General features: G+C 40.3%; 49 protein-coding genes, 1 other RNA gene and 3 riboswitches (1 of these 53 running past the window's edge). Of the genes, 49 read left to right on the forward strand and 1 reads right to left on the reverse strand.

What is annotated here, in order from left to right; all coding sequences use genetic code 11:
• The first annotated feature begins 184 nt into the window (after window positions 1-184).
• The 35 genes from LI149_RS05030 (at window position 185) to queA (ending at window position 43,636) form a co-directional block, all read left to right on the forward strand.
• Window positions 185-571 (forward strand): hypothetical protein, encoded by a 387-nt coding sequence (locus LI149_RS05030; protein WP_227078602.1) that lies wholly within the window; start codon window positions 185-187, stop codon window positions 569-571.
• Between the two features lie 166 nt (window positions 572-737).
• Complete coding sequence (locus tag LI149_RS05035; RefSeq protein WP_173786480.1) at window positions 738-1,133, forward strand: GntR family transcriptional regulator; 396 nt, start codon at window positions 738-740, stop codon at window positions 1,131-1,133.
• On the forward strand, window positions 1,130-2,554 hold the full coding sequence (locus LI149_RS05040; RefSeq protein WP_173786479.1) for a PH domain-containing protein: 1,425 nt from the start codon (window positions 1,130-1,132) through the stop codon (window positions 2,552-2,554). The genes LI149_RS05035 and LI149_RS05040 overlap by 4 nt, the downstream gene beginning before the upstream one ends.
• Window positions 2,555-2,689: 135 nt before the next feature.
• Window positions 2,690-2,881: a DUF6472 family protein gene (locus tag LI149_RS05045; protein ID WP_005334199.1), complete on the forward strand. Its 192-nt coding sequence runs from the start codon at window positions 2,690-2,692 to the stop codon at window positions 2,879-2,881.
• A gap of 119 nt (window positions 2,882-3,000) precedes the next feature.
• Window positions 3,001-6,612 carry an ABC transporter ATP-binding protein/permease gene (locus LI149_RS05050; protein WP_173786478.1) on the forward strand — a complete coding sequence of 1,204 codons (3,612 nt, stop codon included), beginning with the start codon at window positions 3,001-3,003 and terminating at the stop codon, window positions 6,610-6,612.
• A gap of 86 nt (window positions 6,613-6,698) precedes the next feature.
• Window positions 6,699-6,880, forward strand: a non-coding RNA gene (ssrS, locus tag LI149_RS05055) — 6S RNA.
• 131 nt (window positions 6,881-7,011) lie between these two features.
• Window positions 7,012-8,346, forward strand: coding sequence for a SpoIID/LytB domain-containing protein (locus tag LI149_RS05060; RefSeq protein ID WP_227078603.1), 1,335 nt, complete (start codon window positions 7,012-7,014; stop codon window positions 8,344-8,346).
• A gap of 119 nt (window positions 8,347-8,465) precedes the next feature.
• On the forward strand, window positions 8,466-9,302 hold the full coding sequence (locus tag LI149_RS05065) for a YihY/virulence factor BrkB family protein (RefSeq protein WP_173786477.1): 837 nt from the start codon (window positions 8,466-8,468) through the stop codon (window positions 9,300-9,302).
• A gap of 137 nt (window positions 9,303-9,439) precedes the next feature.
• Window positions 9,440-10,663: a helix-turn-helix domain-containing protein gene (locus LI149_RS05070; protein ID WP_173786476.1), complete on the forward strand. Its 1,224-nt coding sequence runs from the start codon at window positions 9,440-9,442 to the stop codon at window positions 10,661-10,663.
• Between the two features lie 3 nt (window positions 10,664-10,666).
• Window positions 10,667-11,824, forward strand: a complete 1,158-nt coding sequence (locus tag LI149_RS05075; protein WP_005338698.1) for a double-cubane-cluster-containing anaerobic reductase — start codon at window positions 10,667-10,669, stop codon at window positions 11,822-11,824.
• A gap of 263 nt (window positions 11,825-12,087) precedes the next feature.
• Window positions 12,088-13,089 (forward strand): methionine ABC transporter ATP-binding protein, encoded by a 1,002-nt coding sequence (locus LI149_RS05080; protein WP_173786489.1) that lies wholly within the window; start codon window positions 12,088-12,090, stop codon window positions 13,087-13,089.
• Window positions 13,089-13,757, forward strand: coding sequence for a methionine ABC transporter permease (locus LI149_RS05085; protein ID WP_117657515.1), 669 nt, complete (start codon window positions 13,089-13,091; stop codon window positions 13,755-13,757). The genes LI149_RS05080 and LI149_RS05085 overlap by 1 nt, the downstream gene beginning before the upstream one ends.
• A 70-nt stretch (window positions 13,758-13,827) precedes the next feature.
• Window positions 13,828-14,661, forward strand: coding sequence for a MetQ/NlpA family ABC transporter substrate-binding protein (locus tag LI149_RS05090; protein WP_005338703.1), 834 nt, complete (start codon window positions 13,828-13,830; stop codon window positions 14,659-14,661).
• A gap of 12 nt (window positions 14,662-14,673) precedes the next feature.
• Window positions 14,674-15,585: an AEC family transporter gene (locus tag LI149_RS05095; protein ID WP_173786490.1), complete on the forward strand. Its 912-nt coding sequence runs from the start codon at window positions 14,674-14,676 to the stop codon at window positions 15,583-15,585.
• 19 nt (window positions 15,586-15,604) lie between these two features.
• Window positions 15,605-16,690, forward strand: coding sequence for a uroporphyrinogen decarboxylase family protein (locus LI149_RS05100; protein ID WP_227078605.1), 1,086 nt, complete (start codon window positions 15,605-15,607; stop codon window positions 16,688-16,690).
• Window positions 16,691-17,059: 369 nt separating this feature from the next.
• Window positions 17,060-17,247, forward strand: a riboswitch (cobalamin riboswitch).
• A gap of 69 nt (window positions 17,248-17,316) precedes the next feature.
• Complete coding sequence (locus tag LI149_RS05105) at window positions 17,317-18,435, forward strand: uroporphyrinogen decarboxylase family protein (RefSeq protein ID WP_227078606.1); 1,119 nt, start codon at window positions 17,317-17,319, stop codon at window positions 18,433-18,435.
• Between the two features lie 201 nt (window positions 18,436-18,636).
• Window positions 18,637-19,860, forward strand: coding sequence for a dicarboxylate/amino acid:cation symporter (locus LI149_RS05110; RefSeq protein ID WP_005334178.1), 1,224 nt, complete (start codon window positions 18,637-18,639; stop codon window positions 19,858-19,860).
• A 179-nt stretch (window positions 19,861-20,039) separates the two neighbouring features.
• Window positions 20,040-20,249, forward strand: a riboswitch (cobalamin riboswitch).
• Window positions 20,250-20,415: 166 nt separating this feature from the next.
• A complete protein-coding gene (locus tag LI149_RS15560; protein WP_227968819.1) occupies window positions 20,416-20,811 on the forward strand; it encodes a uroporphyrinogen decarboxylase family protein in 396 nt (131 codons plus the stop codon).
• Window positions 20,808-21,287, forward strand: a complete 480-nt coding sequence (locus tag LI149_RS15565) for a uroporphyrinogen decarboxylase family protein (protein ID WP_330382651.1) — start codon at window positions 20,808-20,810, stop codon at window positions 21,285-21,287. Before LI149_RS15560 ends, LI149_RS15565 begins: the two co-directional genes overlap by 4 nt.
• A gap of 64 nt (window positions 21,288-21,351) precedes the next feature.
• A complete protein-coding gene (locus LI149_RS05120) occupies window positions 21,352-23,088 on the forward strand; it encodes a leucine-rich repeat protein (RefSeq protein WP_227143043.1) in 1,737 nt (578 codons plus the stop codon).
• Window positions 23,089-23,093: 5 nt separating this feature from the next.
• The gene (locus LI149_RS05125) at window positions 23,094-24,605 is read left to right on the forward strand and encodes an ATP-binding protein (protein ID WP_227143044.1); all 1,512 of its coding nucleotides are present in this window, start codon (window positions 23,094-23,096) and stop codon (window positions 24,603-24,605) included.
• Between the two features lie 128 nt (window positions 24,606-24,733).
• Complete coding sequence (locus tag LI149_RS05130; protein ID WP_227143045.1) at window positions 24,734-25,951, forward strand: VWA-like domain-containing protein; 1,218 nt, start codon at window positions 24,734-24,736, stop codon at window positions 25,949-25,951.
• A 173-nt stretch (window positions 25,952-26,124) separates the two neighbouring features.
• Window positions 26,125-26,775 (forward strand): corrinoid protein, encoded by a 651-nt coding sequence (locus tag LI149_RS05135; protein WP_173786496.1) that lies wholly within the window; start codon window positions 26,125-26,127, stop codon window positions 26,773-26,775.
• Window positions 26,776-26,877: 102 nt separating this feature from the next.
• Complete coding sequence (locus LI149_RS05140) at window positions 26,878-27,900, forward strand: uroporphyrinogen decarboxylase family protein (protein WP_118000942.1); 1,023 nt, start codon at window positions 26,878-26,880, stop codon at window positions 27,898-27,900.
• Window positions 27,893-29,698 (forward strand): ASKHA domain-containing protein, encoded by a 1,806-nt coding sequence (locus tag LI149_RS05145; RefSeq protein ID WP_173786498.1) that lies wholly within the window; start codon window positions 27,893-27,895, stop codon window positions 29,696-29,698. The genes LI149_RS05140 and LI149_RS05145 overlap by 8 nt, the downstream gene beginning before the upstream one ends.
• Window positions 29,699-29,784: 86 nt before the next feature.
• Complete coding sequence (locus LI149_RS05150; RefSeq protein ID WP_227143046.1) at window positions 29,785-30,654, forward strand: uroporphyrinogen decarboxylase family protein; 870 nt, start codon at window positions 29,785-29,787, stop codon at window positions 30,652-30,654.
• Window positions 30,655-31,020: 366 nt separating this feature from the next.
• Window positions 31,021-31,320 carry an Rpn family recombination-promoting nuclease/putative transposase gene (locus LI149_RS05155; protein ID WP_227078610.1) on the forward strand — a complete coding sequence of 100 codons (300 nt, stop codon included), beginning with the start codon at window positions 31,021-31,023 and terminating at the stop codon, window positions 31,318-31,320.
• 21 nt (window positions 31,321-31,341) lie between these two features.
• Window positions 31,342-31,938 carry a hypothetical protein gene (locus LI149_RS05160; RefSeq protein WP_227078611.1) on the forward strand — a complete coding sequence of 199 codons (597 nt, stop codon included), beginning with the start codon at window positions 31,342-31,344 and terminating at the stop codon, window positions 31,936-31,938.
• 131 nt (window positions 31,939-32,069) lie between these two features.
• Window positions 32,070-32,280: riboswitch (cobalamin riboswitch) on the forward strand.
• A 152-nt stretch (window positions 32,281-32,432) separates the two neighbouring features.
• Window positions 32,433-37,364 carry a hypothetical protein gene (locus LI149_RS05165; protein ID WP_227143047.1) on the forward strand — a complete coding sequence of 1,644 codons (4,932 nt, stop codon included), beginning with the start codon at window positions 32,433-32,435 and terminating at the stop codon, window positions 37,362-37,364.
• Window positions 37,365-37,375: 11 nt separating this feature from the next.
• Window positions 37,376-38,581, forward strand: coding sequence for an ABC transporter substrate-binding protein (locus LI149_RS05170; protein ID WP_227143048.1), 1,206 nt, complete (start codon window positions 37,376-37,378; stop codon window positions 38,579-38,581).
• Between the two features lie 33 nt (window positions 38,582-38,614).
• Window positions 38,615-39,679, forward strand: coding sequence for an iron ABC transporter permease (locus LI149_RS05175; RefSeq protein ID WP_227143049.1), 1,065 nt, complete (start codon window positions 38,615-38,617; stop codon window positions 39,677-39,679).
• A 1-nt stretch (window position 39,680) separates the two neighbouring features.
• Window positions 39,681-40,757 carry an ABC transporter ATP-binding protein gene (locus LI149_RS05180; protein ID WP_227143050.1) on the forward strand — a complete coding sequence of 359 codons (1,077 nt, stop codon included), beginning with the start codon at window positions 39,681-39,683 and terminating at the stop codon, window positions 40,755-40,757.
• 119 nt (window positions 40,758-40,876) lie between these two features.
• Window positions 40,877-41,854, forward strand: a complete 978-nt coding sequence (gene sppA / locus LI149_RS05185) for a signal peptide peptidase SppA (protein ID WP_227143051.1) — start codon at window positions 40,877-40,879, stop codon at window positions 41,852-41,854.
• Window positions 41,835-42,608 carry an RDD family protein gene (locus LI149_RS05190; protein ID WP_227143052.1) on the forward strand — a complete coding sequence of 258 codons (774 nt, stop codon included), beginning with the start codon at window positions 41,835-41,837 and terminating at the stop codon, window positions 42,606-42,608. Before sppA ends, LI149_RS05190 begins: the two co-directional genes overlap by 20 nt.
• 2 nt (window positions 42,609-42,610) lie before the next feature.
• Window positions 42,611-43,636, forward strand: a complete 1,026-nt coding sequence (gene queA, locus LI149_RS05195) for a tRNA preQ1(34) S-adenosylmethionine ribosyltransferase-isomerase QueA (protein ID WP_117613083.1) — start codon at window positions 42,611-42,613, stop codon at window positions 43,634-43,636.
• Window positions 43,637-43,750: 114 nt separating this feature from the next.
• On the opposite strand, the gene LI149_RS05200 is transcribed toward queA, so the two are convergent.
• On the reverse strand, window positions 43,751-44,242 hold the full coding sequence (locus LI149_RS05200; RefSeq protein ID WP_005338736.1) for a prolyl-tRNA synthetase associated domain-containing protein: 492 nt from the start codon (window positions 44,240-44,242) through the stop codon (window positions 43,751-43,753).
• A 211-nt stretch (window positions 44,243-44,453) separates the two neighbouring features.
• On the opposite strand from LI149_RS05200, the gene cbiD reads away from it, so the two are divergent.
• The 14 genes from cbiD to LI149_RS05270 form a co-directional block, all read left to right on the forward strand.
• Window positions 44,454-45,593, forward strand: a complete 1,140-nt coding sequence (gene cbiD / locus LI149_RS05205) for a cobalt-precorrin-5B (C(1))-methyltransferase CbiD (RefSeq protein WP_168933720.1) — start codon at window positions 44,454-44,456, stop codon at window positions 45,591-45,593.
• Complete coding sequence (gene cobM, locus LI149_RS05210) at window positions 45,590-46,351, forward strand: precorrin-4 C(11)-methyltransferase (RefSeq protein WP_168933721.1); 762 nt, start codon at window positions 45,590-45,592, stop codon at window positions 46,349-46,351. The genes cbiD and cobM overlap by 4 nt, the downstream gene beginning before the upstream one ends.
• Window positions 46,352-47,410 (forward strand): cobalt-precorrin 5A hydrolase, encoded by a 1,059-nt coding sequence (locus tag LI149_RS05215; protein WP_168933722.1) that lies wholly within the window; start codon window positions 46,352-46,354, stop codon window positions 47,408-47,410.
• The gene (cobJ, locus tag LI149_RS05220; protein WP_044911913.1) at window positions 47,403-48,140 is read left to right on the forward strand and encodes a precorrin-3B C(17)-methyltransferase; all 738 of its coding nucleotides are present in this window, start codon (window positions 47,403-47,405) and stop codon (window positions 48,138-48,140) included. Before LI149_RS05215 ends, cobJ begins: the two co-directional genes overlap by 8 nt.
• A complete protein-coding gene (gene cobK, locus LI149_RS05225; protein WP_227078617.1) occupies window positions 48,127-50,127 on the forward strand; it encodes a precorrin-6A reductase in 2,001 nt (666 codons plus the stop codon). Before cobJ ends, cobK begins: the two co-directional genes overlap by 14 nt.
• Window positions 50,128-50,169: 42 nt before the next feature.
• The gene (locus LI149_RS05230; RefSeq protein WP_168933725.1) at window positions 50,170-51,588 is read left to right on the forward strand and encodes a cobyrinate a,c-diamide synthase; all 1,419 of its coding nucleotides are present in this window, start codon (window positions 50,170-50,172) and stop codon (window positions 51,586-51,588) included.
• 62 nt (window positions 51,589-51,650) lie between these two features.
• A complete protein-coding gene (gene cobT / locus LI149_RS05235) occupies window positions 51,651-52,718 on the forward strand; it encodes a nicotinate-nucleotide--dimethylbenzimidazole phosphoribosyltransferase (RefSeq protein ID WP_168933726.1) in 1,068 nt (355 codons plus the stop codon).
• Between the two features lie 27 nt (window positions 52,719-52,745).
• A complete protein-coding gene (locus LI149_RS05240) occupies window positions 52,746-53,372 on the forward strand; it encodes a bifunctional adenosylcobinamide kinase/adenosylcobinamide-phosphate guanylyltransferase (RefSeq protein WP_331464035.1) in 627 nt (208 codons plus the stop codon).
• Window positions 53,373-53,448: 76 nt separating this feature from the next.
• Complete coding sequence (locus tag LI149_RS05245; protein WP_173785961.1) at window positions 53,449-54,267, forward strand: adenosylcobinamide-GDP ribazoletransferase; 819 nt, start codon at window positions 53,449-53,451, stop codon at window positions 54,265-54,267.
• A gap of 57 nt (window positions 54,268-54,324) precedes the next feature.
• Window positions 54,325-54,705, forward strand: coding sequence for a bifunctional adenosylcobinamide kinase/adenosylcobinamide-phosphate guanylyltransferase (locus LI149_RS05250; protein ID WP_005338752.1), 381 nt, complete (start codon window positions 54,325-54,327; stop codon window positions 54,703-54,705).
• A gap of 91 nt (window positions 54,706-54,796) precedes the next feature.
• Window positions 54,797-55,492, forward strand: a complete 696-nt coding sequence (locus LI149_RS05255; RefSeq protein ID WP_227143053.1) for a histidine phosphatase family protein — start codon at window positions 54,797-54,799, stop codon at window positions 55,490-55,492.
• The gene (gene cbiB / locus LI149_RS05260) at window positions 55,398-56,333 is read left to right on the forward strand and encodes an adenosylcobinamide-phosphate synthase CbiB (RefSeq protein ID WP_243862430.1); all 936 of its coding nucleotides are present in this window, start codon (window positions 55,398-55,400) and stop codon (window positions 56,331-56,333) included. The genes LI149_RS05255 and cbiB overlap by 95 nt, the downstream gene beginning before the upstream one ends.
• An 87-nt stretch (window positions 56,334-56,420) precedes the next feature.
• Window positions 56,421-57,467: a histidinol-phosphate transaminase gene (locus LI149_RS05265; protein WP_173785963.1), complete on the forward strand. Its 1,047-nt coding sequence runs from the start codon at window positions 56,421-56,423 to the stop codon at window positions 57,465-57,467.
• A protein-coding gene (locus tag LI149_RS05270; RefSeq protein WP_173785964.1) for a cobyric acid synthase crosses the window boundary here: on the forward strand, window positions 57,449-57,671 show its beginning. It continues 1,304 nt past the right edge of the window; only the first 223 of its 1,527 coding nucleotides appear in the window; the start codon lies at window positions 57,449-57,451; the stop codon falls past the right edge of the window. The genes LI149_RS05265 and LI149_RS05270 overlap by 19 nt, the downstream gene beginning before the upstream one ends.

Consider the following 57,671-nt stretch of genomic DNA (forward strand, 5'->3'; position numbering starts at 1 on the left):
CTTTGCGGACATTTAAGAAGATATAAAAAGATAGTCAAAAACACATATATAATTTATTGCAAATATTAATGAAAAGGTGAAAGAAAATGACGAGTTATATATACTTGGGGATTATTCTTTTAAGATTACAGCTTTATAGGCAGCAGCACTCAGAAAGAAAATCTATTGTAAAAAAGTTCATTTTGTGCCAGGAAATCATGACAAGGACTGGAATAACAAACTCGTACAAGGAACTTTTATTGTTGAGCAGCCAATCACAGTATTGAAAATCGATGGAAGAAAGTATGTCCTTTCACATTTTCCAATGGCAGACTGGCAGTCTATGTCACATGAGTCAATTCATTTACATGGTCATATTCATAGTGAGGGGAGTCTTTATAATGAGATGAATCGTATGCAGGGATTATATCGTTATGATGTCGGAGTCGATGCAAATGGATATTCACCAGTCAGTATGGAAGAAATTTTGGCATGGTTTGACGGAGTGGAATGTCGGGGCAGAGTCAAGTGGAAGGACTGGGTAGATGAGACCGGAGATAAGAGAGTGCGGAGAAAGCTTGCGGGACTGTAAAGAGTTATGAAAGACTGATATTTCTTTCTGAACCACTATATTTTTGTATTGCAAGAAATAATACAAAAAGATTGTATTATTTGTATTATGTGATATAATACAAATAAAAGTGAAGATATAAAATCCTTGTTGCAAGATAAGATAATAGATTCAGAAGGAGACAATCATGATTATTAAGATTAATACAAAATCAGAGACACCGATTTACCTGCAGCTGCGCAATGAGATTGTGAAGGGAATCGGAAAAGGTGAGTTTGAGATTGGTGAATCATTGCCAACAGTGCGCCAGATGGCTATGGAACTTGGGGTAAATACAATGACCGTCAGTAAAGCATATCAGTTATTAAAGACAGAAGGTTTTATCGAGACTGACCGGAGAAAGGGAACTGTTGTCTGTAATTTATGGGATTCTAGAAGAAGTTCAGATGGAGAATTTCAGGAGAAGCTTGCAGATGAACTGGAACTTCTAAGTGCAGAGGCAACGATTCGCGGCATGGATCAAAATGATTTTATAGATTTATGCCGTAAGGCATTTCAGGGAATGGAGGTTGCATTTTCATGATTTTAGCAATCATATTCTTAATAACAGATCTTTTTATGGTGGGAATTGCCTATGCAGTGTATGGAAGAACAGCAGTAGCAGGTTACAGTGATGGAATGGTTCTTGGAGTACATATACGACGTGAGAAGCAGGAAGATCCAGTGCTTGTAGAATTTATGAAAAATTATAAAAAAGATGTACAGAAGGTTTATTTGGGACTTGGTATATCCGGAGTTGTTATTTGTGGATTGTGTTTCTGGTATACATCGATATTTATGTGTGTGTGGTGTGTATGGTTTCTGTGTTATATTGTGGGCGCAGTCGGTGTCATGTTCAGGAATCACAGGAAATTGTATGATATGAAAATCCAATATAGATGGGGAATGTTGGGAGAAGATACAGAAGAAAGCACAGCAATGACAGGGGTCGATACTAAGACTATGATGCATAGTGAGAGAATGAGTCTGCCATTATGGTATCATATTGTCTTGATTCTAATACTGGCAGTTCCATTTGCTTTTAAAGGCTTTCGAATTTATCTTGGAACGTTTTCCGAGAATTCACAGGGCTGGATTTTATTTTTGACCTCTGTAATTGTCGGCGTTGTATTTCTGTGGATTGCATGGATATTCAAAAGAGGAGCGAACCGGATTTACAGTGAGAATTCGGAGCTGAATTTCAGAATTAATTATCTGGAAAAGAGGAGCTGGAGTATCTGCTTTCTTGTGGCAAATATTTGTAATGCGATTGCATGGCTCTATCTTGCATATAGAATGACAAAAGAAGAATGGATTTATAATCTGGATATTATTATATATGTCACAGTGATGTGTGTACCTGCAATAATTGCTATAGCAACTGCTATGTGGATTAAGAAACAAAAAAATATACTACAATGTGAAGATGAAACGCCAATGTATATGGATGATGATTACTATTGGAGAAATGGCTGGTATGATAATCCGGGTGACCCAAGATTATTTGTGCAGGACAGATTCAACAGTATGAATTATACAACAAACGTTGGAAAGCCGGCAGGAAGGTATATGTTCGGTGGCATTTGTATTGTAGTTGTAGTACTTTTGTTCTGGATGTGTATTGTCTTTTTAAGAATGGATTTTACACCGATTCGTCTTGTAGCAGATGGAACGGAAGTCAGAATTACTTCCGGATATACGAATACAACTATGAAGAAAAAAGAGATTCGGAGTGTAAAATTATTAGAGAACGGACTGCCGGAGGATTATTACAACCGGACAAATGGATCTTCAGACGAGAAACAGCTGCTGGGAAAATTTGAAGGAAAGAAGACTGGAAAATGCCGGATGTATGTGTGGCTGGACCAGGAAAGTGTGATTGAAATTAAGGCGACAGATTATACAGTGTTTATAAATAGTAAAGATGAAGATGAGATGAATGCATGGTATCAGGCATTAAAGTAATGAACAAAGCGTTCGGAGTCAGTAGGAGAAATTCGTACTTGTTCCGGACGCTTTTTATGTTATGATATGTAGGAATATTTATACAAAGATAATAAAATTATAGAATATAATTTATATGGGAAAGGAAGAAAGAAAATGGCAAAGACCACTCAGAGAGGTAGTTGTGAGACTTGTACTTATTATACATATGATGAAGAATATGAAAGCTATATGTGTGATGTGAATATGGATGAGGATGAATATATGCGTCTGATCTCTGACCAGCATTACCAGTGCCCGTATTATCGAAATGGGGATGATTACCGCATTGTAAGACATCAGATGTAATATATTCATATCTAAAACTTTTATTAAAAACATTTCTCAGTGTGAAAAAGTATACAAATTTACGCTATAATTAGATGAACTAAAAATTACAGTCAAAATATAACTATAGGAGAATTTGAATGCTTCAAATACAACACATCAAAAAAGAGTACCGGACTGGAAGTCTGGTACAGAAGGCTCTGGACGATGTGAGTCTGAATCTGAGAGATAATGAATTCGTAGCAATCTTAGGTCCCAGTGGTTCCGGCAAAACCACGCTTCTGAATATTATCGGAGGACTGGACCGCTATGACAGCGGAGATCTTATCATCAATGGCATTTCCACAAAAAAATATAAGGACAGAGATTGGGATTCGTACCGTAATCATACGATTGGTTTTGTATTCCAAAGTTACAATCTGATCCCGCATCAGACAGTGCTTGCGAATGTTGAGCTGGCATTGACAATTTCGGGAGTCGGGAAGGAAGAACGAAGAAAGCGTGCAGTGGATGCACTGGAGAAGGTGGGCCTTGGGCAGCAGCTTCATAAGAAGCCGAACCAGATGTCGGGAGGCCAGATGCAGAGAGTCGCAATTGCAAGAGCGCTGGTCAATGATCCGGAGATCCTGCTTGCAGATGAGCCGACCGGGGCACTGGACAGTGACACCAGTGTGCAGGTCATGGATCTTCTTAGAGAGGTGGCGAAAGACCGTCTGGTCGTTATGGTCACACATAACCCGGAACTGGCAGAGCAGTATGCGACCAGGATCGTCAATCTGAAAGATGGAAAGATTCGTTCGGATACCGATGAATATATTGTGGAAGAGAAAAATCTGGCACCGCCGGAGCATAAGAATATGGGGAAATCTTCCATGTCTCTTCTGACGGCACTGTCACTGAGTTTTAATAACTTAAGGACAAAGAAAGCAAGAACTCTTCTGACTTCTTTTGCGGGATCTATTGGAATTATCGGAATTGCACTGATTCTGGCTCTTTCAAACGGAGTCAATGCTTATATCCGGTCTATTGAGGAAGAGACATTGTCTGAATATCCACTGCAGATACAAAGTACCGGATTTGATCTCACTTCCATGATGGTGGGGATGAATGGGGATTCCGGAAGCAGTGATGATAAGAAAAGTGGAAAAGATAAAGATAAGGTAAAGGTCATGCAGGTAGTCACCAATATGTTTTCAAAGATGGATTCCAATGACCTTGGTTCTTTAAAAAAATATCTGGACAGTGGTGAATCTAAGATTCATGACTATACAAAAGCAATAGAATATTCTTACAATGTGATGCCGCAGTTGTTCCGACAGGACGGTGACAATGTTCGTCAGGTCAATCCGGATCAGTCATTTTCCTCATTGGGACTTGGTGCATCTGCAGGTTCGAATAGTCTGATGTCCTCCATGATGAGTACTAATGTGTTCTTTGAGATGCCGGAAAATACGGATCTCTATGAAGAACAGTATGATGTAAAAGCCGGAAGATGGCCGAAAAAATATAATGAATGCGTTCTTGTACTGACGCCGGATGGCTCCATGAGCGACTTCTTATTATATACATTGGGACTCAGAGATCAGGTTGAACTCGATGATATGATTAAGCAGTTCATCAACGAAGAGACGATAAAAACACCTGAAAACATAGGAACTTATACTTATGATGATATTTTAGGAAAGACATTTAAACTGGTAAATGCTTCAGATTATTATGAATATGACAGCCAATATCAGGTGTGGAAAGACAAAACTGACAATGCGGATTACATGAAAAAACTGGTCGAAGACGGTGAAAATGTAACAATTGTGGGAATCGTGCAGTCAGCCGAAGATGCGAAGGCTTCATCACTGACACCGGGAATTAACTATACCTCAGATCTTGTAAATCATGTGGCAGAACAGGCAAAAGACAGCGAGATTGTAAAACAGCAGCTTGCGAATCCGAATGTAAATGTATTTACCGGGGAAGAATTTGGCAATACAGATGGGAACAATGGATTTGACATGAATTCTCTGTTCAGTATAGATGAGGATGCCCTGAAAAATGCATTTGGTTTTGATAGCAGCGCCATGAACAATCTTGGAAGTTCAATGGATCTGTCGGGACTTGATCTTTCCAAGGCATTTCAGATGGACGGAAATTCTATGGATTTGTCTGGTATGGTGAATCTGAATCAGGTAGAAATCAACATGGGCAATATGCCACAGATGAATCTGGGGGATATTCTTACGAATCTGGATGTACAGGTCAATGCGGATGGCATGCAGAAAATGTTAATTAGCCTTTCGGAAGGGTATCAGGAATATGTAAAGAGTCATCCGGAAGCAGATTATTCCAATCTTGGAAATCAGATTGCAGAATATCTGACTTCCGATCAGGCAAAGGGCATTATTCAGAAATATTTAAAAGACATTCTGAAAAATAACGGGGAAGTTACGATTACACCAGAGCAGATTAAGGAACTGTTGACCAGCGTGATGAGTGATTTTCAAAGCTGGCTTGTAGAGCAGAACGCTAATCCGGGCGCAGAGGAATTTGGAACGTACTTCCAGCAGTATCTACAGACCGGACGTGCCAATGCAATTGTAAATAAATGGGCCAATGAAATATTTGGAGATATAGATTTCAACATTTCCAGTGACACATTGCAAGCTATGGCAAAGGAACTGGCAGAGGGTTATACTGCATATGCAAAAGAAAAGAATTATGCAGATCCGACAAAGATGGCAGAGAATTTTGTGAATTATATAAAGACGGATGATGGAAAGAGGCGCCTGAATCAGGGACTTTCTGAGGCAATCAATATGGATAGTCTCCAAAAGCAGATCAGCACGGCCATGAGTAGCTACATGGGTCAGGCCATGAGTGCATATACCGGTGCCATTTCTCAGGCAATCAGTACACAGATGACATCCGCTATGAGTCAGGTGACCACGCAGCTTGCCGGTGGACTTGAAACGGTTATGACATCTGCCATGAGCCAGATTGGAGAAAATCTGCAAAAAGCACTGGGAGGCTCTATGAACTTTAATGCCGATGCATTTGCAAATGCATTCCAGTTCAATATGACGGAAGATGATCTGACGGAACTTATGATGTCCATGTCTGGGACACAGAACGCTTCCTATGATAATAATCTGCAGCAGCTCGGATATGCAGATTTCAGTCATCCGAGTTCCATTTCCATTTATCCAAAAGACTTTGATAACAAAGAAAAAGTGGTAGAGGTTCTGGATCATTATAATCAGCAAATGGAAGACGAGGGAAAAGAAGAACAGGTGATTTCTTATACAGATATAGTAGGAACAATGATGTCATCCGTGACCACTATTATCAATACGATCAGTTATGTATTAATTGCATTTGTGGCAATTTCCCTGATTGTATCATCGATTATGATTGGAGTTATTACCTATATTAGTGTGCTGGAGCGAAAGAAAGAGATTGGTATTTTAAGAGCCATTGGAGCATCCAAAGGAAATATATCACAAGTATTTAATGCAGAGACATTTATCATCGGACTTTGCGCCGGACTTATCGGTATCGGATTGACACTTCTGATATTGATTCCTGGAAATATGCTAATTCATGCGCTTGCAGGCAATAATCAGGTCAGCGCAATCCTTCCGGCTGCACCAGCGATTGTTCTGATTCTTTTAAGTGTCGTACTTACATTACTTGGCGGATTGATTCCTTCAAGGAAAGCTGCCAAGAGTGATCCGGTGACCGCACTTCGAACAGAATAGAAAAGAAAAAGATTTTATAAAATGGAAACTAGATAAATCTGCCTGTTGTAAAAAACGAGTAAATGAGTTATAATAATTCAAGAAGTAAGAACCTGGGATGCACGATAACTCCTGTTATTTTGAACCTACATCACTTTAAACGGGACTCTTATATCTTCGTAATATGTCGAGCCTTCATTATGCAGAGGATGGCAGAAAAGCGAATGCGGACACCCACCTAGCAGACAGCTAGGAGTCAAAATACAGGAACCGGCATTTTGGGGAACATACAAAAGATAAAGGACAGTCGTTTATGCGGCTGTCTTTTTCTAATGTGGGGGAAAATTTATTTAATTCCCCTTCTACTTGAGTGGGTGTTGAATCAATCATAGGACATAATGATTAGGGAGAGAATAGAGTTTGAAACATTTTCGAGGAGAAAAGAGATTTTATTATGGTATGTCAGTGCTGGTTCTGGTGTTTATTATTGCAGGATTAACAAGTAATCTTGAAAGCGGAGTTCGTGGAAACCGTCAGGAAAAAGAAGCATTTGACCAGAAGCAGGAAGAAGTACAAACGAAACAGGAAAATCAGGAAGAAGAGACGCAGGTAGTGTCTAATCCAAATATCCGGGTTCTTCTTATGACGGATGGATATAAGAATACCATTCATCCGTCTGTGACAGTCAGTTCAACAACAGGACTTTCTATTACGTATGGGGAGACAGTAGAAGAATGTGAAGCGGGGACGGAAGTGACATTTATGCCAGATGACAGCCGTTTTCAGAGTGGGAATATCCGAATCCAGGCAAAAGAAGGGGAGATTACGGTAAATAGCCTGAAGCGTGGATACGGAGTTCCGTCTTATCAAGGTATACTGGAGCTTCGGACAACAGCGGAAGGAATTGCGATTATCAATGAACTCCCCGTTGAGAATTATCTGTGCCGGGTTGTGCCCAGCGAGATGCCGTCCGGTTATGAAATAGAAGCGCTGAAAGCGCAGGCAGTCTGTGCCAGAAGTTACGCCTACAGGCAGATGGCAGAATATGGATATCCAGAATATGAAGCTCATGTGGATGACAGTACGAATTATCAGGTCTACGGCAACAGTGCATCGGCAGACAGCGCAGATCTGGCTGTTCAGGAGACGGCAGGACAAGTTGTGCGTCTGGATGGAGAGATTGTGACGACTTATTATTATTCCACTTCTTGCGGAAAGACGACCAGTATGAAAGCATGGGGGAATGAGGAGAATGAAGGAAACCGATATCTTCAGTCTGTAGAAGTAAAAGATGAGAACGGTGATTATGAGAGAAATCTGCCATGGTATCGTTGGGAAGCGAAGATTCCGGCAAAGACTTTATCAAATTTGATTGGGCTAAATACCGGCAAAGATATTGGAACGTTGCAGAATATCAATATTTTGGAAAATGGACCGGGTGGGGTAGTATTAACAATAGAGGCTGTCGGTGACAAAGGTAGTGTAAGAGTCTCAACGGAAAATAAAATCCGGCGTGCTTTTGGAGGAAAAGGATACACAATTATAAAGCATGACGGTACGCAAGTCAAAAGCAGTAAGCTTCTTCCAAGTGCATTTTTCACAATCAACAAGTCCGGAGATACATTTGTCATACAGGGCGGTGGGTTCGGACATGGGATTGGCATGAGTCAGACCGGTGCGAATGAAATGGCAAAATGTGGAAAAAACTATCAGGAAATATTGACTTTTTTTTATCAAGGCGTCACCATTGGATAATTGTTCGTAGACAAAATGTATAAAATCGGGTAAAATATAAAATTATGTAACTGTTCAGAACAGGCGGTATCACTGGGAAAAGTGGAACGCCGGAACATAAACAAAGCTAGGTAAAAGTGATGAAAAAGATAAAAGAATTATATGATGACATCATGGAGCTGACTGGAGAGATAACCAAAGATCATGTGGGAGCATACGCTGCACAGACAGCATTTTTCTTCATGCTCTGCATGATTCCGATTATATTGTTGTTACTGACTATGGTGCAATATACGCCCGTCACAAAGGCTGATGTCATGACAGCCGTGATCCAGGTATTTCCATCATCGGTAGATTCATTGATTACATCCATTGTCAATCAGGTTTATAATCAGTCATCTGGTATTATCCCGATTACAATCGTGGTAGCACTTTGGTCTGCAGGAAAAGGTGTACTTGCCATGAGTTCAGGACTGAACTGTGTGTATAATTGCCGTGAGACACGTAACTATTTTTTTCTTAGGATAAGAGCAACTGTTTATACAGTAATGTTTATACTCGTTATTATATTTTTGCTTGTGTTGTCGGTATTTGGTAACAGCCTGAATATCTTTATAGCTGAGCATGTACCATTTCTTAGAAATATGGCAGACTGGCTGATCCGGGCAAGGAATATTATTACACCGATTGTAATGATTATATTCCTGTTGCTGATTTATAAGTTTCTCCCAAACAGAAGAGATATGTATAGAAGACAACTTCCGGGAGCAGTATTTTCCACGTTGGGGTGGATGGTCATATCTTGGGTGTTTTCTGTATATGTGGATGTGTTCAAAGGATTTTCCAGTATGTACGGAAGTCTGACAACGATCATGTTGATCATGATGTGGATGTATTTCTGCATGTATTGCATTTTGATCGGCGGAGAGCTGAACATTTGGTTCGGGGAAAAGATTGATGAGAGTGAGGAAAAATAACAGGATAATATAACGAAAGGCGTAAAAAAATTAATCCTATAGAAAAAACCTATAGATATATGAAAAGAACTGATTTTACGCAAAATTTTCCTGGTGGTATCATAAAAGGAGATAGTAGATGCCGGGAGGGAGAAGAGATGGAAGAAAAAATTGATCTGAATGTCTGTTACAGGAGAGCATTTGAAGCATTAGGGATTACTGGTTCTGTACAGAAATTTACAGATTATATTACAGAATATGCGCCGGTTGTTTTGATTGTTCTGGACATTGGAGGCAAGATACTTGCAATGTCCCATAAAGGAGAATATAATGAAACACTGTTGCCGGAAGGTATGGACAGCAAACGAAGAGTAGAATTGATTTCACAGATGATCGAATATCGCTCGAAAGAGTCAAGGGGCAAATCCATGCTCATTCATGTATCGGAAGAATATTATGCTGTGAATGAAATTGTAGTCAAAGGAGATGCAGAAGGTTTCGTTATATCTATTCTGGATGTAGGAATTTATAATGCAAAAGATGCAGAGGAAACATTGATTCAGATGAATGATATTGTCTGTCAGGGACTTGGAATGTTAATGGAGCGTCAGGAACAACATTCTCATTCTCATATATCGACAATACGTCGTGTGATTGCCCGGTTATTATTTGAAGGCGAGGGGAAGCAGCTTCTGAATGGAACGAATGATATATATAACGAATATGTTGTTGCCCCATTTCGAGTAGCAGTTGTACGTACAGAAGTTTATAATAGTCTGCAACTTCAAAAGGCGGCTAATTATGTAAGTGATGTATATGAAAATGTGTTTGTTTATATAGAGGAGCAGTATGCTTGTCTTCTTTTCACGGATATACATACAGAAGAATGCAGAGACAAGATTTGTAAAATTATGGATAACATGTGTGAAAAATATAAGCTGTTATGTTGTCTAAGCGGGAGCTTTAATGAGATTGAATTGATTGATAAGAAACGATTTATGTGTCAGAAAGCACTGGAGATTGCGCATGAACAGGAACCGGATAAAAGAAGTTTTCGTGAAGAAGATTATTATGTCCAGATAGTCTGTTCTTGTGCATTACCTTATATTGGACATGCGAGATATCTGGAGCGTGAACTTACTGAACTAGCCAGCGAAGATGAGGCAAAGGAAACAAAATTTTATGAGACATTAAAGCAATACTTGCTTGTAGGTAATAATGTAAGTATGGCAGCAAAGAAAATGTTTATACATAGGAATACAATGATTTATAGACTTTCCAAAATTAATGAGATTTTGGGAGTGGATATTAATGAGCCGGGAATTGCTCATAAGATTTTAATTAGTATACTCCTGCGGGAACAGGAGAAAGAGGAGAAGTAGAGAATGGAGATTATCAAGGATTTGCCGGAAATCTTCGATGAGTTTGAAGACAAGAAAAAACAGTCATTTTTGAAGGTAAAAGAATATAAAGAAAAGCAGATTCCGATAATCGGTGCATATTGTTCGTTTTTTCCAAGAGAAATTGCAGTTGCCATGGGAGCAATTCCTGTGGGGCTATGTTCTTCAGCGAATGAAACAGTAGAGCTCGCTGAAACGGTATTGCCAAAGAATGTATGTCCATTAATCAAATCTAGCTATGGTTATGCCATATCTGATCGGTGTCCTTATTTTCATTTTGCGGATTTGGTTGTGGGAGAAACAACATGTGACGGCAAGAAAAAAATGTACGAATTGATGTCTGAGTTTAAAGAAGTTTATGTTATGGAATTGCCGAATACACAGTCAGAAGGCGGACTTAGATTCTGGCGGGAAGAGATTATCCGGTTTAAAGAATTTCTGGAAGAATATTTTCAGGTAGTTATTACAGAGAATGATATTCGACGTGCAATTGTATCGCAGAATAAACGAAGAGAAGCATTGAAGAGATTTTATGGTTTGATGAAGTTGGAACCAGTTCCAATGTCTGGACTGGAACTTGGTAAGGTGCTTTATGGTTCGAAATATCAATTTGGTCAGGAAGAGATGACAAAGGAGTTAAATGAATTGTCAGATCGTATTCTGGAAGAATATGAGAAAGGTCGTCAGCTAGAAAAGAGACCGAGAATCCTGATTACCGGCTGCCCCATGGGCGAAGATACAAATAAAATCGTAGAGGCAATTGAGAATAACGGCGGAGTTGTAGTCGGTTTCGAAAACTGTACTGGAGCGAAAGCAGTAGAGCGTATGGTAGATGAAGATGATCCGGATGTTTATGGTGCAATTGCAAGAAAGTATTTTAGCATAGGCTGTGCAATTATGACACCGAATAATAATCGTATCCATCTTCTTGGAGAAATGATTGATGACTATCATGTAGATGGGGTAGTTGAGATGATATTATCGGGCTGTCATTCTGTGGAAATGGAATCCATCAGTGTGAAGAATTTCGTGAATGAAGAAAAGCATTTGCCATATCTGGCTGTAGTGACAGACTATTCAAAAGGTGATGTAGGACAATTAAATACACGACTGGCAGCATTTGTAGAAATGATTCGTAAATAATTACAATTGACAAGGGTGCATTTATCAAATATAGATAGATGCACCCTGTTTTTGTGCAGATATAACATATGTCTATAAAGATAAATATAGATATAATCAATAAAAGAACGATTATATAGATATAATCAATAAAATGCACAAAAATACACGGGATAAATTGTGCACGATGCACAATTAAAACAAGAAAGATTGGAATTATAAATGAAGAAATTATTGAGAAAATTGTATAAAATAGGAAAGTAATTTAGAAGGAGGAAAAAACGTTGATTGAGATAAAAAATCTGAAAAAGTTATGGGAAGACGATGGAAGCTCCGTTCTGGAAGGTATCAACCTGACAATTGAAGACGGAGATATTTATGCGTTAGTAGGTCGAAGTGGCGCAGGAAAATCTACACTTCTTCGCTGCATCAATGGTCTGACATCTTATCAGGAAGGAAGCCTGAAGGTTGACGGATGCGAGATCAAAGATTTGAAAGATAAAGAATTACGAGAATTCAGACGGCATGTTGGAATGATTTTTCAGCAGTTTTCACTACTTGAACGAGAGACGGTATATAAGAATGTCGCTCTTCCAATGCAGTGCTGGAAATATCCAAAAGACCAGATCGATAAAAAAGTAAGAGAACTTCTGGAACTGGTTGGTCTTGGAGATAAGATGAATGCAAAACCGAGAAATTTAAGTGGTGGACAAAAGCAACGTGTTGCAGTTGCAAGAGCATTGACTATGGATCCGAAGATTTTGCTTTGTGATGAGGCTACTTCAGCACTGGATCCGAAGACGACGAATTCGATTCTGGATCTGTTGATGGAAATTAATCAGAAACTTGGAATCACAGTTATCATTGTAACACATCAGATGGAAGTTGTAAGAAAAGCGTGTAATAAAGCATGTATTCTGGAAAATGGCAAGATTGCAGATGAAGGTACTGTAAAAGAAATCTTTATTAAACAGCCACAGTCACTGAGAAGGTTATTGGGCGAAGAAGAAGAAAAACTTCCGGATACAGGACACAATATTCAGATTTCATATCTGGTAAAGGACATGAAAGATGGAGAATTGTTCAGTACGATGACATCAGAACTTCAGTATGTATTTCCGATTGTGAATGGTTTGATTCAGGATTATCAGGGAGACCAGATGGGAATATTTGTAATCAATATTGATGATGAACATTTAGGTGCAGTTACAGATTACCTGAATCAAAAAGGAATTAAATGGCGCGAACTTTCAGGTGAGCAGGGAGAGACGGAGGTGAATGAATAATGTCTTTAACTAATTATACGTTTACACAGATTTGTCAGATGTTAGTAGTTCCGGCGTTTTTTGCAACACTTAAAATGCTGTTGATTTCAGGAGTTTTATCTACGATTTTCGGATTTGTGTTTGGAGTTATTTTGATTCTGACTGAAAAAGGCGGGCTTTGTCAGAATGTTGTGATTAATCGTATTCTGGATTTTCTTGTAAATACGATACGTTCATTCCCGTTTATTATTTTGATGATTTCCATCATTCCATTTACAAGATTAATTGTTGGAACATCAATCGGAGAAACAGCAGCGCTCGTACCGCTGACTGTAGCATGTACTCCGTTTATGGCGAGAATTTTCCAGAACAGTTTTAAAGAAGTAGATCCAGCTTTAATTGAAGCTGCACAGTCTTTTGGAGCATCAAAAAGTCAGATTGTATTCAAGGTCATGTTAAAAGAAGCAGTTCCATCTATTATTTCAGGACTTTGTCTTGCGATTATTAATCTGCTTGGCTGTACAGCAATGGCAGGAGCAGTTGGAGCCGGGGGTCTTGGAGCAGTAGCTCTTACATATGGTTACCAGAACTTTAATAAACAGATTATGTACACGATTTGTGTTGTTCTGATTATTCTTGTTGCGATTATTCAGTACTTTGGTGACTGGATTTATAAGAAATTAAAATAAAAACGGGGACGCCTGTTTTTATATAGAAACTAAAAAACAAACAGGAGAATTATTAAGGAGAAAAAGAAAAATGAAGAAAAAGTTAATTAGTGTATTACTTACATTAGCAGTAGCTGGAACAATGTTAGCTGGCTGTGGAAGCTCAAAAGCAGATGACACAAAGAGTGAGGCTGACAGCAGCACAGAGAAAAAAGATATCACAATCGGAGTTCGTGCTGATATGGTAAATCAGTATGCTGCAGTAGAGGATAAACTGAAAGAACTTGGATACAATGTTCAGTCAAAAGTATTTGATGACAGTGTACAGCCAGATGTAGCATTAGCAGAAGGAAGCATTGACTGTAACTGGTATCAGCATGAGCCATACCTTAAGAGTTACAACGAAAAGAATGGAACAAATCTGGTTATGGTAGAGCCAAAGACATTTTATCCATTATTCGCAATGTATTCTGATAAATGGGATTCAGTAGATGAGCTTCCAGATGGAGCTACAATCGGACTTTGCAACGATGCAACAAACCAGGCAAGAGGACTGCATCTGTTAGAGTCTCAGGGACTGATCACATTAGATGATTCTGTAGAGAGTCCGACAATGTATGACGTAAAAGAGAATCCACATAACTTCAAATTCATCGAAGCTGAGATGTCTGTATTACCACAGTCTATCAAAGACGTTGATGCAATTTGCCTTGCAGCAGGACATATGGTAAATGCAGGACTTTCTGCAGATGGATATCTTTGCCAGTCTGATGACAATGACACATATGCTGTAGGATTTGCAGTTCGTGCAGAGGACAAAGATGCACAGTGGATCAAAGACATTGCAGAAGCTGTTCAGTGTGATGAACTTGCAGAGTACTTTAAGACAGAGAAACAGGGAACACAGATTCCTTGCTGGGAGTAAGAAGATAGTTCTATGGAATTAGCTGGAATGACGATGTACAAAACTCTTGTGATGACGATACTTGCGCTTGTCGGGGTATTCTGTTATCACAAGAAGATTGTAGATCAGGAGATGAATAAGAAATTATCAGAACTGGTGCTGAGTTTATTCACACCAGTCCTGCTCTTTACATCATTTCAGAAAGACTTTTCAAAAGAGCTGGTAACAGGGCTGATGATATCGGTTCTGTTATCAGCTATTGCTTTTTTTCTGATCTGGTGTATCTGCAAATGGGTCGTCCGAAAATTGGATAAAGATTATGCAGTTGTGGAATTAGTTGCATTGATGTATTCTAATTGTGGATTTATCGGAATACCGATGGCACAGGGGATTTTTGGGGCAGAAGGAGTTTTTTATATGACTGCCTATGTAGCTATGGCGAATTTCCTGCTCTGGTCACATGGCGTAATTGTAATGTCTGGAAAAAGTGATATCAAATCTTTGAAAAAAGTATTTACATCACCGACAATTATTTCTATTATCCTTGGTATTATCTGCTTTGTTGCACAAATCCGTGTTCCTCAGATTGTTGAAGAACCAATGGAAATGATTGCAAACATGAACACACCTATGGCGATGATGGTAGCAGGAATCAATATTGCTCAGGCAGATTTGAAACAAGTATTTTGTCATTACAGATTATATTGCTTAAGCTTTGTAAAGCTGATTGTAATGCCATTTGCATTGGTAGGAGTCTTTTATTTTATTCCAGTTTCACAGCTCGTAAAGACTATTGTGATACTGGCAACAGCGTGTCCGGCAGGAGTGACGGGAAGCTTATTTGCACTTCGCTATGAAAAAGACTCCGTATATGCAGCAGAAATATTTGCTATGACAACGATTGTATCAATTGTAACAGTACCATTTTCTATGTTGTTCTGTTAGAAGAAAGAGGTAAGAAAAGATGGAATTAGTAAAACTTGAGATGACGCCAAAAGAGAGGAAGATAGCTTACGCAAGAGGAGAAGAGGTGGACCGTATTCCGACGTCTTTAAGTGCAGGAGAGACAGCTCCTCCGTTATATGGGATTTCCATTCGTGATTATTATTTTTCAGCAGATGCCATGGTGGAAGTAGAAAGCCATCTGGCAGAAGATTTTCAGGCGGATAATATGGGGATGGGACTGGGACTTCGGACGCTGGTAGAAGCACTCGGAACAAAGCTCGAGTATCCGGAGCACAGCGTGTCTTATATTGAAAAGCCGGCACTGGAAACCTTTGATGACCTGGATCATATGGAGCTTATTAATGTTGAAAAAGATGGAAGATTTCCTATCATAATAGAAGCATTTGAAAGACTTCAGGAAAAATATGGAAAAGAACGCGGAATTGGTAGTGGACTTGCAGGACCATTTACAACAGCTGCAAGTTTGATTGGAACTGAAACATTCTTAAAGGGTACGGTCAAACATAAAGAACAGGTCCACAAATTATTGCAGTATAGTACAGACTGTGTTGTAAAATGTTGTGAAGATCTTCATCGTAAACTAGGAATTGGGTTTACACTTTCTGAACCAATGGGCTCCAGAGATTTACTTAGTAAACGACAGTTTAAAGAATTTTTTGTCCCTTATATCAAACAGGCAGTAGAGCGTATGAATAAATTTCAGGGTTCAACTGGAATTCATATCTGTGGACATACCAGGGATCGATGGGAAGAAGTTATTGGTACAGGAATCAGTGGATTTTGGGTAGATAACTGTGAGAGTATTCAGGAATTGAAGGAATACTATGGCGATAAGGTTGCAATCAGTGGAAATGTGCCACCTGTAGATGTATTGAAAAATGGAACATTTGAAGAAATTGACCAGGCAATTAAGAAATGTATTATTGAAGCTGGAGACAATCCGAGAGGATATAATCTCTGTCCTGGATGTACCACTCCGGTAGATACGACGAAGGAAAACATGATTGCATTTATGAATGCAGCTGCAAAGTATGGACGTGGTGCAAGAAAAGGTTATATGCCAAGAGGTATTACAGAGTTATAATCAGCCGTGTTGAATATTATCAGCTGGGAGATGATTCCCACCTCTATAGGGACGCCACTGAAAAACAAGCTGGTATTAGTGGTGGGAGTCAATCCCCCAGCTGATATGACCTCCGGCAGGGCGCACATTGTCCGGTGGACAATGGTTTTGCGCCGACCGAAACGGAGTGTAGACTTGCAGAGGTGAGCAGTAGAAGTATGTCATGCAGTTGCATGACGCGCACCTCGCATCAAGAATGCCGAGGCATTCTTGAACAGATGTGGGTTGATTCTATAATATAAAACTAAAAATTCCTTATAGATTACAATAATAATAAAGCGCATATATGGAAACAAGCTATTTGCTGGCGAGAGTAGAATGGGTTAAAATTAATTATGTAGAGTGCATAGTGATGATTATAATTCATTGAAAAGGGAATCCAGTGAGAATCTGGAACAGCCTATTCTACTGTGAAGCGGACGATGGTCTGGAAAATCACTCTGGCTAAGATGCAAGGGGAAGATATGATCAAAGGATGATGCAAAGTCAGGAGACCTGCTATGTATATGTATGGGATTCCGGTAGGGGAAGAACAGCGGTTACGCTGTTTTTACTCTGCCTTTTTTAATATAATAAGGGAGGAAGTTATGGATTATACGGAATTAAAGAAATTAATGGGTGAGCAGAAGGTTGAGATGACTGCAGCAGAGCGTATCAAGGCCTACAACGAGGGAAAAGAGGTAGATCATATCCCGTATACGTTACAGGCGCCTGATCCGGCTATGGCAGATATTTTTGGATTTACAACATCACAATTTGCGAAAGACTTTGAAGTGAAAAGCGAAGTAATCAGACGAAGAAAAGAAGAATTTGGTCTGGATAGCTTTAATGTTGGATTAGGTCTTCGCACAATTGGCGTTGCGCTTGGTTCAAAGTTAGGGGTTCCTGAACATGGAATTGATTATATTGAACATCATGTGTTGCAGGATTATGCGGATTTCGACAAATTGGAAGTGACAGATCCTTATAAAAATCCAGTTCTTGCACCGATTTTGGAAAATGCCAAGAGATTGAAAGAACGTTTCCCGGATGTTAGTATGACAACGAGTGTGGCAGGTCCGATTTCAACAGCTATAGCAGTCAGGCCAGTTGAAAAGGTTCTTCGCGACACGAGAAAGAATCCGGAAATGCTTCACAAATTGCTTGATTTAACAGTTGTCTGTTCTTTAAAATGGTTTGAAGCATTTTATCATGAGTTCGGATCAGTTGGAACCAATTTTTCTGATCCGGTAACTTGTATGGATGTAATTAGTAAGAAGCAATTTGATGAATTTTCGCTTCCTTATATTAAAAAACTGATTGATGGAACAGAGAAAATTATGGGATCAAGACCGGGAGCTCATATTTGTGGTAAGACAAGCCCTATTTGGAGTGATCTTGCAGATGCAGGTCTATTTTCATTCAGTATCGATAATTGCGAGGATTTGGAGGTTGCTAAGCGTGAGGTGGGGGACCGGATGCGCTTTGCCGGAAATGTTCCGCCGATCGAAGTGATGAAAGATGGATCGATTGATGATGTCATTGAGGCATGTAAAGACTGCTTGAGAAAATGTGGAGATAATCCCAAAGGTTACATTTTGAATACAGGATGTCAGCTCCCGATTGGTACACCGAAGAGAAATGTTGAGGCATTCATCTATGCGGCAAGAAAATACGGTCGTGGTGCGCAGTTAGGAAAGCTTCCGAGAGGCATTCTGGAAGATTAAAATATGCAAAAATGATATTTTGAAGCAAAAAAGATATCGAAAATGCATAATTTTCCACATGAACTTGCAAAAAACTGGTTGATGAATCAGAATAAGGTATGATATAATTTTATAACAGAGAAAAGGCATTGTCTTATGACAGTGCTTTTTTGGGGTAAAATATAACGGGGAAATAAAATCAAGTAAAGAGAGGTTAAAATCATGAAACAAAAGAAAAAAATGTCTTTGGCAATGCAGATTTTTATCGCATTGATTCTTGCAATTGTAGTAGGACTTCTGATGCAGAGTCATGCAGAATTTGCAGAGAGTTACATTAAGCCGTTTGGAACAATTTTCCTGAACCTTGTAAAGTTCATCGTAGTTCCAATCGTATTATTCTCCATTATGTGTGGGATTATCTCCATGCAGGATATTAAAAAAGTAGGAGCAATTGGTTTGAAGACCGTTGTATACTATATGTGTACAACCGCATTTGCAATCACATTTGGATTGATTGGAGGAAATCTGTTCAAAGGAATGTTCCCGGTCGTTGCAACAACAGACTTGACTTATGAAGCAGCAGAGTCGGTATCATTTATGGATACAATTGTGAATATTTTCCCATCCAATTTTATTGCACCGATGTCTGAGTCCAATATGCTTCAGGTAATTGTGATGTCAGTATTGTTCGGATTTGCGATTATTCTGATTGGACCGGAGAAAAATCCACGTTTGATTCAGGGGTGTAATGATCTGAATGATATGTTTATGAAATGTATGGAGATGATCTTAAGATTATCTCCAATCGGAGTATTCTGTCTGTTGTGCCCGGTTATTGCAGTAAATGGTCCGATGATCATCGGTTCACTGGCAATGGTGCTTTTAGCAGCGTATGTCTGCTACATTATACATGCAGTTGTTGTATATTCATTAGCAGTAAAGACAATGGGCGGTATGAGTCCGATCGCATTCTTTAAAGGAATGCTTCCGGCAATGATGTTTGCATTTTCCAGTGCTTCTTCCGTAGGAACACTTCCAATCAATATGGAGTGTGTAGAGAACATGGGAGCATCAAAAGAAGTGACTTCATTTGTGCTTCCGCTTGGAGCAACAATTAACATGGATGGAACTGCAATTTATCAGGGAGTATGTGCAATCTTTATCGCGTCCTGTTATGGAATCAACCTGACACTTCCACAGATGCTGACGATTATCCTGACAGCAACACTGGCATCTATCGGAACAGCAGGTGTGCCGGGATCTGGAATGGTTATGCTGGCAATGGTACTTACATCTGTAGGACTTCCAGTAGATGGAATCGCTCTTGTAGCCGGAGTGGATCGTATCTTTGATATGGGACGTACAACAGTAAACATCACAGGTGATGCAAGCTGCTGTATGGTTGTCACAAATCTTGAGAAAAAGAAAGCATTAAGAAAAAAATAAGTATGTAGTTTCGCAAGTAGGAATGTAGAGCCATTCTTAATTATGTACACTTGGTTTTTATGAGTTTATTCTTTTTAGGAATTCCATGAAGACTGAGTGTATTTTATTTGGAAAAACGATAATTGGGTAGATATATCAATATTATTTATTTGAAATAAGCGTGCTTAATAATTATACTGGATGCAGAAGACTATATTAGTGATGGATTTGACATTTAAAAGGGAATTTGGTGAGAATCCAGGGCAGCCTATTCTACTGTAAGATGGACGAAGCTTCAACGGAGTCACTGGTATTTATATCCGCAACAGAACAGCAGTAATATAAGCCGGGAAGAGGAAAGCAGAGGATGAAATCAAGCCAGGAAACCTGCTATATAGGAATTGGGATTTTCGGTAGGGAAAAGAACAGACACTTCGTTTTATTTTCCCTGCCTTTTTTAGTGGAAAAATATTTTATACTGATCGTTCATGACAGTGATAGAAGTTATAGTGTATAAAATCCAGGGGGAATGTTGAGAAACTTATTGTTTGCATGTATAATACGAGGAGGAGATTTATGCACGAATTAGACCAGATGACACCGAATCAAAGACTGAATGCTTTTATGACAGGACAATCGATGGATCGAATGCTTGCAATGCCGGTCATAGTATCTATGTCAGGCGATGTATGTGGGATGACTCATCGCGAGAAAAGAAGCTCACCGGAGAATGAGGCAAAGTGTCAGATTGAAGCGTACAAAAGATTTGGTAATGACCTTGCAGTCATTGAATACGGGCTTCACATGGTAGGAGTTGGGCTTGGGGGAACGACCAATGATTCGGAGTTTCAGACACCTGCAATCGCAACGTATCCGCTTGAAAGTTTGGATGATATTGACAAGCTGGATCCGGAACGTCTGAAGATTGTCTTATCGATATTTATAAAGAGTTCATTCAAGAAGGGGTATTGATCTTACAATGTGATCCACTCGCTTCTGGCACAATCTTGAGAAATAGTCAGTATCAGGAGTTTGTGCTTCCGTATGCAAAAAAAGTAAATCAGGCAATTCATAATGCAGGAGGAATGGTCTGCTATCATATATGTGGGGATACGACCAAAACAATTGATGACATGGCAGATGCAGGAAGTGATATGATCAGTGTGGACAATGTCGTTGATTTGGAGCATGTAAAAAATACAGCAGGGCAGAAGATGCCGATTCTTGGAAATGTGGCACCGGTCGACTATTTTATTCAGGGAACAAAGGAAGAAATGGATGCAGCTGTAAAGAGGTGTTTGCAGAAAGCATGGGATTCACCGAATGGTTATATTCTTGCCTCTGGATGTGATCTTTCCGGTCAGGTAAAATTGGAGAATATTGAAGCGTTTATGAATGCAGCAAGAAAGTATGGGAAATGGCCATTAGATCCTAAGAACTTTGAGTAAAATGTGTCGGAAAGATAATCTGCCAAATTTGAATAAAAAGATATAAAATCAGAAAACTAATCTGATGGAGGTAGATAAAAAGGACATGGTTGTTCAGATCATATCTGGATTTCGGGGATCCGGAAAAACAACATTCTTAAATCAATGTATAGAACAGATAAAGGGAAAGACTGCGGTAATTCAAAATGATTTTGGTGCACAAGTAGTTGACCGGGAAAATGTAGAAGGCAGCTTGATCTATGAAGAAATCGGTGAGGGCTGTATTTGCTGCGGGATGGCACTTGAGTTTGAAGAAAAGATGCGCCGGATTGCCATGGAAGATTGCCTGGACAGAATTTTTATAGAAGCATCTGGATTTGGAAAACTGTCCGATGTCGTGAAAGTATGTACGCAGCTAAAAGAGAAGGAACATCTTGAGATGGTGATTGGACCGAATGTTACAGTTGTAGACATTGGCATGGTGGAGGCATATGCCTCCGGACTGGGAGAATTTTATGTAGACCAGATTGAACATGCAGATGTGATTCTGGTCAATAATATTGATTCAGACGATGTGGAACCGGAGGAAATAGAAGAAGGCTGGAAAGCGCTGGAACGACTGAATACGAAAGCGTTGAAAAGTGAAGATGCACGGGAAGTATTAAAAAGTGTAATGGAATCCGGAAACATAGATCAAAATCTTCAGATAGAAGGAGATACGCTTATAAAATATCTTGGAGCTGACGCATTTGTAGAAGTGCCGGATGGTATCCGGATCATTGCAGACAGTGCTTTTGAGTATTGCATGGAAGTGCAGGAAGTGCATTTGCCAGATTCAGTGGAACGAATCGGAAAGCATGCCTTTCAGGGGAGTGGAATCAAAAAGATACATTTACCGGAAAGCATAAAAACAATCGACATTTATGCTTTCAGCGGAACACCTTTGGAATATATGGAATTACCGGAGAATTTGCAGAAACTTGGGCACAGTGCATTCCGTTATTGCAGGATGTTAAAAAAAGCGAAGTTTCCAGAACATCTGGTGGAGATTCCACATGATACATTCAATGATTGTGGAAAACTGCGGGAAGTAATACTGCCGCATGATACAGAAGTGATTGGGGCTCATGCATTTTCCGGGTGCGCGGCTCTGGAACAGGTGGATTTACCGGAGAGTGTGAAGCGAATTGAAGAAGGTGCTTTTGTGACTTGTGTCAGTCTGGAGAAAGTACATTTGCCAAAAGGACTGGAAGTGGTAGAACGCAAGGTGTTTTACCGGTGTACGAATTTAAAAGAACTTCATTTCCCAAAACGGGTGACAGAGTTTGGCAAAGGCATTTTTTCACAATGTTCTGCATTAAAACGAGTGTATATAGAAGGAAACCCGGTGGATGAAGAAGTGTTTCAGGACTGGGATATGTGGACAACTTGCTATGACATGGAAGAAATCATTGCACCGAATATGAGGATTACGAGATTTGCAAAAGAATGGAGAATGTGGGCGGCAGCAGGACTTGCAGATTACCTGGTAGAACAGGGAGATGTAAGAAGTGAAATCCTTGATTCTTATGTGAAGGATCTGAAAGAAAACCGGAGTTCCTATGAAGTCCTTTTATTAGAAAATAAAAAGTTATTACAGTTTTTCATTCATTACAATTTATTGGCGGAACAGGCAGTGAACAGGCTTCTGAATCAGTCACTGCAAAAATCCGACATGGAGATCCGTAGCATGCTGTTGAATTATCAGAATGAAATCCAAAATGAGGATAAGAAGGAGGAGACGGGCAGCCAGCTTGATCAGCTTCTGGCAGCGTTGTCATAATATTTATGAATATTAGGGAAGCAAAAGAGCAGATTGAACATGCGGTAAAATTGTACCTGGAAAAGGATGAAAAAGGCAGATATATAATTCCGACAGAAAAGCAGCGTCCGGTATTTTTGATGGGAGCACCGGGAATCGGTAAAACTGCAATTATGGAGCAGGTTGCGCAGGAACTTGGAGTAGCACTTGTGTCTTACACGATGACACATCACACAAGGCAGAGTGCACTGGGACTTCCATACATTGTAGAAAAGGAGTATGGCGGAGAAAAATTTCAGGTATCTGAGTATACGATGAGTGAGATTATTGCAGCGGTTTATGAAGTGATGGAGGACACTGGGATACGTGAAGGAATCCTTTTTCTGGATGAGATCAATTGTGTATCTGAGACTTTGGCGCCGGCGATGCTTCAGTTCTTACAGTACAAGACATTTGGACAACACAAAGTGCCTGAGGGCTGGATTATCGTAACAGCAGGGAATCCGCCAGAATACAATCATTCTGTGAGGGAATTCGATATTGCGTCCTGGGACCGCGTAAAGAGAATGGATGTAGAGCCTGATTATAGTGTCTGGAAAACATATGCTTATGAGCAGGGGATGCACCCGGCAATCCTGACTTATCTGGATCTGAAGAAAGATGCATTTTATTCCGTGAAAAATACTGTGGATGGAAAGCATTTTGTGACAGCAAGAGGCTGGGAAGATTTAAGTCAGATCATGTGCCTGAGTGAAAAGAAGAATCTGCCTGTGGATCTGAATCTGATCAGCCAGTACGTGCAGGACGAGCAGATTGCCCGTGACTTTGCAATTTATTATGATCTGTTCAAAAAATATAAAAATGATTATCAGGTGGACCGTATCTTATTCGGCATTCCATCAGAGCAAGTAAGACAGAGGGCAATGAAAGCATCTTTTGATGAGCGGATTTCGTTCCTTGGTCTTTTGATGGATGGAATTACGGATACTGTTAAAGAGACAATGGAGATGCAAAATGCATTGTTTGTATTTGGGGATTGCCTGAAAAAGATAAAAGCAGATGTGGAAAAAGGCCGAGACCTTGTTTCTTGTATCGAACAACAAAAAGAATGTTTAATGGAACAAGAAAAACAGAAAAAACGTGCCGGTAATTTATCCCGTGCCCAGGTGTGGGAAGATGACCGTGTGCTTGTCTATCTGGAAGAATGCCGGAAAAAAGCAGGTATACGGACTCCGGATGAAAGAGATTTTGTAATTCTCAGAGATTATTTTGCCCAGCTGACAGAAAGCTTTCAAGAGCAGACAAGAAAAGCATCGGGGTGTCTGTCCAACTCATTTTACTTTTGCGAAGATGTGTTTGAAGAAGGACAGGAGATTCTTGTACTTGTGACAGAACTTACGGAGAATGAATATACGGCCAGATTTATCAGTCAGTATGGATGTCGTGAGTATTTTAAACATAATAAGAATTTGATGTTCTACGAGAGACAGAAAGATATTATGGATCAGATTAAAAATTTGGGGCTTGATCAGGTGTAATATTTATGTGTGTGGAAATAATAAAAGTGGCTTCAGAAGTTCTGAACTTTAGTAGACAGAGAATGTTGGTCAATATGAGGTTTCTGGAACCGGCAATTCGGATGTTGACGGAGAGTCCCTCTAAATGTATGTGTAATCGTTCATATGGCATGGGAACAGATGGGAAAAATCTTTACTATAATCCAGAATACGTACTGAGAGTATATCAGAAAGAGAAAGGTTTCGTCAGCAGAATGTATATGCATTTAGTCGTGCATGGAATATTCAGACACTTCTTTGTAAATCCAAAGATTGAGCAAAGAAAATGGGATCTTGCATGCGATATGGCAACAGAATATATCATCGAAAGTTGGAAAATGGACTTTGCAGACATTAGTGCCGGGACAGATGAAAAGCGGGAACTTGACCGCATCCGAAAAAATGTGGGACTTATGAATGCGGAAAAGATTTATGGATATCTGAAAAAGACAAAAGAGTCAGAAATAGACCGGCTGGAGAAAATTTTCCGTCGGGATGACCATAGCTTCTGGTATCCCGAAACAAAAAACAGGAATGATGTAATCCAGGTGAAATCGGGGCAGGTGAGTCAGAACCGGGAAGTCATGTTCTTGAATCAAAAATTGGAAGAGCTGTGGAAGCAGGTTGCGAAAAAGATTCAGGTGGAACTTGAGACATTTATGAGAAGCCGGAGTGGTGAAACCGGTGATTTTTTGGTGAATTTAAAGCTTGCGAACAGAAAGAAGCAGGATTACAGTGCATTCTTAAGAAAGTTCACCAGGCTTGGGGAACATATGAAGATCAATGATGAGGAATTTGATTATAATTTCTATACTTATGGAATGCAACTGTATGGAAATATGCCACTGATCGAGCCGTTGGAGTACAAGGATGTCCGGGTGGTGAAAACATTTGTGACTGTGATTGATACTTCAGGGTCAGTGGAGGAAGAAAAACTTCGGAGATTTCTGGAAAAAACGTACCAGATATTAAAAAGTGGGCAGGAAAGCGAAGACAGGGTGAATTTTCATCTGATCCAGTGTGATGCGTTGGTTCAGAAGGATGTGAAGATTACATCAGAGAAAGAACTGGAGCAGGTGATGGAAGACTTGACACTTTATGGCCGGGGAGGAACTGATTTCAGACCGGCATTTGAGTATATAGAAGAACTTCGAAAAAACGGAGAACTTACGAACTTGAATGGAATGCTGTATTTTACAGATGGAATGGGTGTTTATCCGAGAAAAAAACCAGAGTATCCAGTGGCATTTATATATGATAGTGAAGTTTTGGATAAGATTCCGGAAGTGCCGGCCTGGGCGATTCGTTATCTGATGGATGACATATAGAAAGGATAAATGTCTGTACGAATATATTGAAGTACTCAATTTGAAGATACGTGTAATTAATGTTAAAATGTATCAAGATAAAATACGTCAACAGATGGGAATGTCAGGAGAAAACAGCTTGCGGGCTATGAGGTATTTTTTAATAAAAATATAGATTATGGAGGATTTATAGTATGGCATCTAAAGAAGAATTATTAGCAAAATTATCAGAGTGTGTAGTAGAAATGGAAGATGAGGAAGTCGTAGACGTTGCGAAAGAATATATTGAGGCCGGATATCCGGCGTTTGATGGAATCATGGAAGGTCTTGTAGATGGTATGAACAAGGCCAGTGAGCTTTACGATGCAGAAGAGTATTTTGTAACAGATGTACTCCTTTGCTCTGATGCAATGTATGCGGGACTGGATGTACTTCGTCCGCATCTGGAAAATACAGATGATCAGACAAAGAAAAAAGCAGTTATTGGTGTTGTGGAAGGAGATACTCATGACATCGGTAAAAACCTGGTAAAGATTATGATGGAGACAGCAGGATTCGAGATGTATGATCTTGGACGAGATGTTCCGCTTGACCAGTTTATTGAGAAGGCAAAAGAGGTAGATGCAGATTTGATCTGTATGTCTACATTGATGACGACAACTATGGGTGGAATGCAGACAGTTATAGAGAAATTAAAAGACCAGGGAATCCGTGACCGGTTCAAAGTTATGGTCGGAGGAAGCCCGATTTCCAAAAAATTTGCGGACGATATCGGAGCAGAGGGATACTCTGTGAATGCGGTTGAAGCTGTAAAAGTTGCGAAAGAGCTGACAGGAATTGCCTAGATAGAAAAGACAAAAGCTGTACTGGAAACGGTCTGAAAAGGTATAGGCCAGGCTAAATATAAAAGAATCTGAATAAGAATTCGAAAAAGGAGCTGGGGATTTATGGATGCAAAAGAACGAATTATGAAAGCTATGCATCAGGAGCCGACGGACAGACCGCCATGTATCTGTCCCGGTGGAATGATGAATATGATAACGACAGATCTGATGGATGAGACAAATGTAAGTTGGCCGGAGGCACATCTGAATGCCAGAATGATGGCAGATTTGGCAGAAGCTAATTATGAAAAAGGCTGCTTTGAAAATGTAGGTGTTCCATTCTGCATGACGATTGAGGCAGAAGCTATGGGGGCTCAGGTGACTATGGGCAGCAAAATTTATGAGCCGCATGTAACGGGATATGCGATCAATTCGGTCACAGAGTGGGAGACCATTACACCGATGAGTATGGAGGAAGGAAGAGCAAAGGTTGTACTGGATGCAATCCGTATTCTAAAATCCAGAAACTTAGATGTGCCGATTATCGGAAATATTACGGGACCGGTCAGCACAGCAAGTTCCGTTATGGAGCCGGTTATTTTTTATAAAGAGCTTCGCAAGAAAAAAGAAGAAGCACACCGTTACATGCAGTTTGTGACTGATGAGATTATAAAGTTTGCAAGAGCACAGATTGATGCCGGTGCAGATATCATTGCCATTTCCGATCCAAGTGGAACGGGAGAGATTTTGGGACCGAAGCTTTTTGAGGAGTATACAGTCAAATATAATAATATGATCTGGGATGCTCTTCAGAAAGAAACCATGGGAAAAATCATGCATATTTGCGGACAGATGAAAAATGTATATCCGCAGGCAGAGCTGATACATTCTGACGTACTTAGTTTCGATTCTTGTGTATCTATGCGTGAGGCACGCGAACATTTAAAAAAGCACGCCCTGATGGGAAATGTCAGTACGTGGACGCTGGAGTTTGGACAGCCTGAGAAGGTAGAGCAGCTTGCAGTAAAATGTTGGAAAGACGGTTCCAATATCATTTCTCCGGCATGCGGACTTGGAACGAAGTCACCACTGACCAATATCCAGGCAATCCGTCATGGAATTATGGAGGAAGCAGCTAATGTATAAATTACGTATCGTTCAGTCTGGCAAGGAATACGATTATGAACCGGGAGCAAGCCTTCTAGAAATCTTGCTGGCGCAGAACATATTTATTGATAATCCGTGTAATGGAAAAGGAGTATGCGGAAAGTGTAAAGTACGCATTGTATCAGGAGAAGTAGGGGAAGTATCTTCTACAGAATTACGTTTCTTAAAACCAGAAGAAGTAAAAAGTGGTGTGCGTCTTTCCTGTATGGTTCATCCACAGTGTGATCTGGAAGTAGAGCTGATGCAGAAAGAGCGCAAGCATGAAGTTCTATCAAAAGGATATGTGCCAAAATTCGAAAAAGACCTGGATATTGTCAAACAGGTCGTGAATATACATAAGCCGCTTTTGACAGACCAGACACCATTTGAAGATCAGATCAAAGAACAGCTTTCGGATGTGGAATTTCCATTTTCTGTATTGCGTGGATTCTGTTTCAAAGAAGGAAGTTACACGGCAGTTATCCACTGTGAAAAAGATGGCAAAAAAGTGCTGATGGATTTGGAAGAGGGAGATACTACAGATTCTATGTATGGAATCGCAATAGATATCGGAACAACAACCGTTGTTACAGCACTGATTGATATGCTGACCGGAAAAGAACTGGCAGATTCCTCTATGATCAATGCACAGAAGCATTTTGGACTGGATGTCCTGACTCGCATTACTTATGAGATGGAGCATCCCAAGGAGGGGGTACAGGCACTTAAGGAAGCAATCGTTGCTTCTATCAATGAGATGATTGCGGATGTCTGTGGCCAGACCGGAGTGAAGAAAGAACAGATTTACGAGGTCTCTGTAGGAGCGAACTGCACGATGATGCATATGCTTCTTGGTGTAGATGCACTGTCCATTGGAAAATCACCGTATGCACCAATGTTTGTAAAGGCAAAGGATATTGAAGCAGAGGAGATTGGTATTCATGCATCCAGGGGGGCAAGACTTTATTGTCTGCCATCAGTATCATCTTATATCGGAGCAGATATTGTGGCAGGAGCTTATGTCTGTGAGCTTCATAAGGCAGATGAAAATGTCTTGTTTATTGATATTGGAACGAATGGAGAGATTGTATTTTCAGATCATGGAAGACTGCTCTCCTGTTCCTGTGCCGCAGGTCCGGCACTGGAAGGTATGAACATCAGCTCAGGTATGCGTGCGGCAGAAGGAGCTATTGAAGATGTTGAAATTAAGGAAGATGGCGTGAAGCTGAAAATTATCGGCAATGCTGATCCAATCGGTGTCTGTGGAAGTGGTATCCTGGCAGTGGTAAAAGAACTGGTAAGAACCGGACTGGTAAGAAAAGACGGCGCATTTATCAAGTTGAAGAATCTGGAAGAGACAGATTATCGTTACCCAATGATTGAGATGGATGGTATCAAACGTCAGTTCAAGATGACGGAAGACCTTAAGATCACTCAGGGAGATGTCCGACAGGTACAGCTTGCAAAAGGAGCTATTCTGTCTGGCTTCTATGCACTTCTTAAGAAGGCAGGAAAAGAGATGAGTGAGCTTGACAAGGTTATGATTGCAGGACAATTTGGAGCACATCTTCCGGCAGACAGCCTTATTGGAACAGGAATTCTTCCGGCAGAAGTGAAAGATAAACTTGTCTATGTCGGTAACTCTTCCAAGACCGGAGCTTATATGGCGCTCTTATCCGGTCAGGTGAAGCGAGAGATGGAAGAACTGGCTCATCATATGGATTATATGGAACTTGGTGCAACAGAAGGCTATGAGAGATTATTTGCCGATTGCCTTATGTTTCCGGAAGTCCACTAAAAATTGAAGAAATGAATGAGATAGGAAGTACCCGGATAAAGCGAGGGAATCCAATCTTGGTTATGCGAAGAGGTAATGTTAAAAATATGGGAGATATAAAAGATTTTAATTGTACATATGATAATTCAGCAGGAATTCGTTCAGAAGTGACAGAAGGACTGGGACTAACATTTCCAGATGCATATACACATTGTGATACAATGGTGACTCTTTCAAAAATGTTGAAAGAGAAAGATAAAGCAGTTATATGTGAACTCCCATTTTGCCATACATTAGAGGCAGAGGCTATGGGAGGAATTATAAATCTTGGAAATGAGATTGCAGGTCCGAGAGCTGGAGGATATGTCTGTACAGATGTAGAAGAAATATTAAATCTGCCGGACATGGATTTCACGAAAGGACGAATTCAAGAGACTCTTCTTGCATGTAAAAAACTTCGTGAAGAAGGAGAACATGTTGTATTCGAAGTGGCAGGACCATTTACAATTCTCAATGTGCTGATCGATGCAAGATATGTGTTCAAGGGAATGCGAAAAAAACCGGAAGTGATGGAAAAGGTCTTCTGGAAACTGGGAGATCAGATTTTGAAATATATGGAACTGGTGAAAGAGTACGGGGGAGATTTGATCAGCTATGCAGATTCTTCTGGCGGAGTGAATATTCTGGGACCGAAGATGATGGAAGCTGTTACGGTGAATTTTACGTACCCATTCTTGAAGAAAGTAGAGCAGCTTGCCGATGATAAGACTATGATTCTGCTCTGCCCGAAAACGACACTCGCTCTTATTGGAACAGGAAAAGCGAAGTTTGTGGATCATCAGTTAGAAGAGCCAATCGGATATGCACAGGCCTGCATTCATATGATTGGAAAAGCACATTTTGCCGGACAGATGTGTATTAAGAATGTTGGCTATCAGCTGAATCATGGGATTTTTAAAGAAGTAAAGCTATTGTAGTCAGTGGCTTTTGTTTAACAGCATATTTATGAAATGTCAAAAGGACAGCCGATGTGAAAAAACACATGGCTGTCCTTTCTTGATAAATCGGACGAATTTATAAATCTATTTACATCTGTATATCTAATGAAACAAAACGGCATGTAAAAATTACATTTATAAAAAGTTCTACAGATTTAAGAAAAGTTTAAGTAATAATTGATTGTATAGAAGATGTTGAATATGTTATGATATACCCACTTCAAACATTCGAAAAAGATCAAGTTAATTTAAGAGCAGTTCTGCTCTGATCATACGGACAGATTCGTCCGATATTCCATGTTTGAAAAAATAACTATAAATGGTATAATACAAGGAGAAAAGTGTATGGAGAGAACCGAAAACTTAATCATGCAGGAAGACAGATGGAAGCCATTAAAGGAGATGAATCTCACGGACGATTTTCTATTTGATGTGGCAACCGCGGAACTGGAAAATTGCAAGACAATTATCGAATTATCTACTGGTTTGCGATTAAAAAGCCTCAAGTGGAAAGAAGGTCAGAAGGTTATTCACAATATTCCGGGAAAACGTGGAATCCGAATGGATTTTGTCGCAGAATCTGAAGATGGTCGCGTTTTTGATGTAGAGATGCAGAATCGGAAGGAAGGAAATATTCCAAAATGAACCAGATTCTATCAGGCATTGATGGACGCACCAATGTTGAAAAGCGGTGAAAAAGGTTTTGATAAGCTAAAACCGCTGTTTATTATTGTAATTTGTGACTATGATCCATATGGAATGAAGAAGTATTGCTATACGTTTGAGAGTCGCTGCAAGGAACAGCCAGATTTATTACTTGGAGATGAGGTTACAAAATTATTTCTCAGTACAAAAGGGGAAAATGAAGATGAAGTATCGAAAGAATTAGTGGATTTTCTTCATTATATTACTGAGAGTAATGAACATGGACTTCCAGAGGAATGTGATGAAAGACTTCGCCGTCTGCATGAGAGTATACAGGAGATAAAAACAAGTACAAGTGTGGAGGTCGAGTATATGAAGATGGAAGAAAGAGAAAGACTGGTAAGAGAAGAGGCAACAGAGCGAGGCTTAAGAGAAGGGAGAATACGAGGAAGAGAGGAAGGAAGAAAAGAAGGAAGAAAAGAAGGAGAACGTATAGGGGAAGAACGGCTTGCCAATTTATTAATGAAGCTTTCAAAGCAGAATCGTCAGGAAGATAGTATTAAGGCGTTGGAGGATTTGGAATATCGTAAGAAATTGTATGAGGAATTTGGCGTATAAATTGAAAAAAGAAGCTTCTATGGGAGAAATCCTGTGGAAGCTTTTTAAGTATGCCACTGAAGTATAATGAATTGTAATAAAACCCCGGTTTCATTGACTTTCTCAAGTCTAAATGTTATATTTGTTATGGAAAATTATGAAGAACGTTCGGTGCTGTTTTTAGAAGACAGGTAAAAGGGAAACAGGTGCGAGACCTGTACGAACTCGTCACTGTGAGTGAATACATAGATCATGTGTTAGCACAGAATCTGAGGTTGTGTTAGACATCCACTGGGAGACTGGGAAGGAGATTCTATGTAAGATTTACAAGTCAGGAAACCTGCCGACCGTTGGTACGGGAAATAGAAATTCCAGATCACGAGTAATTGATTGTGCCGAAATATATAAGGAACAGGAAATCTTTTACTTTTAAAAGTAGAGGATTTTTATTTTCGTGTAAATAATTCTTAATAATTCCCAAATTACAAAGAAAAACGGAATAAGGAGAGGAAAAGATGAAGAGAAAAAGTGCAGGCTTTTTAGCCGGAGTGCTGGTTGCGTCTATGGTGGCAACACCTTTGTCTTATGCGAACGTATATGCAGAAGATCAGGATGCGAAGGGTATTGTGCAACAGGAAACAGAAGAAGTATCAAGCGATACTGGTCATGCACAGGAAGAAAGTACAGCTGTTAAAGAGGAGAGTAAAGAAGAATTAAAAACAGAAGAGGATATAACATCTGAACAGCCGGAAGATAATGCCGGTGTGCTGGAAACTGAGGCAGGTAATCCGGAAACGGAGATATCTCAGGGCTCACAGATGACAGAGGCGGAAACGAAGGTGACAGAGACACCGGTTCAGCCGACAGTAGATATTGACGACGTAAAGGTATTGAAAAATGATGGGAGCGAGTATGGAATGTTCCCGGTTGTTGTTGACAAAATGGAAGTGAAAGATGATCAGGTTAAGGTTTCATTTCACACAGGAACTAAAAAAGTTTTTGACTGGTTGTATTTAGGATCGGTAACTGATACAGAAAAAAATAATTATATAGTAGGAAATAACACAGGAAGTACTTGTGAATTTTCTATAAGTGTACCATTATCAAAAGCGAACAGTTGGATTCCGATAGCTGTTGGACGTTCTGATAACGGTACCTGGAGTGATAATTATCTCTGGATGAGTATTCCAAATCCTAAAGAACCTGTGATTAATTCTCAGCCACCGTCTCCAGAACAAAAAACAGATGAAGAGGGAAATGGTGATGGTGAAAATTCCGGCAACAATAGTACAGAAGACAATGCATATATAACTAAAAACGATATTCAGGCTATTTATGCCAGTGATGATATTGAAAAGCCTGGACAGACATATTCGATGATTAAGATTGCCGAGTCAGAAGCAAAGATTATAGGAGATAAGATTCAAGTATCTATCTGGGTGAAACCAGCAAGCAGTGGAAACTTTACATATGACGCAATTTATATCGGGCGAAAAGATGATGCAGAAAAAACTCCATTGGTTATGGGAGAAGTAGATAGTGTAAAAAATCTGGAAAAATTTACATTTGAAGTTCCGAACTCCATGGCGGGAGGAGAAGTGCATTTTGTTCCGAGAAAGAAAAAAGATGGAACATTTAGCACAAATAATTCCCTTGCATTAAAAATACCTGCTTTAGATGTATTTAAAAAGCAGACAGAGGTTGTAATTCAATCACAGCCAAAAGATGTAATTGCGAAGAATAATACACAAGTATCCCTTAATGTTGTGGTGAATGGTGATGAGAGTGTTAAATTAAATTATCAGTGGCAATATAGTGCAGATGGGACAAGCTGGACAGACTGTGATGGAATCAGCGCAAAGACAAATATATACACATTTCAGATGGCAATAGATAAAATCGGACAATATCGTTGTATCATATCTGATTCTAATGGAACAACTGTAACTTCTGATGTTGCAAAAGTGGAAAATCCATCTGCGCCGACTGTAACGGGCAGCAAGGTTCAGGTTGTCAAGGCTGATGGCAGTGCATTTAAGATGTTTGTGGTGAATAAGTCAAAAGTTCAGGAAGATGGAGATAATTTAGAGATTACAATTTCGACCAAGAATGTATCTTTTGATAAATTATATCTGGGAGAAAAAGAAGATATAATCAAAAATTCAGTTGTAAAAGGAACTGAGTTGGCAGATGGAGGATATACATTCACATTTCAGGTGCCGGTATCATACAGCGGAAAGGTTCTCCCGGTTACATTAGGAAAAGTGGATGGAACTTGGTATAGTAAACAGGATCTTTGGATTTATATTCCATATGAGGGAATTGAAAGTTTTCCAACTGCTACTGATGAAGTGAAGGTGATTGCCGGAGGTACAGGAAGTACATTTAATGATTTTGTAATTGTTTCTTCGAAAGCAGTATTGCGCGGAGAGAATATTCGTATGACGTTAGATGTGAAAGGAAACAAGTGGACAAAAATTTATCTTGGAGTACAGGCAGATACGGATAAGACACCGGTTTATAAAGGAACTTATGATTTAGAAAAAAATGTAACAACCTTCACATTTGATATACAGGCTGAAAAACAGGGAATGAACATTGCAATTACACCTGGAAATGAAAAGTGGTTTACCTGGGCAAGAGATTTGTTCATAAACATTCCGAATCTGGAGAACAGAGTTAATACAACTGCAGAAGGTGTATACAATTTATATGGTTCGGCTTATCCGACTACAAATTCATATAGTTTGAATTTTGAGAGAGAAAGTAGTGTTTCTATAAGTGGAGATCAGGCTACTGTTACTTGGGTGACACAGGCTGGTCTATATGACAGATTATATATCGGTAATACGGTGGATTCTGACGAAGTAAAGGAAGCAAACGCGATTGTTCCACAAGACCGCTCGGACATTGCAAGTGGATATAAGAGTTTTACATTTACAATGCCTGTATCAGAACTTGGAAAAGAATTTAGTTATTCCGTACGTTCAGCAAAGACAGGTCAGTGGTCAACAAAAGATTCAAGAGCATTTATTAATGGAATTCTTGAGAAGACAGGAGAACTTCCGACACCAGATCCAGACCCGACACCAGATCCGGATCCAGACCCGGGAATAGTAGTTCCTGCAGACGGAATTTATAAAGTGAATAATGTAACTTCCAGTTCATCCATGTTCAATGTAATAGATTGTAAACTGACCGTCAAGAACGGAAAGATGAGTGCAGTGCTGACACTGAGCGGAACCGGATATGATTATCTGTATATGGGAACCGGAGCAAAAGCCGCAGAGACGGACAAGTCTGCCTGGATTCCATATGTAGTAGACAAAGAGGGAAAATATACTTATACAGTGCCGATAGAGACGTTGGACAAAAAAATCGCAGTAGCAGCATTTTCACATAATAGACAGCAATGGTATGACAGAATGCTTACATTTGATTCCAACAGCCTGGAAAAGATTGGCGATGTCCCTGTTCTGGAAAATGGTATTTACAGTATTGACGTAGAATCCAGTGCATCTATGTTCCGTGTGGTAGACTGCAAATTAACATCAAAAGATGGAAAGATGAGCGCAGTGCTGACACTGAGTGGAACAGGATATGGATATCTGTATATGGGAACCAAGGAAGAAGCGGCAGCGGCAGACCAGTCTAGCTGGATTCCATTTGTAGCAGACAGTAATGGAAAATATACTTATACCATTCCAGTGGAAGCTTTGGATAAAGGAATAGATGTAGCGGCATATTCTATAAAAAATGCAATCTGGTATGACAGAATCCTTACATTCAAGTCAGAGACAGTGAAGAAAATCGGTGATATCAGCGATGACAACAATGGAAATAACAACAATAATGGCAACAACGGTGGCAATAACGGAAACAATGGTAATAACAATAGTGGCAATAACGGATCTGTCTTGAAGCCGAATGATGGAAAAGCAGAGAATGAATCTAAGTATGAAGCCGATACGAGCGGTGCAACGAGTCAGGTAAACAGCTCTACAACACTGGCAGATGGTGTGTATACACCGGATCGTTTTACATGGTCAGGTGGTACAGGAAAGGTTAAGATTTATTGTAATAAGATTACCATTAAGAATGGTCAGGCATATGCAACACTGGTATTTGACAGTGATCATTATCAATATGTAAAAGCAAATGGAAATACATATTATACAACAAAAGGCGGCGGAACTGCTACAGTAACGATTCCAGTTGCCTTAAATCAGAATAATAAGATTCTGGGTATGACAGATAAAATGTCAGTCGCACATGAGATTGAGTATACGATCTTTGTTTATCTGGCAGCAGCTGGAAATGGAACAACCTTAGGAGGAGCATCGGCTAATAAACAGTTAGATGAAAAGGCTCCTGATATCATGGGATTATCGTATCAGTCAGAGACAAAGCTTGATTATGCTGAATATTTCAAGATTTATCACTATGATCAGGGGATTACGCTCCTTGAGATTGATATGACAAAAGGAACTGCAAATGATCCGGAGAAGCTTGCAGCAGAAGCTATCAATGCAGAAAATGAGACTGGTGAAAGTGAAGATGTAGCAAAAGATACAGATGCAGATCAGAGTACAGATTCCAAGGATGTAAAATCCGAGAATGTAGCAGAAGAAGATACAGCTGCTGTAGGAATTTCGGAGGATGGCGAAGAAAATCTGAATGGTATAAGTGAAGAGGAACTGGCAGCAGAGCTTTATAAAGGAAATGTTGTAAAATATCTTCTTGTTCCAGAAGGAGTTGAAGTCCCAGTCGGTCTTGACCAGGATATGATCGTAGTGCAGATGCCGACAGATAAGACTTATACATCAACAGAAGCACTTCTTGAGAAGATGGATGAACTTGGACTTACAGACAATGTTGCAGCGATTGGGGATAAGAAAAAAGACTGTAAAGTTGATTCTGTTGCAGAAAAGATGGAGAAGAAAGATGGAGAAGACAAGGCACAGGTTGTTTATGGTGGAAAAGAAGAGAAGCCAGATTTCAAGACACTGGTAAAACAGGAAACAAATCTTGCACTACTTACATCTGATATTCTTCCAAGAGAGACGGATATCACAGACCTTGAAGAAAATAAAGACAATACGGACTTTAAGGATAAAGATAAAAAATCTGATGAGAAAAAGAATGATAAATCAGATAAAAAATCAAAGAAGAAATCTGAAGACCAATCTGAAAAACAGAAAGAATTGACTGTAGAAGAGCAGATAGAGCGCTTCCAGCAGATGACTGAGAAATTTGCATTACTTGGAATTCCGGTTATCGTAGACCGTTCTGAGGATGAGCAGACAGATTTGGCTAAATATGAGTGGATCAAAGTTTACGGTGTACTTTTTGGATGTGAGGATCAGATGAATACATTATTTGATCAGGCAGTCAAGGACGCCGGTGATGATGCAATTGCCCAGGCAAGAGTTCAGACAGAAGAATAAAGGAAAAGAACATGAAGAAAAAAATATATAAAATAACAGCGCTTTTGCTTGCTACAGCCCTTATGGTTATGGGCTGTGGCTCTGCGAAAAGCGGTAAAGAAAGCAGTGACAGTACGAATTCATCGGCTCAGACATCCTCAGATAATAGCGATTCAAAAAAAGCAGAAGCCCCTCAAATTGACGGGCTGACGTATGAGTCTGCGATGGATCTGACGTATGCGCAGGAATTCGATGTATTTTATTACAAAGATGGATATAAGCTGATTGATGTTCATGAGGGACGGCAGTATCTGATCGTTCCGGAAGGCAAAGAGGCTCCGAAGGGACTGGACAGTGATATTGTTGTCATCAATCAGCCGGTTCAGAATATTTATATGGCTGCTACAGCAATCATGTCATTATTTGATGCATTAGATGCAATTGATACTGTGAAATTTTCTGGTTTAGAGGCTTCCGGCTGGTATATAGAAAGTGCGAAGAAAGCAATGGAATCCGGAGCCATGACATTTGCAGGAAAATACAGTGAACCGGATTATGAGAAGATTGTAGATGGAGATTGCAAACTGGCAGTAGAATCTACGATGATTCTTCACTCACCGAAGGTGCAGGAGATGATTGAAGACCTTGATATTCCAGTATTTGTAGATTATTCCAGTTATGAGTCTCATCCACTTGGAAGAACAGAGTGGATCAAAGTCTATGGAGCAATGTTGAATAAAGAAAAAGAGGCAGAAACATTTTTTGATGACCAGGCAAAGGTAATCGAAGATCTGAAGGATTTTAAGAATACAGAGAAGACAGTGGCATATTTTTACATCAATACAGACGGTTCTGTGGTTGTCCGCAAATCCGATGACTACATTCCGACTATGATTGAGATTGCCGGTGGAAGATATGTGTTCAAGGATCTGAAGAATTCTGAGGGGAATGCGCCATCTGTAAAACTGACGATGGAAGAATTTTATGCAACGGCAGTAGATGCAGATTATCTTATTTACAACGGAACCATTGACGGACAGGTGAGTAGTCTTGGTGATCTGGAAGCCAAGAGCAATCTGTTTACAGAGTTTAAAGCTGTCAAAGATGGAAATGTATGGTATACTGGTAAGAACTTATATCAGGCGACAGACACAGTTGGAGAACTGATTTCAGATATTCATCTGATGCTGACAGATGGTGATGCCAGTCAGATGACATTTCTTGAAAAGATGAAATAAAGATCAAAAAATAAAAGAAACTGGTGGAGAAATATGCAAAATAAGGAAACAAAGCAGGAACAGTTAAGTTTTCATACTGAAAATTTCAGAAAAAGATCCAGATATACATTTGTATTTGTGTGTATGATCGCAGCATTTTTTGTCATTACAGTGCTGAATATTAATACGGGAAATGTACATATTTCTGTGCCGAAGATTTTGAGAATATTATTTTTACAAGATGGAGAGGCGGTAGAGTACAGTATCATATGGAAGATACGTCTGCCGCGTATCCTCATGGCAGCATTACTGGGCGGAGCATTGTCTCTGTCCGGTTTCTTATTACAGACATTTTTCTCAAATCCGATCGCAGGACCGTTTGTACTTGGAATTTCTTCCGGAGCGAAGATGGCTGTCGCACTGACTATGATTGTATTTTTAAAATATGTAGGACATTTTTCATCTTACACATTAGTAGTGGCAGCATTTATCGGTTCGTTGATATCGACGGGATTCATTCTTTTGATGTCAAAGAAGATTCATCATATGGCATCCCTTTTAGTAGGAGGAATCATGATTGGATATATCTGTTCCGCAATTACAGATTTTGTGGTGACATTTGCAGATGATTCTGATATTGTAAATCTTCATGGCTGGTCACAGGGAAGTTTTTCCGGTATGAGCTGGGGAAATATAAAAGTAGCTATAGTTGTAGTTGGAATTGCGGCAGTGTGTACATTTTTACTGTCAAAACCAATCAGTGCATATCAGCTTGGAGAAGCATATGCACAGAGTATGGGAGTGAATATTAAAGTATTCCGAGTTGTTATTATATTACTGTCAAGTATTCTTTCTGCGTGTGTGACTGCATTTGCCGGACCAATTTCTTTTGTGGGAATTGCAGTTCCATTTCTTACGAGAAAAGCGTTCGGAACATCAAAACCGATTGTGGTGATACCGGGTACATTTTTTATAGGGGCTGTATTCTGTATGATCTGTGATCTGATCGCTCGTATGGCACTGGCACCGGTGGAGCTGAATATCAGTACAGTCACATCGATACTTGGTGCACCGATTGTCATCTATATGATGGTGAAGCGTGAGAAAGGAAGAATGTAACATGGCAGATTATTATTTTAAAATGGATGATATGGCTGTTGGATACCAGGGAAAGACACTGATCCATGACATTAATATTGGTATTGATAAAGGTGAAATTGTAACGCTCATTGGACCAAATGGATCCGGTAAATCTACAATTTTAAAGAGCATTACAAAACAATTGAAATTAATTGGAGGAAAGGTGTTCTTCGATGGCACGTCCCTTCAGGAAATGTCTTATAAAGAACTTTCTTCCAATATGGCTGTTGTTTTGACAGAACGTATCAAAACGGAGCTTATGACCTGTCATGAAATTGTGGCAACAGGACGTTACCCATATACAGGGCGGCTTGGAATACTGACGCCGGAAGATGAACAAATCGTAGATGAGGCAATGAAGGCAGTTCATGCAGAAGATCTGGGAAACCGCGATTTTAACGCTATTAGTGATGGACAAAAACAGAGAGTTCTTCTTGCAAGAGCAATCTGTCAGGAGCCGGAGATTATTGTGCTGGATGAGCCGACATCTTTTTTAGATGTACGATATAAATTAGAATTACTTGCAATATTGGAACGTATGGCAAGAAAAAAGCATATTACAGTCATTATGTCGCTGCATGAGATTGATCTTGCACAGAAAGTGTCGGATAAGATTATCTGTGTGAAGGGAGATACCATTGCACATTATGGAAAGCCAGAAGAGGTATTTAAGGAAGATACAATCCGCAGTCTTTATGAAATTGACAATGGTTCTTTTGATCCGGTATTTGGAAGCATAGAGCTTCCGAAGATAGAAGGAGAACCAGAGGTATTTGTAATTTCGTCCGGAGGAAGCGGAATCCCAATTTATCGACAGTTACAGAAAGAACACATTCCATTTGCAGCAGGAATCCTCTACAAGAATGATATTGACTATCAGCTTGCAAGACTTCTGGCAGTGGAAGTGATTACAGAAGAACCATTCCGGCAGATTAGTGATGAGACATTTGAAAGAGCAGTTGAAGTGATGAAAAAGTGTAAGAGAGTTATTGTAACAGATGTGCCGGTGGGAGAATGTAATAAAAGAGTCGAAGAATTAATAAAGTTAGCAAAATAGCAGGACGCGTAGTAAATTCGAGGTTTACTACGCGTTAAATGTATTATTTTTTGAAAAACAATCCTTCATATGTTACAATAAAAAAGCTATGGAGATTTAGAACTTAAAGGAGAAAAAAGATGAAGAACAAACAGATAATCGGTCTGGTTGTGGCTGGGGCTGTATTTATTGTGACAGGTGTTACAAGCGTATTGACGAATACTTTATCTGCAAATACAATGGCAGAAGATGTGACAACGATGCTGGCTGGAGAACTGGAATTTGATCCGCCGGCAGATGATTATATTGGAGTTGTGAATGTAGTGGGGACGATTCAGGAGCAGACGCAGAGCAGTGTATTGGATACATCGTCTGGATATCAGCACAATACAACGATGGATTATATTGACAATCTTATGGACGATTCAGATAATAAAGGGATTCTGCTGTATGTGGATTCTCCAGGCGGAGCGGTCTATGAGTCGGAAGAACTTCATGACAAGCTGATAGAATATAAAGAGACGACAGGCCGTCCAATCTGGACTTATATGGCACATTATGCAGCTTCTGGCGGGTACATGACGTCTGTAACCGGAGATAAGATTTATGCGAATAAGAATACGGTTACAGGATCTATCGGCGTCATTATGTCAGGGTATGATATGAGCGGACTTTATGAGAAACTTGGAATTCGTTATGTCAGTATTACGAGTGGTGTGAACAAGGACAGTTCCAAGCTGACAGACGAGCAGGTCGCAATTTACCAGTCGCAGGTCGATGAGTGTTATCAGGAGTTTGTAAATATTGTTGCGGACGGAAGAGATATGTCGGCAGACCAGGTAAAAGCACTGGCAGACGGACGCACTTACACCGCAAAACAGGCAAAAGCGAATGGGCTTATTGATGAGATCGCAACTTACCAGGATGTAATGAATCAGATGGCTTTGGAGCTTGGAGTAGACGAGTTCTATACACCGAGCAGTGAGGAAAGCATATTGGCGGCAATATTTAGTAAAGCAGAAAAGCTTGTTCCAAAATCTGAGGCACAGATATTAAAGGAAACTGCCGAAGAGAAGGAAAGCGGGGTGCTGATGTATTATGCAGAACAGTTACAGTAATGAGAATTATGCCGGGTTCTGGGTGCGTTTAGCAGCCTATATTATTGACAGCATCATCGCAGCAGTTGTGCTTCTTGTTGTACGGCTTATCTGGATTGGAGTCGGAGCCATAATCAGTGGTACAATACTGGATGGAAATGTATTGTTTCATTATTCATTAAAGGATATTGTGTTGTACATTTTCAAAGTCATGTATTTTGTTTTATTGACATGGTGTACTGGAACAACGATTGGAAAACGGCTGATGAATCTTAGGGTAGTACCTGCTGACAGGAATGAAAAGCTTTCATTTGTGGATGTATTATACCGGGAGACTGTCGGAAGATTCTTATGTGGAATATCTATCTGGATTGGATATATTATTGTGGGAGTTGATAAGGAAAAACGGGGCTTTCACGATATGCTCTGTGACACAAGAGTTGTCTATGAGAAAAAAGTGAAAATGTATCCAGAGTATCAGAGTGCGGCAGAACCGCAGATGTCTGTACAGCCGCGAGAACCAGTGCAGACACAGAATTATGTACAGAAAAATGTGCAAGTGCAGAGTCAGTCACAGCCAGGACAACCGTATAGAGCTGTGCCAGATGGAGGATATAGTTTCGTGAGTGATGCCGGGCAAGTGAAAAAGGAGTTTACACAAGCTGAATCTGAAAAAACAACTGGGACTACAGGTGAAAATGTAACAGAAATAAAAGAAAACAAAGAAGAAGTAGAAGATAGTATAGAAGAAAACATACAGGAAGGGGATTTATAATCATGAAACGTCAGGACTTTTATTATGATCTGCCAGAGGAATTAATCGCGCAGGATCCGCTCGAGGATCGTTCCAGTTCCAGACTTCTTGTCCTTGACAAGGAGACGGGAGCTACTTCACATCATATATTTAAAGAAATTACAGGATATCTGAAAGAAGGAGACTGTCTTGTCATCAATGATACCAAGGTTATTCCGGCAAGACTGATTGGAGCGAAGGAAGGAACAGGAGCAAAGATTGAGATTTTATTATTAAAGAGAAAAGAGAATAATATCTGGGAGACACTGGTAAAGCCCGGTAAGAAGGCAAAAGTTGGAACAAGAATCGTATTTGGAGAAGGTCTTCTTGTTGGAGAGGTCGTTGGAATCGTAGAAGAAGGAAATCGTCTGGTGAAGTTTGAATATGAAGGAATTTTTGAAGAGATTTTAGACCAGCTCGGACAGATGCCGCTGCCTCCGTATATTACACATCAGTTGGAAGATAAGAATCGTTATCAGACTGTTTATGCAAAGCATACCGGATCCGCAGCGGCACCGACAGCGGGACTTCATTTTACACCGGAATTATTAAAAGAGATAGAAGAAAAAGGCATTGACATTGCGAGAGTGACACTTCATGTAGGACTTGGAACATTCCGTCCTGTAAAGGTAGATGAGATTACAGATCATCATATGCATTCTGAGTTCTATCAGGTTGACGAAGAAGCAGCTGAGAAGATCAACCGCGCAAAAGATTCCGGTCACAGAGTTATCTGTGTTGGAACGACAAGCTGCAGAACCATTGAATCGGCAGCGGACGAGACCGGACATTTGAAACCGACAAGTGGCTGGACAGAGATTTTTATCTATCCGGGATATAAATTCAAGATTTTAGATGGATTGATCACGAACTTCCATCTGCCGGAGTCAACACTGATTATGTTAGTATCAGCACTGGCAGGAAGAGAACATGTATTGGCAGCATATGAAGAAGCAGTACAGGAAAGATACAGATTCTTTTCCTTTGGCGATGCAATGCTGATTATATAATCAGCCTATGGGGTTAAGCCTTCCCATGCCAAAAGTAGGAATAGAAAACCCCGGAGTTGCCGCTCCGGGGTTTTTGCTCCGTGTCCAAATGGATACATTGCTTCTCTTTGCCTGTTATAACCGTATTTTCATCACATCCACATCAAGATTCCACAGGAACTTATCCAGATCTTTAAATGAGAGGAATACTGTTGCTGTGTTTTCCAATGGGTGAATTCCCAGACTTTTGCATTTGCTTAAGTTTTTATCAATAAAAAATTCGACTGCATGGTCGGTATCATTCATGAGACCGAATGGAGATACGCTTCCCTGTTTGAGCCCGAGATATTTTTCGAGACGTTCTTCTGAGGCAAAGCTTAAGTTTCCGGCACCGAGCTGTCTGCCAAGAGACTTTAAGTCTACTTTAGCATTTTCATCACAGGTAATGAGAAAATGACGTTTTCCTTTTGCATCTCTGAGAAACAGGTTCTTGCACAGAGTTCCTTTCTCGGGAAGACCGAGGCGGTCCATGTCTTCCATTGTGTGTACGGGTTCGTGTTCTACGACTTCATATTTAATTCCGAGCTTGTTTAAGGCGTCATAGACACGCTGCTTTTGTTCTGACATAAAAAATGGCTCCTTTCTTTGCTTGTTTTATTGTATCACAGAATGTAGATTTCGGCACGCGGATATTGAAAAGTCTGGCATCAATAAAAATCTTGAAAAAAAGACAATAGATGGAAGTGGCAAATGATTTGACAACCTTCACACAGATAGGTAGAATGAAGAGAGCGAACGATGATGAATTCAAAAAATTCAGACTGGAAAGGTAAAAACTATGACGAAAAAACTCCGAAGAGGATATACCACAGGAACGTGTGCACAGGCAGCAACAAAGGCCGCGGTCACAATGCTTCTTGGAAATGTCAGCGTAGATCAGGTCACAGTGTCTTTACCAGGAAAAGAAGTGTTGACACTGAAGATCGCTGAGGCTCAAAAAGAATTTAATAAATATAATAAAAGTAATCCGGATATAGAATCTGTTTCCTGCGCAGTACGAAAAGACAGTGGAGATGATCCGGATATTACAAATGGAATTTTAGTATACAGTAAAGTAAGCAGAATAAAATCTGGTATAGTCCTGGACGGAGGCATTGGAGTCGGCAGGGTGACGAAGCCCGGATTGGATCAGCCTGTAGGAAATGCTGCAATTAATCGAGTGCCGAGACAGATGATTTTAAGAGAAGTCGAAGAGGCGTGTGAAATGTATGGGTACGACGGCGGAATTAAAATAGAGATATCCATTCCGCAGGGAGTAGAACTGGCAAAGAAAACATTTAATCCGAGACTTGGAATTGAAGGCGGTATTTCTGTTTTGGGAACAAGTGGAATCGTGGAGCCGATGAGTGAACAGGCTCTGCTTGATACGATTGAATTAGAGATGAAGATCAGGCGTGCAGAGGGAAAGAACTATCTCATTATGGCGCCAGGGAATTATGGGCTGGATTTTCTGCGAGAAGCATATGGAATTCAGGATAAAGATGTAGTAAAATGCAGTAATTATATAGGGCAGAGCATGGATATGGCAGCAGATTGTAAGTTTCAAGGGCTTGTACTTGCCGGACATATCGGAAAGCTGATCAAAGTATCAGGTGGAGTGATGAATACGCATTCCAGATGGGCAGACTGCCGTATGGATCTTTTGGCAACGGCAATGCTACGGGCTGGATTTTCCGCAGATCGCGCCAGAGCGGTTCTGGATTGCGTGACGACCGATGATGCGCTTGCACTTTTAAGTGAAGAAGAGCGAGAAGCTACAATCGGGCAAATCATGAGATCCATTGAAAAATATATGGAATACCGCATGGCAGATCAGATGCCTGTTGGGGCAATTTTATATTCAAATGTGTATGGAATTTTGGGAAAAACAAGTAAGGTAGATACTTTGATGCATTTGTGGGAGGAAGAAAATCAATGATACATTTTGTAGGAGCAGGACCGGGAGCGGTCGATTTGATTACGGTAAGAGGACAACGATATCTTAAAGAAGCAGATGTAATCATTTATGCTGGATCACTGGTCAATAAAGGATTGCTGGAATATGCAAAGGAAGGCTGCGAAGTTTATAATAGTGCCTATATGACACTGGAAGAAGTCATAGAGGTTATGATAAAGTCAGAAAAAGAAGATAAGATGACCGTACGACTTCATACGGGTGATCCTTGTCTTTATGGTGCAATCCGTGAGCAGATGGACATTCTTGATGAAAAAGGAATTGATTATGATTCCTGCCCTGGAGTCAGCTCATTTTGTGGAGCGGCAGCAGCACTGAATCTGGAATATACTCTTCCGGAGGTGTCACAGAGTGTTATTATTACACGAACGGAAGGAAGGACTCCGGTTCCTGAGCGGGAAAAGATCATGAGTTTTGCTGCACATGGTGCAACGATGGTTCTTTTCTTAAGTACAGGACTTTTGGAAAAGCTGGTAAAAGAACTGCTTGCCGGAGGATATGCACCAGATACGCCGGCAGCAATTGTGTACAAAGCAACATGGCCGGAGGAAGAGGCATATGTATGTACGATAGATACACTTGTGGAGACAGCAAGGAAACATCAGATTACAAAGACTGCACTGATCCTTGTGGGAAATGTAGTGACTCACAGCCATTATGAACGGTCAAAGTTGTATGATCCGGGATTCACAACTGAATTCCGGAAAGGAAGTGATTCTTAGATGAAAGCTGCAATTCTGAGCTTTACTGCAAACGGAAGAAAGACGGCTGGAAAAGTCAGGAAAGCTTTGTCGGCAGAAGACTGGCTTGTAGCAGAGAATGTCAAATGTAAAGAAGAGGCAGATTCTTATGAGGGAAGCCTGAAAGAATGGACCGGAGAACATTGGAAAGTATCTGATGTTTTGATCTATGTAGGTGCAGCAGGAATTGCAGTTCGGGCAGTTGCATCATTTGTAGTGTCCAAAAAAGAAGACCCGGCTGTACTGGTTATAGATGAGCTTGGAAAATACTGTATTCCAATCTTGTCCGGACACATTGGAGGTGCCAATGAACTTGCAGAAAAACTCAGTCAAATGCTTTCCATGGAGGCCGTGATCACAACAGCAACAGATTTGAATCAGAAGTGGGCGGTTGATATATTTGCAAAGAAAAATAGATTATATATAGAAGATATGAAACTGGCAAAACTCGTATCTGCAGATATTTTGGCTGGCAAACAAGTTTTAGCAGAGATAGAACCAGAATGCTCTGTCATAGGACAGATTCCAAAAGAATTAAAATTCATACATGAGTCAGACAGATGTGATTCAAGGGCTTTAAAGATCCACATAGGAATCTGTAAAAACGATGTACCTGCAGGAAGCGGAACACAGGTGTTGTATTTGATTCCTAAAGCTGTGGTTTTAGGGATTGGCTGTAAGAAGGGAACTGCTGCTGAAAAGATTGAAAAGCATGTAACACAGGTGCTTGAGGAGTATGGAATTTTTCCGGAAGCAGTGAAACTTGCAGCAAGCATTGATTTAAAGAAGGAAGAGCCTGGACTATGTACATACTGTGAAAAATATGACATACCGTTTCAGACATTTTCGAAAGAAGAGCTGGAACAGGCAGAAGGGACATTTACAGGATCTGAATTTGTAAAACAGACCACAGGTGTTGATAATGTGTGTGAAAGAAGTGCTATGTGTGCCGGAGGGGAGAAAATTCTGGTACACAAGACAGCGCACGAAGGAGTGACAGTTGCTGTGGCAGTGGAGAAATGGAGTGTGGATTTTGAATAAAGTATATGTGATTGGAATGGGACCTGGTGCTTATGAGCAGATGACGGTTGCAGCGGTGGAAGCGCTAAAGGGCTGTGATGTGATTGTTGGGTATACAGTATATGTAGATCTTATGAAAAAATATTTTCCGGAAAAGGAATTTATGACAACGCCGATGAGAAAGGAGCCGGAGCGATGCCGGCTGGCATTTGAAGAGGCAAAAAAAGGGCGTGTGACAGCTATGGTGTGCAGTGGTGATTCCGGGATTTACGGAATGGCAGGACTCATGTATGAAATCGGAGAAGAATATCCGGAAGTCGAGATCGAGGTTCTTCCGGGTGTGACAGCAGCAATGGGGGGAGCAGCAGTGCTTGGTGCACCGCTTGGACACGATTGCTGTCTGATTAGTTTAAGTGATCTTCTGACGCCGTGGGAACTGATTGAAAAGAGACTTCGGGCGGCAGCACAGGCGGATTTTCTGATTGCTTTATATAATCCTTCCAGCAAAAAGAGAAAAGATTATCTTGCAAGGGCTTGTGATATTTTGCTTGAGTACAAAGAAGAAAGTATTATATGCGGTATTGTGAGAAATATTGCAAGAGAAGAAGAAAGTATGAACATACTGACACTGAAAGAGCTACGAAATACCGAGGTAGATATGTTTTCTACCGTTTATATAGGGAATAAAATGACAAAAATAATTAAACATAAAATGGTTACACCAAGGGGATATCGATATGACAGAAAATAAAATTTTAATATATGCAGGAACAACAGAAGGAAGACGGCTGGCAGAATTTTTAGTAAAAAGGGAAGTCAGTGTTCATGTCTGCGTGGCAACAGAATATGGAGAGAGTCTGCTGCCAGAGGGAAGTAATATTACAACAACACATGAACGAATGGATGAAAATCAGATGATAGAATTTATCAATGAATATCATCCTTCATATGTAGTGGATGCGACTCACCCTTATGCGATAGAAGTGACAGAAAACCTGCAAAATGCATGTGAAAAAGCCGGAGTTCCGTATTTGAGGATTTTAAGGGATACAGGAGCTGAAAAGTCAGATTGCATTTATGTGGATAGCATGGAAGAGGCAATTGAATATCTGGAGCAGACGACAGGAAATATTCTGGCAACGACAGGAAGTAAAGAACTGGCAGCTTTTCAGAATCTCACAGATTACAAAAAACGTGTTTATGCGAGAGTGCTTTCAACAGCGAAAGTGGCACATAAGTGTGAACAGCTTGGGTTTACCGGAAAGAATCTGATCTGTATGCAGGGACCATTTTCGGTGGAAATGAATTATGCAATTATGAAGAGCTATGACATTTCTTATATGGTGACAAAGGATTCGGGAAATATTGGCGGGTTCCTGCAAAAATATAATGCAGCGAAAAAGGCTGGTGTGAAAATCATCGTTTTGGGCCGTCAGAAAGAAGAGTCCGGATATACTTACGAAGAAATCATTGATCTGTTAAAAGAAGAGTATCATTTCAAAACAATGCAAAAAGTGACGCTTGCAGGAATCGGAATGGGAACAGAAGGTTCAATGACTGTGGAAGTTAAAAAGGCATGTGAGGAAGCCGATGTACTGATCGGTGCATCACGTATGTTAAAATCTGTTGTAAAAGAAGGACAGCAGACATTTGCAGCTTACAAACCGGATGAAATTACGGATTATATTTTCAGTCATCCACAAGATGAAAATATAGTAGTTGTACTGTCAGGAGATCCTGGCTTTTACAGTGGTGCAAAGAAATTGATTTTAACGATCCGTGACAGGCTGAAAAAAAGTGGTGAGCCTGATCGTGTAAAGACAGAGATTTTACCGGGAATTTCTACAGTTTCCAGTTTGTGTGCAAAACTTCAGATTCCATGGGAAGACATAAAACTTGTCAGCATTCATGGACGAGAGGAAAATCTTCTTGCAGCTGTGAAAAATAATAAGTATACGTTTACACTGACAGGTTCTGCAGCAGATGTCCGTAAGCTTGCAAAAACTTTGATCGATGCCAGACTTGGAGATTGTAACATGGCAGTCGGGGCAGAGCTTACTTATGAGGGAGAGCAGATTTTAAAAGGAAATGTGTCAGAATTCCTGGATTATGATGGAGACAATCTTGCAGCGGTGCTCATTGCCAATCCATATGGTGGAGAAAATGCGGTGACTCATGGAATGAATGATGAAGAATTTATCCGTGGAGATGTTCCAATGACAAAAGAGGAAGTGCGATCCATCAGTCTTTCAAAAATGAAGATCAGAAAGTCGGATATTATATATGATATCGGGGCGGGAACCGGATCTGTATCTGTGGAATCTGCAATTCAGGCAGAAGACGGACAGGTTTATGCAGTGGAAATCAATCCGGAGGCAGCTGGTCTTATTGAGGAAAATGCCAGAAAATTTGCAGTGAGCAACATAAAAGTTATTGAAGGCAGTGCGCCGGAAATATTAAAAGATCTTCCGGCACCAGACTGTGTATTTATCGGAGGAAGTAAAGGACGACTGGAAGAGATTCTGGAGCTTATCAGGAAAAAGAATCCACAGGCAAGAGTGGTATTAAATGCTATTTCACTGGAGACATTGGCGCAGACTCTGGAATATTGCAGAAAATATCCGATTAAAAATGATGAAATTGTGCAGGTCAATATTGCAAAATCTAAAGTAGTTGGAAGTTATCATATGATGACAGGACAGAATCCGATTTATGTTGTAAGTTTTGAATTAGATTAATTATACGGCCGGACTTTGAATAAGGAGTTAAACAGAAAAAATATGCAGCCCATAGATGATAAAGACAATAACAGAAATAGTAATGCAATTCCAAGATTATTATTGACAGCCGCATCCAGTGGAAGCGGAAAAACGATGATTACATGTGGAATATTAAAGGCTCTGAAAAATCGTGGTCTTAATTGTGCTGCATTTAAATGTGGACCAGATTATATCGACCCGATGTTCCACCGGAAAGTGCTTGGAATCGACAGTTACAATCTGGATACCTTTATGTGCAAAAGAACAGGAGTGAGACAATCACTTCTTTCTCATGGAAAGAACAGAGATATCTGTGTTCTGGAAGGTGTGATGGGATATTATGATGGAATTGCCGGAATTTCAAAAGAAGCCAGCGCATGGGATGTGGCAGATACAACAGATACACCAGCTATATTGATTTTAGATTGCAAAGGAGTCTCTGTCTCTGCAGTTGCAGTTGTAAAAGGATTTTTGGAATATGAAACAGAACATCATATCAAGGGCGTGATTTTAAACCGTATCTCCCCGATGATGTATGCAAGGATGAAGCAGATGATAGAAGAACAGTTAAAAGTCCGCGTATATGGATATGTTCCGGTTGTATCAGAATGTGTTCTGGAAAGCAGATATCTGGGTTTGCAGATTCCGGAAGAAGTAGAGAAAATCGATGAAAAGCTGGAACATCTGGCAAGGGTGATGGAAGATACCGTAGATTTGGACGGAATATTAGAACTTGCCCGGAATGTATCAGCAATGCAGGAAGATACACAAGTCAAAGAGCATCTTTTGAACTTATCAGACCCTTTGCAAAAAGGAATTCGAATTGCAGTTGCACATGATGAAGCATTTTGTTTTATCTATCCGGATAATCTGGAGATTTTAAAAAAATTGGGAGCAGAAATTGTCACATTTTCACCAATACACGACAGAAGCCTGCCTGAGAATATACAGGGAATTGTTCTTTATGGAGGGTATCCGGAGCTGTATGCGAAAGAATTAAGTGAAAATGATTCTATGCGTGAAAGTATCTGCCATGCAGTAACGTTGGGAGTACCATGTATTGCTGAATGTGGAGGATTTATGTATCTGCAGGAACGGCTGGAAGGTTCTGACGGGAAAATATATGATATGGCCGGAGCACTTTTTGGAAAAAGCTATAAGACAGAAAAACTGAGAAGGTTTGGATATATTATATTATCCAAAGGGACAGTTTTTGGTCATAATGTTGGAAACATTACAGCACATGAATTTCATTATTACGAATCAGAAGAATGTGGTCATGCATTTACAGCGAAAAAACCGATGTCCACGAGGGGATGGGAGTGTATGATCAGTACAGATACAATATTGGCAGGATATCCACATATTCATTATATGGGAAATCCACAAGTTGCAGAAGCATTTGCGGGTGCGTGCAGAAGATATAAAGAAAAAGATTAACAGGCATGATGTCAGGATAGACAAGAGGGATAGGAAGCTAAGAAGCAGGAGGTTATTAATAGATGACAAGGGAAGAGAAACTTGGAATTATTATAGATGGAATCGAAAATCTGGACAATGTGGCTATGGAAACTGCCCGGAAGAAATGGAATTCTATCGCAAAGCCATTACATAGCCTTGGAAAGCTGGAAGAGCATATTATCCGGATTGCCGGAATTACTGGAAATGCCGAGGTAGAACTTAAGAATCGTGCACTGATAGCTATGTGTGCAGATAATGGTGTCGTGGAAGAAGGTGTGACACAGACCGGACAGGAAGTAACTGCAATTGTAGCAGAGAATTTTCTGGAAGGAGCTACCAGCGCCGCGATTATGTGTCAGAGTGCAGAGGTAGATCTGTTTCCGATAGACATTGGTATGGTTCGTGATACAAGAGTACCGAATTATAAAGTTGCTTATGGAACAAAGAATATGGTGAAAGAGCCTGCAATGACAAGAGAAGAGGCGCTTCAGGCAATCCTGACAGGAGTGCATCTTGTGAAAGAGAAAAAAGAAGCAGGATATCAGATACTTGCGACCGGAGAGATGGGAATCGGTAATACAACGACTAGCAGTGCAGTGGCGAGTGTCCTTTTAGATGAATCAGTGGAGACAATGACCGGGAGAGGAGCCGGACTTGACAGTGCTGGTCTTAGAAGAAAGATATGTGCTATCAAAACAGCCATTGCAAAAAATAAGCCAAATGCAGATGATCCGGTAGATGTACTTTCAAAAGTAGGAGGATTTGATCTTGCCGGACTTGTTGGAATTTATCTGGGCGGAGCGTATTACCACGTTCCGGTAATTATGGATGGTTTCATCTCAGCGGTAGCGGCACTTGCAGCAGTGCAAATGTGCAATAAAGTCAGAGAATATATCATTGTGTCTCATGTGTCCAAAGAGCCGGGAATGCATATTCTTCTTAAGGCACTTGGGAGGGAAGCATCTATGACTTGTGATATGTGTCTTGGAGAAGGGACAGGAGCTGTTGCATTTCTTCCGGTACTGGATATGGCGTTGGCTGTATATGAGAAAATGAGTACATTTTCCGATATTCACATTGACGATTATGAAGAATTAGGAGATAAATAGAATATTCAAAGAAAGTCTGGGGATAAAATGATGATGCATGTAATAACCGGGGGCAGTGGAAGTGGAAAATCTGCCTATGCGGAAATGTGGCTGACCGGAAAACCGGAGAAAAGCGAAGAAAAAAAAGCGATATGCCCATATCTGTATATTGCGACCATGCGTCCATTTGGTGCAGAGACACAAAAGAAGATTGAACGCCACAGGCAGATGCGCGCCGGAAAAGGATTTCAGACGCTGGAGTGTTATGGAGATTTGAGGACGCTTGATGATTTTATCCAAAGGTGGAAGAGAAGTAAAAGTATCTTAGATATCAATAAAACTTGTAGGAACGAAAAAAATCAGGAGAATGCTAAAACAGGAGGAATTCTGTTAGAGTGCGTTTCCAATTTACTGGCGGATGTGCTATATCAGGAAGATGGAAGTCTTGCAGAGGATGAAGTGGTTCTGGAGACGATTGTAGAAGGAATCCGTTATTTGAACACACAGACGGAGCGATTAGCGATTGTGACGAACGAAGTGCATAGTGATCTGCAGGATTATTCAGAAGAAACAAAAAAATATATCGGACTTCTCGGAAAGATCAATCAGGAGCTTGGAAAAATGGCAGATCAGGTAACAGAAGTTGTCTATGGAATCCCGATTAAGATAAAATGAGCAAATAGTAAAATGATGTTGGAGTCAAAAGCCCCAACTATGATGGGATATAGAAATAGGAAGGTTACAAAGTAGTATGAAAAAAATGTGGAATAGTTTTAAAATTGCATTTTCTATGTACAGCAAGATTCCCATGCCACAAAGTGAATGGACAGATGAAAATATGTCGCTTGCGATGTGTTTTTTTCCGTGGGTGGGTGCTGTTATCGGTCTGGCGTCATGGGTTGTCTATCAGGCAGGAGGATGGCTGGCTGACAGGCAGGAAACTTTATCTTCTGGAATACCAGGCAGTAGTAATCTTTTTTTGACGATTTTATTAGTGCTGATTCCCATCTTTATTACTGGCGGAATTCATCTGGATGGTTTTTTGGATACACAGGATGCTTTAAGTTCCTATCAGCCGATGGAACGCAGACTGGAGATTTTAAAAGATTCTCATGCCGGAGCATTTGCAATTATTTCCTGCAGTGTATATTTTTTAGCGTACACGGGGATTTATTCTATGCTTACAGCTCATGCAGTGAAAGTAATCGCCATTAGCTTTATACTGTCGCGTACATTGAGTGGACTTTCGGTTATCTGTTTTCCACAGGCGAGAAAAAAAGGACAGGGGCTTGTGGCAACATTTTCAGAAAGTGCGGAAAAAAGAGTGAACCGAAGAACGCTCATGATATATTTGATTGTACTTAGTGCACTCATGATTGTGGTGGGGAAATGGTCCGGAGCAGCAGCGGTGATTATGGCACTTCTTGTATTCTGGCATTATCATCACATGTGTATCAGCAAATTTGGCGGGGTCACTGGAGATCTGGCAGGGTATTTCCTACAAATGTGTGAAATTCTGATGGCGTTGGCAGTTGTAGTGATGGAACAGATTTTATTGTTATTAAAGTAGCTGCAAGGTCAATAGGATATACGCAGAGAAAGACGAGGCATGTGAAAAGAGATGATCATGATTATAGGAGGAGCATATCAGGGGAAACTTGCCTATGCAAAGGAGACGTTTCCGGATGTGCGCTGGACAGACGGAGAGCAGTGCGAAAAAGAAGCAATCTTTCAGTACAGGGGAATTTTTCATTTTCATAAATATATAGAACGATTGCTCTCGGAAGGAGAAGATATTTCCGAACTGGCGAAGCAGTTGAAGGAGAAAAATCCAGATTTGATTTTAGTGACGGACGAGATTGGATATGGAATCGTGCCGATGGACCCATTTCTCAGAGAAGTACGGGAAACTACAGGGCGCATCTGCACAGAGCTAGCGAAAGATGCAAAGAGTGTGATAAGAGTTGTCTGTGGAATTCCGACGGTAATTAAGGCGCAGGTCAAATAGTTTATCTTTGATACTAGAAGTATGATGATGTTAGGAGCAAAAGCCCAAATTATGATAAATGGAAGCAGATTTATATGAGGAAATAAATGGAATGATACAACTATATTTAATTCGTCATTCTATGACGGCAGGCAATTTGAAAAAACGATATATTGGACGGACGGATGAATCACTTTGCCCGGAGGGAATTGTATTACTGGAAAGTTATATTCAGAAAAATATATATCCGGAAGTCCAGAGGGTATATGTAAGTCCCATGAAGCGCTGCATGGAAACAGCAAAATTGATTTTCAAAGAAAACTTTTATGAAGTAGAAGAACTCAGGGAATGTGATTTTGGTATATTTGAAAATAAGAATTATAAAGAATTGTCGGATTGCCCGGAATATCAGGCATGGATTGACAGTGGGGGGACCATGACATTTCCGGGAGGAGAGGATCCGGAAGAATTCAGAAAAAGATGTGTGCGCGGTTTTGAAAAGGTCATAAAGGAGTGCAGACATGATCAGATCAAGAGCGTCGCAGTTGTGGCGCATGGTGGAACGATCATGAGTATCATGGATCGATATGCCAGAGATGAGAATGGTCAGCCGGACGGCAGTTATTATGATTATCAAGTGAAGAACGGAGAAGGATATGAACTTATTATTGCAGATGTTTCTTCCGGTGATGGCGGGATTTGTGCTGGATCTGATGTTTGGAGATCCGGTGTGGCTGTATCATCCGGTGAGAATGATCGGTCATTTGATCTCAGGGGTGGAAAAAATTATAAGAAGCTTATTCCCTAGTGGAAAAACGGGGGAGCGGATCGGAGGAGGATTATTAGTCGTAATCGTGGTGGCAGTCAGTATGGCAGTTCCAGGAGGAATTCTGTATCTTGCATACCACATTTCCTTTTATCTTGGACTGGCAGTGGAAAGCTTTATGTGTTATCAGATCCTTGCAACAAAGTCACTGAAGGTGGAGAGTGACCGTGTCTATCAGGAAATTCAGACAGGAGATATTGCGAGGGCAAGAAAAGCCGTTTCCATGATCGTGGGACGGGATACACAGAATCTGACGATCGAAGGAGTGACAAAGGCTGCGGTAGAAACTGTTGCAGAAAATACGTCAGACGGTGTTATTGCACCTCTTTTTTATATGGTAATCGGCGGAGCTTTGCTTGGATTTGGTTATAAAGCAGTTAATACCATGGATTCCATGGTAGGATATAAGAATGAAAAATATCAGTATTTTGGCACGGCAGCAGCAAAATTTGATGACGTAGTGAATTATATCCCGGCAAGATTATCTGCCTGGCTTATGATTCTGGCATCTGCAATTACGCACATGGACTGGAAAAATGCAAAGAAAGTATTCCTGAGGGATCGATATAATCATAAAAGTCCCAACTCTGCACAGACAGAATCCGTTATGGCAGGAGCATTAGATGTGCAGCTTGCCGGAGACGCCTGGTATTTTGGAAAGCTTTGCAAGAAGCCTACGATCGGAGATGCGATCCGGGAGATTGAACCGGAGGATATCCGCAGATCTCACACATTACTGTATATGACAGCAGTACTTGCATTAGTGGTATTTGAAGTTGTGAAAGTGCTGGTATGTTTGTGGTATTTTACTGTACAATTATAAAAGAACAGGCACAATGCATTGAATTGTCAATGTAATTGCAGCCACATAATAAGGCGAGAATGAATTGAGAATCAAGGAGAGAATCAAGTGCAAAAGAAACCAAGGAAACTCCATGGCGGGGATATTTACCGCCACCCGGACGTGATTGATTTTTCGGTCAATACGAATCCGTTAGGAACACCGGAATCGGTGAAACGTGCGGTACAGGAGAGCGTAGCAAAGATTGAGCATTATCCGGACGTAAGATGCGAAGCCCTCAGAGAAGCAATCAGCAGATTTGAACAAGTGAATATGGAAGAAATCTTCTGTGGAAATGGTGCGGCAGAGCTTTTTTTCGCGGCAGTGCAGACAGTTTGGCCACAAAAAGCGCTGGTGATAGCGCCTTCATTTTCAGAATATGAAGAAGCTCTAAGAAGTGTTGGTGCAGAAGTAGAATATTATTATCTGTGTGAGGAAGATAATTTTCAGATTCGGGAAGATTATGTGGATAAGCTTTCGGAAGAAATAGATATGATATTTTTGTGTAATCCGAATAATCCAACCGGACAGACCATTGACCGGGATATGTTGATTAAGATTCTGGATCGTTGTAAAAAGCAGAATATAGTTGTCATATTGGATGAGTGTTTCTTAGAATTCCTGGATGAACCAAACAGATATGAGATGTCAAATCTAAGGGGAGAATATCCAAACTTACTAATCATCAAAGCATTTACAAAAATATTCAGTATGCCGGGACTGCGTCTTGGTTATGCAATCAGCAGTAATCAGGATATTCTGGAAGAAATGTCCTGGAAGCTTCAACAGTGGAATGTGTCCGTTCCGGCACAGATGGCGGGAGTGGCAGCACTTGAAAAGCCAAAAGAATATATCAGACAGACAAGAGAATATGTATCTGGTCAGCGGGAGTATATGAGAAATATCATGAAGATGATGGGATATGTGGTATTTGCATCAAAAGCCAATTATCTGTTTTTCAAAGGAAGACCAGGACTTGAAAAAGAGGCATTGGAAGCAGGATTTCTGATTCGCGATTGTCAGAATTATGAAGGGTTGTCAGAAGGTTTTTACCGAATCGCAGTGCGGACAAAAGAAGAAAATGAGAGGTTGATCACATGGCTTGGAAGATTATGATACAGGGAACAATGTCCAATGCAGGAAAGAGTCTTCTCTGTGCGGGACTATGTAGGATATTTAAGCAGGATGGCTACAAAGTTGCACCGTTTAAATCGCAGAATATGGCATTGAATTCATTTATCACAGACAAAGGTCTGGAAATGGGACGCGCCCAGGTTGTACAGGCAGAAGCGGCAGGAATCGAGCCGGAAGTATCCATGA

The sequence above is a fragment of the Dorea sp. 210702-DFI.3.17 genome, from assembly GCF_020560825.1.
Classification (GTDB): Bacteria; Bacillota; Clostridia; order Lachnospirales; family Lachnospiraceae; genus Dorea; species Dorea formicigenerans.

Bases quoted from the DNA above. Each gene is read 5' to 3' on its own strand.
- LI149_RS05215 (WP_168933722.1), top strand. From the start codon at position 46,352: ATGAAAGCTGCAATTCTGAGCTTTACTGCAAACGGAAGAAAGACGGCT.
- LI149_RS05130 (WP_227143045.1), top strand. From the start codon at position 24,734: ATGTGTAATCGTTCATATGGCATGGGAACAGATGGGAAAAATCTTTAC.
- LI149_RS05240 (WP_331464035.1), top strand. From the start codon at position 52,746: ATGATGATGCATGTAATAACCGGGGGCAGTGGAAGTGGAAAATCTGCC.
- LI149_RS05190 (WP_227143052.1), top strand. From the start codon at position 41,835: ATGCAGAACAGTTACAGTAATGAGAATTATGCCGGGTTCTGGGTGCGT.
- cobK (WP_227078617.1), top strand. From the start codon at position 48,127: ATGACAGAAAATAAAATTTTAATATATGCAGGAACAACAGAAGGAAGA.
- LI149_RS05125 (WP_227143044.1), top strand. From the start codon at position 23,094: ATGAATATTAGGGAAGCAAAAGAGCAGATTGAACATGCGGTAAAATTG.
- LI149_RS05065 (WP_173786477.1), top strand. From the start codon at position 8,466: ATGAAAAAGATAAAAGAATTATATGATGACATCATGGAGCTGACTGGA.
- LI149_RS05120 (WP_227143043.1), top strand. From the start codon at position 21,352: ATGGAGGTAGATAAAAAGGACATGGTTGTTCAGATCATATCTGGATTT.
- LI149_RS05090 (WP_005338703.1), top strand. From the start codon at position 13,828: ATGAAGAAAAAGTTAATTAGTGTATTACTTACATTAGCAGTAGCTGGA.
- LI149_RS05170 (WP_227143048.1), top strand. From the start codon at position 37,376: ATGAAGAAAAAAATATATAAAATAACAGCGCTTTTGCTTGCTACAGCC.
- LI149_RS05150 (WP_227143046.1), top strand. From the start codon at position 29,785: ATGGGAGATATAAAAGATTTTAATTGTACATATGATAATTCAGCAGGA.
- LI149_RS05160 (WP_227078611.1), top strand. From the start codon at position 31,342: ATGGACGCACCAATGTTGAAAAGCGGTGAAAAAGGTTTTGATAAGCTA.
- LI149_RS05165 (WP_227143047.1), top strand. From the start codon at position 32,433: ATGAAGAGAAAAAGTGCAGGCTTTTTAGCCGGAGTGCTGGTTGCGTCT.
- LI149_RS05245 (WP_173785961.1), top strand. From the start codon at position 53,449: ATGAAAAAAATGTGGAATAGTTTTAAAATTGCATTTTCTATGTACAGC.
- sppA (WP_227143051.1), top strand. From the start codon at position 40,877: ATGAAGAACAAACAGATAATCGGTCTGGTTGTGGCTGGGGCTGTATTT.
- LI149_RS05040 (WP_173786479.1), top strand. From the start codon at position 1,130: ATGATTTTAGCAATCATATTCTTAATAACAGATCTTTTTATGGTGGGA.
- LI149_RS05155 (WP_227078610.1), top strand. From the start codon at position 31,021: ATGGAGAGAACCGAAAACTTAATCATGCAGGAAGACAGATGGAAGCCA.
- LI149_RS05200 (WP_005338736.1), bottom strand. From the start codon at position 44,242: ATGTCAGAACAAAAGCAGCGTGTCTATGACGCCTTAAACAAGCTCGGA.
- cobT (WP_168933726.1), top strand. From the start codon at position 51,651: ATGACAAGGGAAGAGAAACTTGGAATTATTATAGATGGAATCGAAAAT.
- LI149_RS05070 (WP_173786476.1), top strand. From the start codon at position 9,440: ATGGAAGAAAAAATTGATCTGAATGTCTGTTACAGGAGAGCATTTGAA.
- LI149_RS05145 (WP_173786498.1), top strand. From the start codon at position 27,893: ATGTATAAATTACGTATCGTTCAGTCTGGCAAGGAATACGATTATGAA.
- queA (WP_117613083.1), top strand. From the start codon at position 42,611: ATGAAACGTCAGGACTTTTATTATGATCTGCCAGAGGAATTAATCGCG.
- cbiB (WP_243862430.1), top strand. From the start codon at position 55,398: ATGTTTGGAGATCCGGTGTGGCTGTATCATCCGGTGAGAATGATCGGT.
- LI149_RS05255 (WP_227143053.1), top strand. From the start codon at position 54,797: ATGATACAACTATATTTAATTCGTCATTCTATGACGGCAGGCAATTTG.
- LI149_RS05075 (WP_005338698.1), top strand. From the start codon at position 10,667: ATGGAGATTATCAAGGATTTGCCGGAAATCTTCGATGAGTTTGAAGAC.
- LI149_RS05035 (WP_173786480.1), top strand. From the start codon at position 738: ATGATTATTAAGATTAATACAAAATCAGAGACACCGATTTACCTGCAG.
- LI149_RS05050 (WP_173786478.1), top strand. From the start codon at position 3,001: ATGCTTCAAATACAACACATCAAAAAAGAGTACCGGACTGGAAGTCTG.
- LI149_RS05095 (WP_173786490.1), top strand. From the start codon at position 14,674: ATGGAATTAGCTGGAATGACGATGTACAAAACTCTTGTGATGACGATA.
- LI149_RS05175 (WP_227143049.1), top strand. From the start codon at position 38,615: ATGCAAAATAAGGAAACAAAGCAGGAACAGTTAAGTTTTCATACTGAA.
- LI149_RS05045 (WP_005334199.1), top strand. From the start codon at position 2,690: ATGGCAAAGACCACTCAGAGAGGTAGTTGTGAGACTTGTACTTATTAT.
- LI149_RS05085 (WP_117657515.1), top strand. From the start codon at position 13,089: ATGTCTTTAACTAATTATACGTTTACACAGATTTGTCAGATGTTAGTA.
- LI149_RS15560 (WP_227968819.1), top strand. From the start codon at position 20,416: ATGCACGAATTAGACCAGATGACACCGAATCAAAGACTGAATGCTTTT.
- LI149_RS05230 (WP_168933725.1), top strand. From the start codon at position 50,170: ATGCAGCCCATAGATGATAAAGACAATAACAGAAATAGTAATGCAATT.
- cobM (WP_168933721.1), top strand. From the start codon at position 45,590: ATGATACATTTTGTAGGAGCAGGACCGGGAGCGGTCGATTTGATTACG.
- LI149_RS05110 (WP_005334178.1), top strand. From the start codon at position 18,637: ATGAAACAAAAGAAAAAAATGTCTTTGGCAATGCAGATTTTTATCGCA.
- LI149_RS05180 (WP_227143050.1), top strand. From the start codon at position 39,681: ATGGCAGATTATTATTTTAAAATGGATGATATGGCTGTTGGATACCAG.
- LI149_RS05100 (WP_227078605.1), top strand. From the start codon at position 15,605: ATGGAATTAGTAAAACTTGAGATGACGCCAAAAGAGAGGAAGATAGCT.
- LI149_RS05135 (WP_173786496.1), top strand. From the start codon at position 26,125: ATGGCATCTAAAGAAGAATTATTAGCAAAATTATCAGAGTGTGTAGTA.
- LI149_RS05250 (WP_005338752.1), top strand. From the start codon at position 54,325: ATGATTATAGGAGGAGCATATCAGGGGAAACTTGCCTATGCAAAGGAG.
- LI149_RS05140 (WP_118000942.1), top strand. From the start codon at position 26,878: ATGGATGCAAAAGAACGAATTATGAAAGCTATGCATCAGGAGCCGACG.
- LI149_RS05105 (WP_227078606.1), top strand. From the start codon at position 17,317: ATGGATTATACGGAATTAAAGAAATTAATGGGTGAGCAGAAGGTTGAG.
- cbiD (WP_168933720.1), top strand. From the start codon at position 44,454: ATGACGAAAAAACTCCGAAGAGGATATACCACAGGAACGTGTGCACAG.